General features: G+C 67.6%; 40 protein-coding genes and 1 riboswitch. Of the genes, 22 read left to right on the top strand and 18 right to left on the bottom strand.

Features of this window, described 5'->3' with window-relative positions; genetic code table 11:
• Positions 1-319 precede the first annotated feature (319 nt).
• A riboswitch (yybP-ykoY riboswitch) is annotated at positions 320-440 on the top strand.
• Between the two features lie 93 nt (positions 441-533).
• Entirely contained in the window at positions 534-1538 is a 1005-nt protein-coding gene (locus B0E52_RS01410) for a sodium:calcium antiporter (RefSeq protein ID WP_077481017.1), read from the top strand.
• A gap of 1 nt (position 1539) precedes the next feature.
• Here B0E52_RS01410 and B0E52_RS01405 read toward each other — a convergent pair whose 3' ends face one another.
• Positions 1540-2235 carry a 2OG-Fe(II) oxygenase gene (locus B0E52_RS01405; protein WP_077481015.1) on the bottom strand — a complete coding sequence of 232 codons (696 nt, stop codon included), beginning with the start codon at positions 2233-2235 and terminating at the stop codon, positions 1540-1542.
• A gap of 211 nt (positions 2236-2446) precedes the next feature.
• On the opposite strand from B0E52_RS01405, the gene carA reads away from it, so the two are divergent.
• The 3 genes from carA to greA are packed head-to-tail and all read left to right on the top strand — an operon-like array spanning position 2447 to position 7279.
• On the top strand, positions 2447-3574 hold the full coding sequence (gene carA / locus B0E52_RS01400) for a glutamine-hydrolyzing carbamoyl-phosphate synthase small subunit (RefSeq protein WP_077481013.1): 1128 nt from the start codon (positions 2447-2449) through the stop codon (positions 3572-3574).
• A 1-nt stretch (position 3575) separates the two neighbouring features.
• A complete protein-coding gene (carB, locus tag B0E52_RS01395; RefSeq protein WP_077481011.1) occupies positions 3576-6803 on the top strand; it encodes a carbamoyl-phosphate synthase large subunit in 3228 nt (1075 codons plus the stop codon).
• Entirely contained in the window at positions 6800-7279 is a 480-nt protein-coding gene (greA, locus tag B0E52_RS01390; protein WP_077481009.1) for a transcription elongation factor GreA, read from the top strand. Before carB ends, greA begins: the two co-directional genes overlap by 4 nt.
• 135 nt (positions 7280-7414) lie before the next feature.
• On the opposite strand, the gene ykgO is transcribed toward greA, so the two are convergent.
• The 4 genes from ykgO to B0E52_RS01370 all read right to left on the bottom strand — a co-directional run bounded on the left by ykgO (position 7415) and on the right by B0E52_RS01370 (position 11099).
• On the bottom strand, positions 7415-7540 hold the full coding sequence (ykgO, locus tag B0E52_RS01385) for a type B 50S ribosomal protein L36 (RefSeq protein WP_007080705.1): 126 nt from the start codon (positions 7538-7540) through the stop codon (positions 7415-7417).
• A 77-nt stretch (positions 7541-7617) separates the two neighbouring features.
• Positions 7618-8529, bottom strand: coding sequence for a LysR substrate-binding domain-containing protein (locus tag B0E52_RS01380; RefSeq protein WP_077481007.1), 912 nt, complete (start codon positions 8527-8529; stop codon positions 7618-7620).
• A 222-nt stretch (positions 8530-8751) separates the two neighbouring features.
• Positions 8752-10770 carry an NADPH-dependent 2,4-dienoyl-CoA reductase gene (locus B0E52_RS01375; RefSeq protein ID WP_077481005.1) on the bottom strand — a complete coding sequence of 673 codons (2019 nt, stop codon included), beginning with the start codon at positions 10768-10770 and terminating at the stop codon, positions 8752-8754.
• A gap of 71 nt (positions 10771-10841) precedes the next feature.
• Positions 10842-11099, bottom strand: coding sequence for an acyl-CoA-binding protein (locus tag B0E52_RS01370; RefSeq protein ID WP_077481023.1), 258 nt, complete (start codon positions 11097-11099; stop codon positions 10842-10844).
• Between the two features lie 102 nt (positions 11100-11201).
• Between B0E52_RS01370 and cmk the strand changes: the two genes are divergently transcribed.
• From cmk to B0E52_RS01300, 14 genes are all read left to right on the top strand, one after another.
• Positions 11202-11882 carry a (d)CMP kinase gene (gene cmk / locus B0E52_RS01365; RefSeq protein WP_077481003.1) on the top strand — a complete coding sequence of 227 codons (681 nt, stop codon included), beginning with the start codon at positions 11202-11204 and terminating at the stop codon, positions 11880-11882.
• A gap of 169 nt (positions 11883-12051) precedes the next feature.
• Positions 12052-13725 carry a 30S ribosomal protein S1 gene (gene rpsA, locus B0E52_RS01360; protein ID WP_077481001.1) on the top strand — a complete coding sequence of 558 codons (1674 nt, stop codon included), beginning with the start codon at positions 12052-12054 and terminating at the stop codon, positions 13723-13725.
• A gap of 3 nt (positions 13726-13728) precedes the next feature.
• Positions 13729-14109, top strand: a complete 381-nt coding sequence (locus B0E52_RS01355) for an integration host factor subunit beta (RefSeq protein ID WP_256363967.1) — start codon at positions 13729-13731, stop codon at positions 14107-14109.
• 286 nt (positions 14110-14395) lie between these two features.
• Complete coding sequence (locus B0E52_RS01350; protein WP_077480997.1) at positions 14396-14653, top strand: DUF1049 domain-containing protein; 258 nt, start codon at positions 14396-14398, stop codon at positions 14651-14653.
• Positions 14653-15822 carry a lipopolysaccharide assembly protein LapB gene (gene lapB, locus B0E52_RS01345; RefSeq protein ID WP_174575526.1) on the top strand — a complete coding sequence of 390 codons (1170 nt, stop codon included), beginning with the start codon at positions 14653-14655 and terminating at the stop codon, positions 15820-15822. Before B0E52_RS01350 ends, lapB begins: the two co-directional genes overlap by 1 nt.
• Positions 15823-15833: 11 nt before the next feature.
• The gene (locus B0E52_RS01340; protein WP_077480993.1) at positions 15834-16850 is read left to right on the top strand and encodes a glycosyltransferase family 4 protein; all 1017 of its coding nucleotides are present in this window, start codon (positions 15834-15836) and stop codon (positions 16848-16850) included.
• Positions 16837-18732, top strand: a complete 1896-nt coding sequence (locus B0E52_RS01335) for a nucleoside-diphosphate sugar epimerase/dehydratase (protein ID WP_077480991.1) — start codon at positions 16837-16839, stop codon at positions 18730-18732. The genes B0E52_RS01340 and B0E52_RS01335 overlap by 14 nt, the downstream gene beginning before the upstream one ends.
• A complete protein-coding gene (gene galU, locus B0E52_RS01330; RefSeq protein WP_077480989.1) occupies positions 18733-19608 on the top strand; it encodes a UTP--glucose-1-phosphate uridylyltransferase GalU in 876 nt (291 codons plus the stop codon).
• A gap of 195 nt (positions 19609-19803) precedes the next feature.
• On the top strand, positions 19804-25857 hold the full coding sequence (locus B0E52_RS01325; protein WP_077480987.1) for an alpha-2-macroglobulin: 6054 nt from the start codon (positions 19804-19806) through the stop codon (positions 25855-25857).
• Between the two features lie 130 nt (positions 25858-25987).
• A complete protein-coding gene (gene pbpC, locus B0E52_RS01320) occupies positions 25988-28354 on the top strand; it encodes a penicillin-binding protein 1C (RefSeq protein WP_254426665.1) in 2367 nt (788 codons plus the stop codon).
• A gap of 42 nt (positions 28355-28396) precedes the next feature.
• Entirely contained in the window at positions 28397-29695 is a 1299-nt protein-coding gene (locus B0E52_RS01315; RefSeq protein ID WP_077480983.1) for an FAD-binding oxidoreductase, read from the top strand.
• Complete coding sequence (locus tag B0E52_RS01310) at positions 29692-30051, top strand: tRNA-binding protein (protein ID WP_077480981.1); 360 nt, start codon at positions 29692-29694, stop codon at positions 30049-30051. The genes B0E52_RS01315 and B0E52_RS01310 overlap by 4 nt, the downstream gene beginning before the upstream one ends.
• A 1-nt stretch (position 30052) precedes the next feature.
• The gene (locus B0E52_RS01305; protein ID WP_077480979.1) at positions 30053-30496 is read left to right on the top strand and encodes a GNAT family N-acetyltransferase; all 444 of its coding nucleotides are present in this window, start codon (positions 30053-30055) and stop codon (positions 30494-30496) included.
• Between the two features lie 31 nt (positions 30497-30527).
• The gene (locus B0E52_RS01300; protein ID WP_077480977.1) at positions 30528-30857 is read left to right on the top strand and encodes a DHCW motif cupin fold protein; all 330 of its coding nucleotides are present in this window, start codon (positions 30528-30530) and stop codon (positions 30855-30857) included.
• Positions 30858-30902: 45 nt separating this feature from the next.
• On the opposite strand, the gene B0E52_RS01295 is transcribed toward B0E52_RS01300, so the two are convergent.
• Complete coding sequence (locus B0E52_RS01295) at positions 30903-31823, bottom strand: MBL fold metallo-hydrolase (protein WP_077480975.1); 921 nt, start codon at positions 31821-31823, stop codon at positions 30903-30905.
• 182 nt (positions 31824-32005) lie between these two features.
• Between B0E52_RS01295 and B0E52_RS01290 the strand changes: the two genes are divergently transcribed.
• Positions 32006-32908 carry a sulfotransferase gene (locus B0E52_RS01290; protein WP_077480973.1) on the top strand — a complete coding sequence of 301 codons (903 nt, stop codon included), beginning with the start codon at positions 32006-32008 and terminating at the stop codon, positions 32906-32908.
• Between the two features lie 63 nt (positions 32909-32971).
• Here B0E52_RS01290 and B0E52_RS01285 read toward each other — a convergent pair whose 3' ends face one another.
• The 8 genes from B0E52_RS01285 to B0E52_RS01250 all read right to left on the bottom strand — a co-directional run bounded on the left by B0E52_RS01285 (position 32972) and on the right by B0E52_RS01250 (position 38714).
• Positions 32972-33646, bottom strand: coding sequence for a thiopurine S-methyltransferase (locus B0E52_RS01285; protein ID WP_077480971.1), 675 nt, complete (start codon positions 33644-33646; stop codon positions 32972-32974).
• A gap of 13 nt (positions 33647-33659) precedes the next feature.
• On the bottom strand, positions 33660-34676 hold the full coding sequence (locus B0E52_RS01280) for an NAD(P)H-quinone oxidoreductase (RefSeq protein WP_343124489.1): 1017 nt from the start codon (positions 34674-34676) through the stop codon (positions 33660-33662).
• Positions 34677-34739: 63 nt separating this feature from the next.
• Positions 34740-35474: a 2OG-Fe(II) oxygenase gene (locus tag B0E52_RS01275; RefSeq protein WP_077480969.1), complete on the bottom strand. Its 735-nt coding sequence runs from the start codon at positions 35472-35474 to the stop codon at positions 34740-34742.
• A 76-nt stretch (positions 35475-35550) separates the two neighbouring features.
• Positions 35551-35907 carry a DUF1428 domain-containing protein gene (locus tag B0E52_RS01270; protein WP_077480967.1) on the bottom strand — a complete coding sequence of 119 codons (357 nt, stop codon included), beginning with the start codon at positions 35905-35907 and terminating at the stop codon, positions 35551-35553.
• 58 nt (positions 35908-35965) lie between these two features.
• Positions 35966-36754: a DUF899 domain-containing protein gene (locus B0E52_RS01265; RefSeq protein ID WP_077480965.1), complete on the bottom strand. Its 789-nt coding sequence runs from the start codon at positions 36752-36754 to the stop codon at positions 35966-35968.
• Positions 36755-36860: 106 nt separating this feature from the next.
• Complete coding sequence (locus B0E52_RS01260; protein ID WP_077481019.1) at positions 36861-37562, bottom strand: pirin family protein; 702 nt, start codon at positions 37560-37562, stop codon at positions 36861-36863.
• Positions 37563-37656: 94 nt separating this feature from the next.
• Positions 37657-38139, bottom strand: a complete 483-nt coding sequence (locus B0E52_RS01255) for a hypothetical protein (RefSeq protein ID WP_077480963.1) — start codon at positions 38137-38139, stop codon at positions 37657-37659.
• Positions 38136-38714, bottom strand: coding sequence for a flavodoxin domain-containing protein (locus B0E52_RS01250; RefSeq protein ID WP_168174108.1), 579 nt, complete (start codon positions 38712-38714; stop codon positions 38136-38138). Before B0E52_RS01250 ends, B0E52_RS01255 begins: the two co-directional genes overlap by 4 nt.
• A 152-nt stretch (positions 38715-38866) precedes the next feature.
• On the opposite strand from B0E52_RS01250, the gene B0E52_RS01245 reads away from it, so the two are divergent.
• Together B0E52_RS01245 and B0E52_RS01240 are read left to right on the top strand one after the other, a co-directional pair.
• Entirely contained in the window at positions 38867-39130 is a 264-nt protein-coding gene (locus B0E52_RS01245) for a DksA/TraR family C4-type zinc finger protein (protein WP_077480959.1), read from the top strand.
• 231 nt (positions 39131-39361) lie between these two features.
• Positions 39362-40540, top strand: coding sequence for a hypothetical protein (locus tag B0E52_RS01240; protein WP_139351542.1), 1179 nt, complete (start codon positions 39362-39364; stop codon positions 40538-40540).
• A gap of 51 nt (positions 40541-40591) precedes the next feature.
• Here the strand turns inward: B0E52_RS01240 and B0E52_RS01235 are convergent, their stop codons facing one another.
• On the bottom strand, positions 40592-42031 hold the full coding sequence (locus B0E52_RS01235; RefSeq protein WP_168174109.1) for a DHA2 family efflux MFS transporter permease subunit: 1440 nt from the start codon (positions 42029-42031) through the stop codon (positions 40592-40594).
• 311 nt (positions 42032-42342) lie between these two features.
• Here B0E52_RS01235 and B0E52_RS01230 point away from each other — a divergent pair, with 311 nt between their 5' ends.
• A complete protein-coding gene (locus B0E52_RS01230; RefSeq protein WP_254426664.1) occupies positions 42343-42951 on the top strand; it encodes a hypothetical protein in 609 nt (202 codons plus the stop codon).
• A gap of 76 nt (positions 42952-43027) precedes the next feature.
• On the opposite strand, the gene B0E52_RS01225 is transcribed toward B0E52_RS01230, so the two are convergent.
• The 3 genes from B0E52_RS01225 to B0E52_RS01215 form a co-directional block, all read right to left on the bottom strand.
• The gene (locus tag B0E52_RS01225; RefSeq protein WP_139351541.1) at positions 43028-43330 is read right to left on the bottom strand and encodes a DUF1905 domain-containing protein; all 303 of its coding nucleotides are present in this window, start codon (positions 43328-43330) and stop codon (positions 43028-43030) included.
• Between the two features lie 99 nt (positions 43331-43429).
• Entirely contained in the window at positions 43430-43813 is a 384-nt protein-coding gene (locus tag B0E52_RS18240) for a hypothetical protein (RefSeq protein WP_139351540.1), read from the bottom strand.
• A gap of 92 nt (positions 43814-43905) precedes the next feature.
• Positions 43906-44205 (bottom strand): hypothetical protein, encoded by a 300-nt coding sequence (locus B0E52_RS01215; RefSeq protein ID WP_077480949.1) that lies wholly within the window; start codon positions 44203-44205, stop codon positions 43906-43908.
• Positions 44206-44505 lie beyond the last annotated feature (300 nt).

The raw sequence follows: 44505 nt of genomic DNA, 5'->3' as shown, positions 1-44505 counted from the left end.
CTTCGACCGATACATACGAGAACATGCCAAGCTGCTGGACGTCGGGGCTGCGCATCGGATCGGGCGGTCAGTGATTGAGAACGTCTATGACCGCGGCGGCGCGCGGAGGTTTCTCAACAGCCTGCTAATGCGGGGTAACGCCACGGGGCAGGCCGTTCAGGCGGCTAGGTGGGGCGGATTCGATGCCCCGCGGCCTGTCGTGCTGGCATGGTTGCTGCTCGGGCGCCTCAGACTTCGCGCCGTCGGGGAAGGGTGCGGCACACGGCCACTGCCATCCCAGCCCCGGCTTGCCCGCGTTGTGGCCGGCCGCTACCATCGCCAGCCTGTCATTGGGGAGTAGCCAGCCTCGTCCCCCGAGGCGTTCGCATCAACAGACTTGGTCGCCGTTTCCCGGCGCCATGGTGCGGACAGCAGACATCGCCACCCGGTGGTGTCTTGCCCGGCGAGACCTTTGGCCAGCGACGTGTTCACCCGGCCGGGCGAACGGTGTCGCTGTGCCATCGGTCCATCCGTTCGCCCGGCCCCGTGCCCCCATGCTGCTCACCCTCTGCCTGTTCCTCGTCTCGGCCGGCGCGATCTATCTCGCCTGCGAATACTTCGTCAACGGCATCGAATGGCTGGGCCGCAAGCTCAGCCTGGGTGCCACCGCCACCGGCACCGTGCTCGCTGCATTCGGTACGGCGCTGCCGGAAAGCGCGGTGACCTTCGTGGCGGTGATCTTCGGCAAGACGCCCGAGGCGCGCGACATCGGCGTGGGCGCGGCGATGGGTGGCCCGCTGGTGCTGGCCACGATCGCCTATGCGGTGGTGGGCATCGCGCTGTGGCGCAACCGCGCCCGCTTGCGGCGCGCAGACATGCAGGTGCGGGTCGACCATCAACGGCTGGCCCGCGACCAGGCGTGGTTTCTGGCGATCTTCGCGGTGAAGGTGGGCCTGGGGCTGGTGGCGTTCGCGCTCAAGCCGTGGCTGGGTGTGCTGTTCCTGCTGGCCTACGCGCTGTATGTGTGGCGCGAGATGCGCAGCGTCGACACTGCACCCGCGGAGGAGTCGCTGGAGCCGCTGAAGCTGCGCCCGCACCAAGCCGAGCCGGCGATGCGCTGGGTGGCGGCGCAGACTGTGGCAGCACTGGTGGTGATCGCCGTGGCCTCGCGGGTGTTCGTGGGGCAACTGGAGGCAATCGGCTTGGCGCTTGCCCTGCCGCCGCACCTGGTGGCGCTGGTGCTGAGTCCGGTGGCGACCGAACTGCCGGAGACGCTGAATGCGCTGATCTGGGTGCGTCAGGGCAAGGAGCGGCTGGCGCTGGCCAACATCTCCGGCGCGATGATGATCCAGGCGACGATTCCCAGCGCACTGGCGATCTTCGCCACGCCGTGGTTGTTCGACACGCCGCTGATCGTGTCCGGCGCGCTCACAGCGGCCGCCATCGTCTACCTGTGGTGGCTGTTCCGCCGCGGCCGGGTGGATGCGCGCTGGCTGTTGCCGGTGGGTCTGCTGTACGGCGTGTTTGCCGCCTACGTCGGCTGGCACTTCATCCGCTAGTTCAGTCCGGATGTGCGGCGTTGCGATCGCGATCGGCGCCGTAGCGCGTGTCCAGCTTGCCGAACAGCTTCTTGAACAGGCGGGAGAACTTGCCGCGTTTGGTCTTGCGCAGCTTCTCCTCCTCGCTGGTGAGCCAAGCCACCTGGATCACCCGGCGCTCACCTTCGTAGGGCAGGTGGCCGTGGAAGGAGTTGTCGCAGCGCTTGAACACCGCGAACTCGCCGTACAGCGGCGGCAGCTCCGGCGTCACGGTGGCGTCGATGTCGTCGATCTTGTCGAGGAAACGCAGGCAGCCGTCGCTGGTGTCGGGCCATTGCGGGTTGAGGTAGAGCAGGGCGGTGGCCACCTTGGACTTGCTGTCGGTGTGGATGGTGCCGTGGCGCTTGTTCAGCAGGCGGCACAGCGTCACCAGGGTGGGGTACTGGCCGAGGTCGGCGATGCCCAGCCGCTGGCCGATCAGCCCGGCGAAGGCCGGCGCGGTGAGTTGTTCCACCAGTGCATTCACCGAGGGGCCGCAATCGGCCGGGTCCCAGGGGAAGAAGCCGGCGCTGGGGTAACGCGGGAAGTCGCGGTCCAGGTCGCCGCGCGCCTCGTCCGGCAACTGGCCGTGGGCGACCATGAACGGGAACGGTGCCTGCCGCACCAAGGTGTCCGGGCGTTCGAGACGGGCAGGATCGAGCAGGGCGTCCGGACTCATGAACCGACTTCACTCCGTTGGAAACGATGCGCAGTGTAGCGCCGCGCGGCGATACGCTGGCTGACGGAAGCAACGTCTTTGCCTCGATCGAAGTGGACAGCCAGCGTCGTCGCGCCTATCATTGTGACCCGCCCGAATGCCCTCCCTTCCAAGGTTCTCAAGCCTGCCTCGTGCGGCTTGCGGACTTTGCTGCACCCGAAAGGCGGTTCCCATGTCTCTCCCTGCTCTGCTTGCCCTCGAAGACGGCAGCGTGTTCCACGGCCACGCCGTCGGCGCGACTGGCGAAACCGTCGGCGAGGTGGTCTTCAACACCGCCATGACCGGCTACCAGGAGATCCTCACCGATCCCTCGTACAGCCGGCAGATCGTCACCCTGACCTATCCCCACATCGGCAACACCGGCTGCAACGCCGAGGATGCCGAGTCCGACCGGGTGCATGCCGCCGGCCTGATCGTGCGCGACGTGCCACGCCGGGCGAGCAACTGGCGCAGCACCGAAAGCCTGCCCGATTACCTGAAGCGCCACGGCGTGGTGGCGATCGCCGGCATCGATACCCGCCGCCTCACCCGCATCCTGCGCGACAAGGGCGCGCTGGCCGGCTGCATCGTGGCCGGCGAAACCGTGGACGAGGCCGCCGCGCTGGCCAAGGCACGCGCCTTCCCGGGCTTGAACGGCATGGACCTGGCCAAGGTGGTGTGCACCGGCAAGGCTTATGCGTGGAACGCGGGCGTCTACGACCTCGACGCCCAGGCCTTCAACCAGCCGGCAAAGCGCTTCAAGGTCGTCGCCTACGACTTCGGCGTGAAGCACAACATCCTGCGCCTGCTCGCCGAGCAGGGCTGCGACATCACCGTGGTGCCGGCGCAGACCCCGGCTGCCGAAGTGCTGGCGATGCAGCCGGACGGCGTGTTCCTGTCCAACGGCCCCGGTGATCCGGCGGCCTGCGACTACGCGATCACCGCCACCAAGGCCTTCCTCGACGCGAAGATCCCGCTGTTCGGCATCTGCCTTGGCCACCAGATCATGGGGCTCGCGCTGGGCGCGAAGACGCTGAAGATGAAGTTCGGCCACCACGGTGCGAATCACCCGGTGAAGGACCGCGACGACGGCCGCGTGCTGATCACCAGCCAGAACCACGGCTTCGCGGTGGACCCGGCCACGCTGCCGGCGAACGTGCGCATCACCCACAGCTCGCTGTTCGACGGCACGTTGCAGGGCTTCGCGCTCACCGACCGCCCCGCGTTCTGCTTCCAGGGCCACCCGGAAGCCTCGCCCGGCCCCCACGACATCGGTTACTTGTTCGACCGGTTTGCCAAGCTGATGCAGGAGGCCCGCTGAGATGGCCAAGCGTAGAGACATCAAGAGCGTCCTGATCATCGGCGCCGGCCCGATCGTGATCGGCCAGGCCTGCGAGTTCGACTACTCCGGCGCGCAGGCGTGCAAGGCGCTGAAGGAAGAGGGCTACCGGGTGATCCTGGTGAACTCCAATCCCGCCACCATCATGACCGACCCGGAGATGGCCGACGCCGTCTACATCGAGCCGATCAACTGGCAGACGGTGGAACGCATCATCGCCAAGGAAAAGCCCGACGCGGTGCTGCCCACCATGGGCGGCCAGACCGCGCTGAACTGCGCGCTCGACCTCGCCGACCACGGCGTGCTGGACAAGTACAAGGTCGAATTGATCGGCGCGAAGCGCGACGCGATCCGCATGGCCGAGGACCGCGAGCTGTTCAAGCAGGCGATGACCGAGATCGGGCTGGAGAGCCCCAAGTCCGGCGTGGCCAAGAGCTACGAGCACGCGGTGGAGATCCAGGCCGAGCTGGGTTTCCCCATCATCATCCGCCCCAGCTTCACGCTGGGCGGTTCCGGCGGCGGCATCGCCTACAACAAGGAAGAGTTCGAGGCCATCGTGAAACGGGGCCTGGAGCTTTCGCCCACGCACGAGGTGCTGATCGACGAATCGGTGCTGGGCTGGAAGGAGTTCGAGATGGAAGTGGTCCGCGACACCGCGGACAACTGCATCATCATCTGCGCGATCGAGAACCTCGACCCGATGGGCGTGCATACCGGTGATTCGATCACCGTGGCGCCGGCGCAGACGCTCACCGACAAGGAATACCAGCGCCTGCGCGATGCCAGCATCGCGGTGCTGCGCAAGATCGGCGTGGACACCGGCGGCTCCAACGTGCAGTTCGGCATCAATCCCGCGGATGGCCGCGTGGTGGTGATCGAGATGAACCCGCGCGTGTCGCGCTCCTCGGCGCTGGCCTCCAAGGCCACCGGCTTCCCGATCGCCAAGATCGCCGCGAAGCTCGCCGTGGGCTACACGCTGGACGAACTGAAGAACGACATCACCGGCGGCAAGACGCCGGCCTCGTTCGAGCCGACCATCGACTACGTGGTCACCAAGATTCCCCGATTCGCGTTCGAGAAGTTCCCGCGCGCCGACGCCCGCCTCACCACCCAGATGAAGTCGGTGGGCGAGGTGATGGCGATCGGCCGCAGCTTTACCGAATCGCTGCAGAAAGCGCTGCGCGGACTGGAGATCGGCAAGACCGGACTCAACCCCACCGGGCTGGACATCGCCACGGAAGACGGCCTGGTTACGCTGAAGCGCGAGCTGCGCGAGCCGCGACCCGATCGCGTGTTCCATCTCGCCGACGCGTTCCGCGCCGGCCTCACGCTGGACGAAGTGCACGAACTCAGTCGCGTCGATCCGTGGTTCCTCGCCGCGTTCGAGGACATCGTGCTGGCTGAAAACACGGTCAAGGCGCAAGGCATCGCCGCGCTGGACGCACCGCGCATGCGCGAACTGAAGCGCATGGGCTTCTCCGACGCGCGCCTGGCCGAGCTGACCGGCAGCGACGAGGCGGCCATGCGCCACCTGCGCCGCACCCTGGGCGTGCGGCCGGTGTACAAGCGGGTGGACTCCTGCGCCGCCGAGTTCGCCACCACCACCGCCTACATGTACTCGACCTACGAGGAAGAGTGCGAGGCGAACCCGACGAACCGCGAGAAGATCATCGTGCTGGGCGGTGGCCCGAACCGCATCGGCCAGGGCATCGAGTTCGACTATTGCTGCGTGCATGCCGCGCTGGCGCTGCGCGAGGACGGGTTCGAGACCATCATGGTCAACTGCAACCCGGAAACCGTCTCCACCGACTACGACACCTCCGATCGCCTGTACTTCGAGCCGTTGACGCTGGAAGACGTGCTCGAGATCGTCGATCTCGAGAAGCCCAAAGGCGTGATCGTGCAGTATGGCGGCCAGACCCCGCTGAAGCTGGCGCGCGCGCTGGAAGCCGCGGGCACGCCGATCATCGGCACCTCGCCCGACTCGATCGACCTCGCCGAGGACCGCGAACGCTTCCAGCAGATGATCGTGAAGCTCGGCCTGCGCCAGCCGCCGAACCGCACTGCGCGCAACGCCGACGAGGCGCTCGCGCTGGCGCGCGAGATCGGCTACCCGCTGGTGGTGCGCCCCAGCTACGTGCTGGGCGGCCGCGCGATGGAAGTGGTGTACGACGACGCCGACCTTGCGCGCTACATCCGCGAGGCGGTGCAGGTCTCCAACGATTCGCCGGTGCTGCTGGACCGCTTCCTCGACCACGCGGTCGAGGTGGACGTGGACATCATCGCCGACGCCCAGGGCAACGTGCTGATCGGCGGCATCATGGAGCACATCGAGGAGGCCGGCGTGCATTCCGGCGACTCCTCCTGCTCGCTGCCGCCGTACTCGCTCTCGCAGGAAGTGCAGGACGAGATGCGCCGACAGGTCGCTGCGATGGCGAAGGAGCTGAAGGTCATCGGCCTGATGAACACGCAGTTCGCGATCCAGGGCGATACCGTGTTCATCCTCGAAGTGAATCCGCGCGCGTCGCGCACGGTGCCGTTCGTGTCCAAGGCCACCGGCGTGCCGCTGGCGAAGATCGCCGCGCGCGCGATGGCCGGCAAGTCGCTGCCGGAGCAGGGCGCCACGAAGGAAGTGATTCCCGCGTATTACTCGGTGAAGGAAGCGATCTTCCCGTTCCTGAAGTTCCAGAACGTCGATCCCATCCTCGGCCCCGAGATGCGCTCCACCGGCGAGGTGATGGGCGTGGGCCGCAGCTTCGGGGCCGCGTTCGCGCGCGGTCACGACGCCGCCGGCATCAAGACGCCGCCGAAGGGCAAGGTGTTCGTGTCGGTGCGCGATGCAGATAAGGACCGCCTGCTGCCGGTGGCGCAGGAGGTGCTGCGCCGCGGCTTCAGCCTGGTCGCCACCGCCGGCACGGCGGCCTATCTCAATGGCCACGGCGTGGTCTGCGAGCGCGTCAACAAGGTGCTCGAGGGCAGGCCGCACATCGTCGACCTGATCAAGAACGGCGAGATCGTCTATATCGTCAACACCACCGAGGGCAAGCAGGCGATCGCCGACTCGTTCTCGATCCGGCGCGAGGCGCTGCAGCAGCGCGTCACCTATTCCACCACCGTCGCGGGCGCGCGTGCGCTGGTTCATTCGCTGGATTTCCACGGCAGCGAGGACGTGCACAGCCTGCAGGAACTGCACAAGGAGCTGAACGCATGAGCGCGCGTGCCCCCATCACCAAGTCCGGTTCGGAACGGCTGCGCGCGGAGCTGGAGCGGCTGAAGTCGACGGAGCGTCCGCGCATCATCGCGGCGATCGCCGAGGCCCGCGCTCACGGCGACCTCAAGGAGAACGCCGAGTACCACGCCGCGCGCGAGCTGCAGAGCTTCATCGAGGGCCGCATCGCCCAGTTGGAGGCGCTGCTCTCCACCGCCCAGGTGATCGACGTTTCGCGACTCAACCCCGGCAGCAAGGTGGTGTTCGGCGCGATCGTGGACCTGGCGGACGAGGACAGCGGCACCGAGGTGACCTACCAGATCGTGGGCGACCTCGAGGCCGACATCAAGCAGGGCCTGATCGCGGTCTCCTCGCCGATCGCGCGCGCGCTGATCGGCAAGCTCGAGGGCGACAGCTTCGAGTTCAACGCGCCAAACGGCGTGAAGCGCTACGAGATCACCGGCGTGCGCTACGCGTGAGCTGGCGGTCAGGTTGCATGCAAAGGCCCCGCTCGTGCGGGGCCTTTGTTTTTCCTGCTTGCGTGCAGCCTGCGCGACGGGCAACAAAAAAGCCGCGCATGGCGCGGCCTTTCGTCGGCACAAGCCGCGCCGGAATCAGCGCTGGCGGGCCTTGAAACGCGGGTTGCTCTTGCAGATCACGAACACCTTGCCGCGACGACGCACGATCTTGCAGTCGCGGTGCCGCGCCTTGGCGGACTTCAACGAGTTAAGCACCTTCACGGCGAGCTCCTGATACCAAACGAAAAAATCTAGCGCGCAAGTATAACTTGCTGAATCGCCAGCCACAAGTCGCCCCGTCAGTCGTCGGCGCCGCCGGCGGACTCCGTCACGGTGGCGAGGAATTGTGCCAACACCGGCGACGGGTCGCCGACCCGGCTGGCCACGGCCAGCAGCAGGTGGGCCTCGTGGTCGGCCAATGGCACATAACTGACGCCGTCGAGGCGCACCGCGCGCATCGTCGCCGGCACCAGTGCCATGCCGAGGCCGGCGGCCACCAGCGCCAGCAGGCCGTTGATCTGCTGGGCCTGCTGCACGATGCGGGGCTGGAAGCCGGCCTCGGCCGCCAGCGTCCGCAGGCGGTCGTGCAAGGTGGCGGCCAATTCGCGCGGCTGGGTGACGAAGGCTTCGTCGGCCACCTCGCCCATGCGCAGTTCCTCGCGTGCGGCCAGCGGGTGGCTGGAGGGCAGGGCGAGCAGCAGGGGCTCGCGGTCGAGCACGCGCAATTGCAACTGGCGCGCAGCCTGGATGTGGCTGGGCCGGTCGCGCACGAAGCCCACGTCGATCTCGTTGGCCAGCAAGGCCGCGAATTGCGGCTCGGTGTACATCTCGCACAACTGGACGTTCACCTCGGGCGCCACCTGCCGGTGACGCAGCAGGGCGTGCGGCAGGGCGGGGTGGAACGATACCGACAGCGTGTAGGCCAGCCGCAATTGGCCGCTGTGGCCGGCCGCAGCCGCCGTGGCGCGACTGCGTGCCAGTTCGGCCTGTGCCAGGACCTGCCGTGCCTGTTCCAGGAAGACCCGTCCAGGCTCGGTCAGGGCGACCCGGCGCTTGCTGCGTTCAAGCAGCAATACGCCGAGGTCCCGTTCCAGCGCCTGGATCTGCTGGGAAAGCGGTGGCTGGGAGATGTGCAGGCGGATCGCGGCGCGAGTGAAGCTCAACTCCTCGGCGACCGCGATGAAGTAGCGCAATTGGCGGAAGTCAAACATAGTCGAAATACATATAAGGAACGATCTAAATATATATTAGATACTTGAACGCGTCGCTCATAAAATGCCTCCCGTCCCACCATCTACCCCCCTCCCCCGATGGTGGTGACCCTCGCCTCGCAGCGACGCTAGACACGATACTGGCCACTCCCCCCCCGGGCCCTATCGATGCGTCGCTTCGCGAGGCGTTTTCTTTTGCGGTTTTCTTGCCTTTGTCTACGCTCAGAGCTGGCAAGCCAGCCGCGTTCCCTGATCGATGGCACGTTTCGCGTCGAGCTCGGCCGCCACGTCGGCGCCGCCGATCAGATGTGCCGTGATGCCCGCGGCCGCCAGTTCCCCGGCCAAGCGGCGATCCGGCTCCTGGCCGGCGCAGACCACCACGGTGTCGACCGGCAGAATCTGTGACTTTCCGTCAACCGTGAGGTGCAAGCCGCGATCGTCGAAGCGTTCGTAGGTGACCTTGCCCAGCATGGTCACGCGCTTGGCCTTGAGCGTGGCGCGGTGCACCCAGCCGGTGGTCTTGTTGAGCCGGGCGCCGGGGCGGCCCTCGCTGCGCTGGAGCAGCCAGACCTGGCGCAACGGCACCTCGGGTTGCGGCGACTGGAGGCCGCTGCGCTGCACGAGCTGTGTATCCACGCCCCATTCGCTGGCCCAGCGCGCCACGTCGGTGGTGGGCGAGGGCTGGTGTTCGACCAGGAATTCGGCCACGTCGAAACCGATGCCGCCGGCGCCGATGACCGCCACCCGTCCACCTACCGGCCGGTCGCGGGCGAGCACGTCGAGGTAGCCCAGCACGCGCGGGTCGTCGCTGCCAGGAAAACTCACGCGACGTGGCAGCACGCCGGTGGCGACCACGACCTCGTCATAACCGGCGGCCTTGAGCGAGGCGGCCTCGGCCTCGACGCCCAGCTTCACTTCGACCCCGGCGTTGGCGAGGCGATGGCGGTAATAGCGCAAGGTTTCGTGGAACTCCTCCTTGCCCGGAATCCGCTTCGCGTAGTTGAACTGGCCGCCGATCCCGCTGGCGCGGTCGATCAGGGTCACCGTGTGGCCGCGCTCGCCCAGCGTGGCGGCGCAGGCCATGCCAGCCGGTCCCGCGCCCACCACGGCGATGCGCTTGCGGTGCGGCGCCGGCTCGATTTTCAGCTCGGTCTCGTGGCAGGCACGCGGGTTGACCAGGCAGCTCGCGCGCTTGTTGACGAAGACATGGTCGAGGCAGGCCTGGTTGCAGGCGATGCAAGTGTTGATGTGTTCGCTGCAGCCGGCCTTCGCCTTGTTCGCCCACGCGGGATCGGCCAGCAGCGGGCGCGCCATCGAGACCATGTCGGCATCGCCTTCGGCCAGCACGCGCTCGGCTACTTCGGGCATGTTGATGCGGTTGGTGGCGACCAGCGGGATGGAAACCTCGCCCTTGAGCTTCCGCGTCACCCAGGCGAAACCGGCGCGCGGCACGCTGGTGACGATGGTGGGCACGCGCGCCTCGTGCCAGCCGATACCGGTGTTGATGATGCTGGCGCCGGCGGCTTCGATGGCCTTGGCCAGCGTGACGATCTCGTCCCAGTCCTGGCCGCCTTCGACCAGGTCCAGCATCGACAACCGGTAGATGATGATGAAGTCGCGGCCCACCGCCGCGCGCGTACGGCGCACGATTTCCACCGGAAAACGCATGCGCCGCGCCGCGTCACCGCCCCAGGCATCGTCGCGGTGGTTGGTGCGCGCGGCGATGAACTGGTTGATGAGGTAGCCCTCCGAGCCCATCACTTCGACGCCGTCGTAGCCCGCTTCCCGGGCCAGCTGCGCGCAGTGCACGAAGTCGCGGATGGTGCGCTCCACGCCGCCTGCGGAAAGCGCCCGTGGCGTGAACGGGCTGATCGGCGACTTGATTCGCGACGGCGCCACCGACAGCGGTTGGTAGCCGTAGCGTCCGGCGTGCAGGATCTGCATGCAGATGCGCCCGCCTTCGGCATGCACCGCGCCGGTGAGCTTGCGGTGGCGCGGCTTGTGCCAGGGCAGGGTGAGGCGCCCGCTGAACGGCTTCAGCCAGCCCTCGATGCTGGGCGCGATGCCGCCGGTCACCATCAGCCCCACGCCGCCGCGGGCGCGCTCGGCGAAATAGGCGGCCAGCTTGTCGTAGTCGGCAGCCCTGTCCTCCAGCCCGGTATGCATGGAGCCCATCAGGATGCGGTTGGACAGGGTGACGTGGCCCAGGTCCAGCGGGGCGAACAGGTGGGGGAAGTCCATGGCGCGACCGTGTTCAAACGATCGTATGAATGTGCCTGTTGCGAAGCGCGGACGCAAGCGCCGTCCGCGGCTCAGGCCCGCAACTGCTCCACGAGAGCAATGTAGCGGCGCATCGCCTCGCCCTGCGGCAGGCCGCGCAACTGCAACCAGGCCGCGTGCTTGGCCGTGCCCACGAAATCGAAAAAGCCGGGCTGCTCGCCTTGCGCGTCGCCCTCCGAACCCTGCTTGTAGAGCGCGTAAAGCTTGAGCAAGGTGTCGTTGTCGGGACGATAGTCCAGCCGTTTCACGTCCTCGGCGGCCTGATCGAATGCATGGCGGAGATCGTTCATGGCGTGGCAATGGAGCATGTGGCGCGGAATTTCGGCATGGTACGCGATGCCGCGGAGGTCGGCGCGATACCATGCGGGCCCCACGCCTGACCAGGATCCGTCATGAGCCGAACCGCCGTCGTCCCCGTGCTGACCATCGACGGCCCCTCGGGCTCCGGCAAGGGCACGATCAGCCGGCGGGTGGCCGAGCACCTGGGCTGGCGGCTGCTGGACTCGGGCGCCCTGTACCGGGCGGTGGGCTACGCCGCCGGGGCAGCGGGGCTGGATCTTTCCGACGCCGAAGCGGTGACCCGCTGCGCGCAGGCCACGAAGATCCGCTTCCAAGCCAGCACCGACGGCAGCGACACCCGCATCCTGGTCAACGGCCACGACGCCACCGACGAACTGCGCACCGAGACCGCCGGTGCGGCGGCCTCGGCGATCGCCTCGATCGCTCCGGTACGGCAGGCGTTGGTGGAGCTGCAGCTGGGTTTCCGCAAGGCGCCCGGCCTGGTGGCCGACGGGCGCGACATGGGCACGGTGATCTTCCCGGATGCGCCGTTCAAGGTGTTCCTCACCGCCAGCGCTGCCGAACGGGCGAAAAGGCGCTATAAGCAGTTGAAGGAAAAGGGACTCAACGTTACACTATCGAGTCTGCAGCGCGAGATCGAGGCGCGTGACCACCGCGATGCGTCGCGGACGGTCGCGCCACTGAAGCCCGCGCCGGAGGCCGTGCTGGTGGATACCACCGGCATGGACATTGACCAGGTAGTCACAAAGGTTCTCGCCGTCGTGCAGCCCTGACCGGGCGGCGCGGCGGTTTCCGTTCCCCGGCCATGGTGGCCGTGGATTCAACCATGGTGGCGACGGGCGTGCCGCAAGGCCGTTCCGAAGACACCCCGACCGGTGGATCGCTGCCGGTGCAAGTCCCGCACGGGGCATCGCAGCCGTCCTTTCCCATTCTGGAATCAACATGACCGAAAGTTTTGCCGAACTGTTTGAACAGAGCCAGCAGGCCATCGCCAAGCTGAAGCCCGGTGCCATCGTCACCGGCATCGTGGTGGAGATCCGCAACGACGTCGTCGTGATCAACGCGGGCCTGAAGAGCGAAGGCATCGTCCCGATCGAGCAGTTCAAGGGCGAGGACGGCACCCTCGAGGTGAGCGTCGGCGATCCCGTGAAGGTGGCTCTCGAAGCCCTGGAAGACGGTTTCGGCGAAACCAAGCTGTCGCGCGAGAAGGCCAAGCGCTCGATGGTGTGGGACGACCTCGAAGAGGCGTTCGACAAGGAGGAGACCATCAAGGGCATGATCTCCGGCAAGGTCAAGGGCGGCTTCACCGTCGACATCAAGGACGTCCGCGCGTTCCTGCCGGGCTCGCTGGTCGACGTGCGCCCGGTGCGCGAGCCGACCTACCTCGAGGGCAAGGAACTCGAGTTCAAGATCATCAAGCTCGACCGCAAGCGCAACAACGTGGTGGTCAGCCGCCGCGCCGTCGTCGAGACCGAGTTCTCCGCCGAGCGCGAGCAGCTGCTGGAGCGCCTGGTCGAGGGCGCCGTGATCAAGGGCGTGGTGAAGAACCTCACCGACTACGGCGCGTTCGTGGACCTGGGCGGCATCGACGGCCTGCTGCACATCACCGACATGGCGTGGAAGCGCGTGCGTCATCCGAGCGAAGTCGTCAACGTCGGCGACGAGCTGGAAGTGCGTGTGCTGAAGTTCGACAAGGAGCGCAACCGCGTCTCGCTGGGCCTGAAGCAACTGGGCGACGATCCGTGGGTGAACATCTCGCGTCGCTACCCGGTCGGCTCGCGCCTGTTCGGCAAGGTCTCCAACGTCACCGATTACGGCTGCTTCGTCGAGATCGAGCCGGGCGTCGAGGGTCTGGTCCACGTGTCCGAGATGGACTGGACCAACAAGAACGTCAATCCGGCCAAGGTGGTGCAGGTCGGCGACGAGACCGAGGTGATGGTGCTGGACGTGGATGAAGAGCGTCGCCGCATCTCGCTCGGCATCAAGCAGACCCGCTCGAACCCGTGGGAAGCCTTCGCCGCCATGCACAAGAAGGGCGACAAGGTCTCCGGCCAGATCAAGTCGATCACTGACTTCGGCGTGTTCATCGGCCTGGACGGCGGCATCGACGGCTTGGTGCACCTGTCCGACATCTCCTGGCAGATGTCCGGCGAAGACCTCGTGCGCAACTTCAAGAAGGGCGACGAGATCGAGGCCGTGGTGCTGGCGGTGGATCCGGAGCGCGAGCGCATCTCGCTCGGCATCAAGCAGATGGAGCAGGATCCGTTCGGCCAGTTCATGGCCAACCACACGCGCGGCAGCATCGTCACCGGCACGGTGAAGGAAGTGGACGCCAAGGGTGCGGTGATCGACCTGGGCGAGGGCGTGGAGGGTTACCTGCGCGCCAACGACATCGCCAAGGAGCGCATCGACGACGCCACCCAGCACCTCAAGGTGGGCGACAAGGTCGAGGCCAAGTTCACCGGCATGGACCGCAAGGGCCGTCAGCTGTCGCTGTCGATCCGCGCCAAGGACGAGGAAGACGTGCAGGAGGCGATGGCCGAGTACTCCTCGGCTGCCGGCGGCACCACCAAGCTCGGCGCGCTGCTCAAGGAGCAGTTGAACAAGGCCGAGTAAGCGTTGCGACACCGGTGCGGGGCGGCCAGAAGCCGCCCCGCACCACGCAGCGCGGAGTCACACGTCGCGGACACGGGGACCATGACCAAATCCGAATTGATCGAGGCGCTGGCCAGGCGTCAGACCCATCTTGCGTTTGCCGATGTCGAGCTCGCGGTCAAGAGCGTGGTCGAGCAGATGAGCCAGGCGCTGTCCCAGGGCGAGCGCATCGAGGTGCGCGGCTTCGGCAGCTTCGCCTTGCATTACCGGCCGCCGCGCATGGGGCGCAATCCCAAGACCGGCGACTCGGTGGCGCTGCCCGGCAAGCACGTGCCGCACTTCAAGCCCGGCAAGGAACTGCGCGAACGCGTCAACCAGCGGCTGGAAGAGGCCGTGGCCGGCTGAGGCCGCACGCGCAAGGAATGTACCGAGGCAGGCGGCGCGAGCCGGTCCTGCCTTTGTTTTTTGGAATCTCGAAAATCGCCGTCCTGGCGGTCTTCGAGTCGGCGGCTCCGGCTCGCACCCCTCGGCTGTCCCCATCCATTCGCGATGAATGGGTCCGGCGCCGATGAGGCACCGGCGTCCTTGTCGTGACAAGCCGTCCTCGGCCCGCACGGGCACCGCTGAATCGCGCCCGCATGGCCAGGTCCGCCTGCTGCGCCATGCGCGGACGATCGGGTAAAGTCGCCGGATGCGCTTGATCGTGATCCTCATCCTCGTGTTCTTCGTCGCCGCCGGCGTGGTGGTGGGCGCGCTCAATGCCGACCTGGTCGGCTACGACTTCGCGTTTGCTCGCGTGCGGCTGCCCAAGGGGGCGGCCCTGCTGGCCGCGCTGGTGCTGGGCTGGCTGCTGGGCGGGCTCACTGCCTGGCTGGGCGTGAGCCTGCGGCAACAGCGACTGCAGCGGCAGCGCCGCAAGGAAGCCGGCAAGAAGACGGCCGACGCATGATGTCCTGGTACGCCTTGCTGCCGCTGGCGGCCGTCGCCTTCGTGCTGGGTTGGTGGGCGTCCCGTCGTGCCAGCGCGCGGCGTTCCGGCGCGGCAGTCAATGAGCTGTCCTCGGACTATTTCCGCGGCCTGAACTACCTGCTCAACGAGGAGCAGGACAAGGCGATCGAGGTCTTCCTCAAGCTGGCCGAATACAACCGCGACACGGTCGAGACGCATCTGGCGCTGGGCAATCTGTTCCGCCGCCGTGGCGAGGTGGACCGGGCGATCCGCCTGCACCAGCATCTGGTCTCGCGGCCGAATCTGTCCGAGCCGATGAAGACGGTGGCCCTGCTGGAACTGGGCGAGGACTACATGCGCGCGGGCCTGCTCGATCGCGCCGAGGCGCTCTTCGCCGACCTGGTGGCGATGAACGCCCATGCACCTTCGGCGCTGCGCCACCTGATCGCGATCTACCAGCACGAGCGCGACTGGAACAAGGCGATCGAACACGCACGCCGTCTGGAAGTGATGACCGGCGAGGACGAGGCACCGATGATCGCGCAGTTCTACTGCGAGCTGGCCGAGCGTTCGCGCCAGCACGGCGCGCGGGTCGAGGCGCGCGACTATCTGGAACAGGCCTTCCGCTGCCAGCCCGATTGCGTGCGCGCCTGGATGCTGACCGGGCGGTTGCATGCCGAGGAAGGGCAGCATGCCGAGGCCGTGCAGGCCTACGAGGCGGCGATCGGCGCGGACATCGCCTTCGTGCCCGAGATCCTGCCGCCGCTGCTGAACAGCTATGCCTGCTCGCAGCAGATGGATCGCGCCGAGCATTTCCTGCGCGACATGCTGGGGCGTTACCACGGCATCTCGCCGGTGCTGGCGTTGACCCGCCTGTATCAGCAGCGCGACGGCCAGCGGGCGGGCGTGGATTTCCTTACCGCCCAACTGCGCCAGCGCCCTTCGGTGCGCGGCCTGATGGCGCTGATCGACGCCACCATGGACCGGGTCGAGGGCGAGGCACGCGAGAACTTCCTGATCCTGCGCGACCTCACCCGGAAGCTGCTGGAGGGGCAGGCGATGTACCGCTGCAGCCGCTGCGGCTTCGGCGCCAAGGCGCACCACTGGCAGTGCCCCAGCTGCAAGAGCTGGAGCACGATCCGGCCCATCCACGGCGTCGCCAACGAGTGATACGTTCTGCCATGACCATCGGATGGTTGCTGCTGTCCTTCCTGATCGCGTGGCTGTCGGCGCGCGCGGCGATCGCCTATGCGCACCGTCGCGGCATGCTCGACCGTCCCGGCCAGCGGCGTTCGCACAGCAACCCCACGCCGCGTGGTGGCGGCATCGGCATCGTCATCGCGGCACTCGCCTGCTTGCCCGGGGTCCTGCTCGGCACTGTGGCATCGTGGTCGCCGCTGCTGGTGGCCGGCCTGCTGGCAGCGCTGCTGCTGGTGGCGTTGGCCGGCTGGTGGGACGACCACCGCTCGCTGCCGATCCTGCCGCGCTTCGGGGCGCAGCTGCTGGCGGTGCTGCTGTTCGCTGCTGCCCTGGCGGTGGACGGGCTGTCGTGGTGGTGGTTGCCCGTGCTGCTGCTGGCCGGCGCCTGGAGCGTCAACCTGCACAATTTCATGGACGGCATCGACGGCCTGCTGGCTCAGCAGGCGATGTTCGTGGGGGCCGGACTGGCGCTATTGGCTTGGGTCGCCGGACAGCAGGCGCTGGCGCTGGCCGCAGGCTGCCTGGCCACGGCCAGCCTCGGCTTCTGGTGCCTGAACCGCTCGCCGGCGCGCATCTTCATGGGCGACGTGGGCAGCGGCAGCGTGGGGCTGCTGATCTTCGCGTTTACGGCGATGCTGTGGCGGGTCGAGACACGACTGCTGTGGCCGGCGCTGATCCTGTCCTCGGCCTTCGTCGCCGATGCCAGCCTGACCTTGCTGTCACGGTTCTGTCGCGGGCGGCGCTGGTACACTGCGCACCGCGAGCATCTGTACCAGTGGCTGGTCCGGTGCGGTTTCACGCATGCCGGGGGAGGCGTGATCTACATGACATGGAACGTGCTGCTTGCCGCGCCGCTGGCCTGGTTGGCCTTCAGTCATCCACGATGGGCCTTGCCGACTACCATGGGCACTTATCTGGCCGCGGCGGTGCTGTGGCTGCTGCTCAAGCGGCGTTGTCTGCGTCGCCATTCGCCCAAGGACCGCCATGTCGCTGCGTAGGCTAGTCGGCATCATCCATCCCCGCGTGGCGGTCATGCTGCATGACTTGGCCATGGCCGCGCTGGCTTGGTGGGTCGCCAAGCTGCTGCGCTATGCGGTACGGCCGGAAGATGTCGTGCACTTCCGCTGGTTCGAGTTCCCGGTGGTGCTGCTGGCGCAGGGGCTGATCTTCCGCTGGACCGGCCTGTACAAGGGCGTCTGGCGTTTCGCCAGCCTGCCGGACCTGTGGAACATACTGCGTGCCGCCGTGCTCGGGTCGACGGCGGTCTGGTTGCTGCTGTCGATGTTCAACCGGCTGCAGGGCGTGCCGCGTTCGATGCTGCTGCTGTACCCGGTGGTGCTGGCGGTGGTGCTGGGCGTGCCGCGGCTGGCCTACCGCTACTGGAAGGACAGTCGCCTTGGCGTGACCGGGGAACGCTCGATGCGGCGGGTGCTCATCCTGGGCGCGGATCGTGCCGGCGAGGTGCTGTCGCGCGATCTCCATCGCGATGGCGGCTACGCCGTGGTGGGTTTCCTCGACGATCGCCCCGCGTTGCGCGGGGCGAGCATCAACGGGCATCCGGTACTGGGCCAGTTCGAGCAATTGCCGGAGATCGCCCGCGAAGCGGCGGTGGAGATGCTGCTGATCGCCTTGCCGAACGCTTCGGTCAGCGAGATGCGCCGGGTGGTGGCACTGTGCGACGCCAGCGACCTGCCGTACCGCACGATCCCGCGGCTGGACGACGTGGTCGCCGGCCGCGCCCAGTTCAACGAGATCAAGGAAGTGGCGATCGAGGACCTGCTCGGCCGCGATGCGGTGGAGCTGGACTGGACGGCGATCCGCGAGACGATCGGCGGCCGCCGGGTGCTGGTCACCGGCGGCGGCGGCTCGATCGGTTCGGAGCTGTGCCGCCAGGTGGCGCGGCTGGGCGCGCAATCGCTGGTGGTGGTCGACCACAGCGAATACAACCTCTACCTGATCACCCGCGAACTGCGGGCGAACTATCCGGAATTGCTGCTCGAAGGCGTGCTGGCCAGCTGCGGCGACAGCGTACTGATGCGCAAGGTGTTGGCCGAATCGCAGCCGCAGGTGGTGTTCCATGCCGCGGCCTACAAGCACGTGCCGATGCTGCAAGGCCAGCTGCGCGCGGCCTTTCTCAACAACGTGCTGGGCACCCGCACCATGGCCGACCTCGCGCGCGACGCAGGGGTCGAGTGCTTCGTGCTGATCTCCACCGACAAGGCGGTCAATCCCACCAGCGTGATGGGCGCCTGCAAGCGCATCGCCGAGATCTGGTGCCAGAACCTCGACGCACACGCCGACACCCGCTACATGACGGTGCGGTTCGGCAACGTGCTCGATTCGGCCGGTTCGGTGGTGCCGCTGTTCCGCCAGCAGATCCGCGCAGGCGGGCCGGTCACCGTGACCCACCCGGAGATCTCGCGCTACTTCATGACCATCCCCGAGGCCTGCCAGCTGATCCTGCAGGCGGCCAGCCTGGGCAAGGGCGGCGAGATCTTCGCGCTGGACATGGGCGAGCCGATGAAGATCCGCGACCTCGCCGAGCAGATGATCCGGCTGGCCGGCAAGAAGCCCGGCAGCGAGATCGCTATCGTCTACACCGGCCTGCGCGCCGGCGAGAAACTGTTCGAGGAACTGTTCCATCCGCTGGAGCAGTACAGCGCCACCACTCACGCGAAGATCTTCCTGGCCCAGCATCGCCAGGTGTCGTGGGAGCTGTTGCAAGCCATGATGCACAAGGCGGGCGAGATGGTCGCCGTGGACAACGACGAGGAGCTGCGGCGCTGCGTGTCCAGCCTGTTGCCCTCCTTCCGCTGGAGCGAAACGGCGCAGCCGGACAACGTGGTCTCGATCCGTCGCCAGGAAACAGGAGAGAAGTGAGTGAGCAAGCCGTTGCGCAAGGTGGTGTTCCCCGTGGCCGGGCTGGGCACGCGTTTCCTGCCCGCCACCAAGGTGGTGGCCAAGGAAATGCTGCCGGTGCTGGACAAGCCGCTGATCCAGTACGCGGTGGATGAAGCCGTCGACGCCGGCGCCGACACGCTGATCTTCGTCACCAACCGCTACAAGCACGCCATCGCCGACTACTTCGACAAGGCCTACGAGCTGGAAGCCAAGCTGCACGAGAAGGGCAAGGGCGCGCTGCTCGCGCTGGTGCAGGGCACGCTGCCGAAGCACGTGCGCGCGATCTTCGTCACCCAGCCCGAGGCGCTGGGCCTGGGCCACGCAGTGCTGTGCGCGAAGCCCGTGGTGGGCGACGAGCCGTTCGGCGTGATGCTGCCCGACGACTTGATCTGGAATGGCGCCGGCAAAGGCGCGTTGCGGCAGATGGCCGAGGTGGGCGACAAGGAAGGCGCCGGCGTGATCGCGGTGGAGGAAGTGCCGCACGAACAGACCGACAAGTACGGCATCGTCGACGCCGTGCCGGTGGACGGACGCAGCGCGCGCATCCGCCACATGGTGGAAAAGCCCAAGCCCGCCGACGCGCCGTCCAACCTCGCGGTGGTGGGTCGCTACGTGCTGCCCGGCCGCATCTTCGAGTTGCTGGAGCGCACCACGCCGGGCGCCGGCGGCGAGATCCAGCTCACCGACGCGATCGAGGCGTTGCTGAAAGAGCAGGGCAAGGTGCTGGCGTACCGCTTCGAAGGCACCCGCTTCGACTGCGGCAACAAGGCCGGCCTGGTACGCGCCACCATGCACATGGCGCTGCAGGACCCGGCGCTGGCGCCGGTGGTGCGCGAGATCGCCGCCACATTGTGATGTCGCGCCGCTGACTGACACGGCATCGCCGTGCCAGAATCGCGACCGTATCCCGCCATGTTCGCGGCGCAGGATACGCAAGGGGAAACTCGAAGAATCAGGCCTCGCATGTCGTGCGGGGCCTTGTTGCACCTGCATGCTCCCGGTTTCGGCATGGCGCCGAAGCCGTGCAATGGATGAAGCGAGGGAAGCACCATGGATTTGCTGCGGTTCCTGTTCCTGCTGCCGGTGCGTCTGCTGCGCGCCATTGGACTCGTGCTTGGCCTGCTGTTGCGGCCGCTGCTTGGCGACGTGAGCTGGTCGGCTCCCGGCTGGATGCACGCGGTGCAACGACGCCCGCTGCGTTCGGCCGGTATCCTGTTCGCCGCCTTGCTGCTGGTGGCTGGGGGCTGGTTCGGCTGGCAGTGGTACAAGAACCGCCCGCGCCCGCCCGAACCGCAGCGCATCAGCTGGAAGGTGGTGGCGCCCGCCGTCACCGACTACAGCAAGCCGCCCATCGTGGTGCACCCGCTGGAGCTGCAGTTCTCCGGCTCGGCCGCGCCTATCGAGTTGGTGGGCAAGCCGGTAACAACCGGCATCGACATGCGCCCGGCTACCAAGGGTCAGTGGATCTGGGTGGATGACCACACCCTGCGCTTCACGCCCGCCGCAGACTGGCCGGTGGGCCAGCACTACAAGGTGCGCTTCGACGTGCGCAAGGCTTTCGCACCGCAGGTACTGATGGCCGACGACGCATTCGAGTTCGATACTGCGCCGTTCACCGCCGCGCTGGGCAAGGGCGAGTTCTACCAGGACCCGCAGGACGCCACCGCCAAGCAGGTGATCGTGCCGGTGGATTTCGACTACCCAATCGATGCCGCGCAGTTCGAGCGGCGCATCGCGCTGGCATTGGTCGACAAGGACGGCAAGCGTGGCCCGGTGCTGAAGTACACGGTGACCTACGACGCGACCCGCCTGCATGCGTGGATCCACTCGCAGCCATTGGCGCTGCCGCACGACGACGGCGCAGTGGCGGTGGACGTCGACAGCGGTGTGCGCAGTTCGCGCGGCGGCGAGGGCAGCAAGGATGCGCTGAAGGCCAGCGTGCGCATCCCCGGCCTGTACAGCCTCACCGTGGATGATCTTTCGCCCACCCTGGTCGACAACGACAAGTACGAACCCGAGCAGGTGCTGGTGGCGAACTTCGGCGGCGCGGTGCGCGGCAGCGACGTGGCCGATGCGATCCGCGCCTGGGTGCTGCCTGCGCAGAAGCCGGGGGAGCAGCCAGCCGACGATGGCACGCCCTACGACTGGGGCGTGTCCGAGGTGGGCGAAAATGTGCTGCGCAAGGCGCAGCCGCTCCAGCTCGTCCTGGTGCCTACCGAGAACGACTACCAGGCGCTGCAGAGCTTCAAGTACCACGCCGTGCCGGGGCATCGCGTCTACGTGCGTATCGGCAAGGGCATCAAATCCTTCGGCGGCTACGTGCTGGGCAAACCGGTGGCGCAAGTGTTCACCGTGCCCGACTACCCGAAGCTGCTGCGCTTCGTGGGTAGCGGTTCGCTGCTGTCGCTGGGTGGCAGCAAGCGCGTCTCGGTGGTGTCGCGTAACCTGCCGGGCATGCAGGTGGAAATCGGCCGCGTGCTGCCGGACCAGTTGCAGCACCTGGTGAGCCTCAACCAGGGCGACTACAGCCACCCGCAATTGCCGTACGACTTCGACGAGAGCCATATCGTCGAGCGCTACGAGATCAAGCGTGGCTTTCCAAAGGGTGCGCCGGGCCAGGCGCATTACGAGGGCGTGGATCTCGGCCAGTACCTGAAACCCGGCAAGCGTGGTGTGTTCTGGTTGCACCTGTCGGGCTACGACCCGGCAGCAGCAGCGCGGAAGGCCGCCGCCGCCGCGAAGGCTCGCGCACTGGCGCGGCAGGGGCTGGCTCCCGCGCCGGGGCAGTCGGCAGGCATGCCAGCCGCGGCGAGTTCGGCGACGCTGGCCAGCGGCGACGCTGCCGACGGCAGCAACGACAGTGGCGACGACAACAGCGGCAACGGTGAGGGCGACGGCAGCGACGCCCCTGGCGACAACCGCCTGATCGTGGTCACCGACCTGGGCATGCTGGTGAAACGCGCGTTGGACGGCAGCCAGGACGTGTTCGTGCAATCCATTGCCAGCGGCCAGCCGGTGGCGGGCGCCAGTGTCTCCGTGCTCGCGGTGAACGGCCAGACGCTGTACACGCAAGCTACCGGCGCCGATGGCGTGGTGCATTTTCCCAGCCTCAAGGGACTGGAGCGCGAGAAGAAGCCCGCGATGTACGTGGTCTCCAAGGGCGAGGATCTCTCCTTCCTGCCCATCGGCAGCTACGACCGCCAGCTCGATTTCTCGCGCTTCGACATCGGCGGCGAGGCGAACGCGGCGAACGCGGGCCAGCTCAGCGGCTACCTGTTCTCCGACCGCGGCATCTACCGCCCCGGCGACACCTTTCACATCGGTCTGATCGTGCGCGCCGCCGACTGGGCGCGCAACGTGGCCGGCATTCCGCTGGAGGCCGACATCGTCGACCCGCGCGGCACCACGGTGAAGCAGGTGCCGCTGGCGATGGACGCCACCGGCTTCGGCGAGCTTTCCTACACGCCCGCCGAAACCGCGCCCACCGGCACCTGGGCGGTGAATCTCTACATCATGCGCGGCGGCAAGGCCGACACCCAGATCGGCAGCACCACGGTGCAGGTAAAGGAGTTCCTGCCCGACCGCCTGAAGGTGGCCGCCAAGTTCTCGCAGGCCGTCGCCGAGGGTTGGGTGAAGCCCGACCAACTCAAGGGCCTGGTCGACGCGCAGAACCTGTTCGGCACGCCGGCAGCCAATCGCGTTGTCGAAGCCTCGCTCACCCTGCGCCCGGCGTGGCCGGCCTTCCACAGCTGGCCCGATTACCACTTCTACGACATCCGCCGCGCGAAGGAGGGCTACGAGGAGAACCTTGCCGACGGCAGGACCGACGACCAGGGCCACGCCGAGTTCGACCTCGACCTCAAGAAGTACGCCGACGCCACCTACCAGCTCTATTTCCTCGCCAAGGTGCATGAGGCCGACGGCGGCCGCAGCGTGGCCGCCGCCACGCAGACCCTCGTTTCCGCCAACGACTGGCTGGTGGGCTACAAGAGCGAGGATGACCTCGGCTACGTGAGCCGCAACGCGGTGCGCAAGGTGCATCTGGTGGCGATAGCCCCGGATGCGAAATCCATCGCGCTGGATGGCCTCAAGGCGCAGTTGGTCGAGCGCCGCTACGTCTCGGTGCTCACCAAACAAGGCTCGGGTGTCTACAAGTACGAGTCCAAGCTCAAGGAGATCCCGGTCGACGAGAAGGCGCTGGCGATCCCCGCCGGCGGCCAGGATTACACGCTCGCCACCGACAAACCCGGTGATTACGCGCTGGTGATCCTGCGCGGCAGTGACCGCAAGGAGGTCAACCGGGTGACCTACTCGGTGGCCGGCAACGCGAACCTGTCGCGCTCGCTGGAGCGCAACGCCGAGCTGCAGCTGAGCCTTGACAAGAGCGACTACCAGCCCGGGGACACCATCCACGTGGCGATTCGTGCGCCCTACACCGGCAGCGGCCTCATCACCATCGAGCGCGACAAGGTCTACGCGCACGCCTGGTTCCACGCCGACACCACCAGTTCGGTGCAGAGCATCACCGTGCCCAAGGGCTTCGAGGGCAACGGCTACGTCAACGTGCAGTTCGTGCGCGATCCGTCTTCGGACGAGATCTTCATGAGCCCGCTCAGCTACGGCGTGGTGCCGTTCTCGGTGAACCTCGACGTGCGGCGCAACGCGCTCACGGTGGATACGCCCGCGCTGGTGAAGCCCGGAGACACGGTGACCTTCAAGCTGCACGCCGCGCAACCGACCAAGGCCGTGGTGTTCGCGGTGGACGAAGGCATCCTGCAGGTGGCGCGCTACAAGCTGGGCGATCCGCTGCAGTTCTTCTTCCGGAAGAAGATGCTGGAAGTGCGCACCGCGCAGATCCTCGACCTGATCCTGCCCGACTTCGAGAAGCTGATGTCGCTGGCGGCCGCGCCAGGTGGCGACGCCGATGCCGCGATCGGCCGGCAGCTGAACCCGTTCAAGCGCAAGCGCGACAAGCCGGTGGCGTACTGGTCGGGCATCGTCGACGTCGATGGCGAGAAGGATCTGAGCTACACCGTGCCGGACTATTTCAACGGCCGGCTGCGCGTGATGGCGGTGGCGGTATCACCACAGCGCATCGGCACGTTCGAGGGCGCCACCACGGTGCGCGGCGACTTTGTGCTTTCGCCGAACGTGCCCACCACGCTGGCGCCCGGCGACGAGGCCGAGGTCAGCGTGGGCGTGGCGAACAACCTCACCGACATCGGCAGCAAGGCCGTGCCGGTGGCGGTGACGCTGCAGACCGGGCCGCAGTTGCAAGTGCTGGGCCCGGCCACGCAGGACGTCAGCCTGGCCTCGATGCGCGAGGGCGTCGTGCGCTTCCGCGTCAAGGCGACGGACCAACTGGGCTCCGGTCATCTGGCTTTTGCCGCCGGCTACGGTGGCAAGTCGGCGAAGCAGGGCATCGACGTGTCGGTGCGCCCAGCTGCGGCTTATCGCACCCAGGTCGACGTGGGCCGGGTGGAATCGAACAGCCAGGCCGAGCTGAAACCGCTGCGCCCGCTGTACGACGCCTATGCCTCTCGCGATGCGGCGATCTCCTCGCTGCCGGTGGTGCTGGCGCAAGGCATCACCAGCTATCTGGTGAACTACCAGCACTACTGCAGCGAGCAGATCATCAGCTCGGCGATGCCACGGCTGGTGGTGTCGAAGTGGCCGGTGGTGTCGGTGTTCGCGCACGCGCTGCAGCCCGCCTTGGGCGACAAGACGATAAGCAACGATGCGGCGCTGGCGAAGTTCCTCGACGTGCTGCACGCGCGGCAGAACGGCGCGGGCGGCTTCGGCCTGTGGTCGGCCACGCCCGATGCGGAACCTTTCGTCTCCGACTATGCGATGAACTTCCTGATCGAGGCGCGCGAACGCGGCGTGGCCGTGCCGCGGGACATGCTCGATGCCGGCAACCAGTACTTGAAGCAGTTGGCGGCGAACGACGGCATGGACACGCTGGACGAACTGCGCCAGCGCGCCTACGCGGTGTACCTGCTGACCCGGCAGGGCAACGTCACCACCAACGATCTTGCCGCGGTGCAGAAGCGCCTCGACGAGCTGTATCCGAAGGAATGGAAGAACGATCTTGCCGCCGCCTGGCTGGGCGCTTCGTACAAGCTGCTGAAGCAGGATGCCGAGGCGAACCGGCTGATGGCCGGTCCGTTGAAGGCGTTGACGCGCGCCAAGGCCGCCGAGGACTTCAGCTACGGCTACTACTACGACCCGCTGACCCGCGACGCCAGCGTGCTGTACCTCGTCGCCGAACACTTCCCGCTGGAAGCGAAGGCGCTGCCGCCGCGCGTGTTCGAGAACCTCGCGTGGCCCCTGGCGCACGGCGACTACAACACCTTGTCCTCGGCGATGACGGTACTGGCGCTGGACAGTTATGCGAAGCAGACCGCCGCCAACCTCGACAAGCTCGGCATCGACGAGGTGCTCGCCAGCGGCAGCGTGAAGTCCATCGCCCAGCCCCAGGGCGGCATGCTGCAGGGCGGCACGTGGAGCAGTGCGGCGCAGGCCCTGCGCTTCACCAATCACGGCGACTTGCCGGCCTGGCGCATCGCCACCCAGGGCGGCTACGACCGCGGCACGTCGAAGGAGGCGATCAGGCACGGCATCGAGATCGTGCGCGATTACACCGACACCAAGGGCAAGCCGCTGGACCAGGTCACGGTGGGCGAGGAGATCGACGTGCACCTGAAGATCCGCGCCACCGGTGATGCGGGCGTGGGCAATGTGGCGATCGTGGATCTGCTGCCGGGCGGTTTCGATCCGGTGCTGCAGACGCCGCCGGCCGCCGCGCCGGCGGGCGAGGACAGCGGCGCGTCCGATGGCAGCCAAGCGGCAGCCTCCTCGTGGCGCTCGCCGATTGGCCTGGCCAGTTCCACCTGGACGCCCGACTACGCGGACATCCGCGAGGATCGCGTGGTGATCTACGGCACCGCCACGCCGGACGTGCGCGAGTTCGTCTACCGCATCAAGGCCACCAACGCCGGCAAGTTCCAGGTGCCCCCGGCCTATGCGGAGTCCATGTACGACCGCGCGATCCAGGCGCAGGCCCCCGGCGGCGCGGTGCTCACCGTGGTGCAGAAGCCATGACCAGAGCCGCATCGCCCAGCTGCCGAGAACGGCAAGCGACGACGTGGGTCGGGATTCATCCCGACAAGTGTCCCCTGCATGTCGGGCTGAAGCCCGACCTACGGGTTGTGCGTGCCGGGGTGAGGGGCGTGTGTCCGTCGCGAGCTTTCTGAAGGAGCACCTCGTCCGCTGGCAAAACTGGCTGGCCGCCCTCGCGCTGCTCGCCGCCTTGCTGGTGGGCTGCCGCCTGTGGCCGCACGAACCCCTGCGCGAACGCCTGCCCAGCTCCACCGCGTTCTACGACGACAGCGGCCATCTGCTGCGGCTGACCCTGGCCAGCGACCAGCAATACCGCCTGTGGGTGCCGCTGAGTGCCATCTCGCCCCAGCTCGTCGAGGGCGTGCTGCTGCACGAGGATCGCTGGTTCCGCTGGCACCCCGGCTTCAACCCCTGGGGCCTCGCGCGCGGCGCCTGGGTTACCTATGTGCGGCATCGCCATCCGCAGGGCGGTTCCACCATCACCATGCAGCTGGCGCGCCTGCTGTGGCAGCTGGATACGCGCACGCCGCTGGGCAAGCTGCGCCAGGTCGCGCGCGCGTTGCAGCTGGAGTTGTTCTACTCGAAGCACGACATCCTGGAGACCTATCTCAACGACGCGCCCTACGGCGGCAACGTGCAGGGCGTGGGCGCGGCCAGCCTCGCGTATTTCGGCAAGCCGTCCGGCGCACTCACCTTGCCGGAGGCGCTCACGCTGGCGGTGATTCCGCAGGAGCCTTCGCGGCCGTTGCAATCGAACGGCGTGCTCATCAATCCCGCCCTGGCGCAGGCGCGCAATCGCCTGTATTCGCAGTGGCTGCGCAAGCATCCACGCGATGCCTCACTGAAGCCGCTGTTCGCGCTGCCATTGATGCTGCGCCCGCTGGCCACGCTGCCGTTCGAGGCGCCGCATGCGGTCGATCAGCTGCTGGCCGCGCAGCGCACGAGCGGCGATGTGCTGTCGCCCATCGTAACCACCACGATCGACCTCGGCCTGCAGCACGCGCTGGAACGGCAGGTGGCGAACTACGTGCGGCGCAACGCGCCGCGCGGTATCAAGAACGCAGCGGCGTTGCTCATCGACACCCGCGACATGGGCATCAAGGCGATGGTGGGTTCGGCCAATTACTTCGATGCCGGCATCGAGGGCCAAGTCAATGGCACCGACGCGAAACGCTCGCCCGGCTCCACGCTCAAACCCTTCATCTACGCGTTGGGTTTCGACCAGGGCGTGCTGCATCCGCAGACCGTGCTGCGCGACGTGCCCAGCTCGTTCGGCCCATACACGCCGGAGAATTTCGACGGACATTTCCTCGGGCCGATCACCGCCACCCAGGCCTTGATCCGCAGCCGCAACATCCCCGCCGTGTGGGTGGCTTCGCAACTGCACCAGCCCAGCCTGTATGACTTCCTGCGCGAGGCGGGCGTGGGCCGCATGGCCAGCGAGCAGCATTACGGCCTGGCCCTGGTGCTGGGCGGCGGCGAAGTCACCATGCAGGAGTTGGGCGACCTCTACGCCATGCTGGCGAACCGCGGCATGCTGCAGCCCTTGCGCCTGCGCGCGGACGATCCGCAAGTCGCCGGTACGCGTCTGCTCAGCGACGCGGCCAGCTTCATGGTGATGGACATGCTGCGGCAAAACCCGCGCCCCGATGCCGCCTTCGGCAGCGAGCGCACGCAGCTGCCGGTGGCGTGGAAGACCGGAACCTCGTGGGCGTTCCACGATGCCTGGACCGCCGGCAGTTTCGGTCCCTACGTGCTGGTGGTGTGGGTGGGCAATTTCGACGGCACGGCGAATCCCGCCTTCGTGGGCGTGGAGGCGGCCGCGCCCTTGTTCTTCCAGATCGTCGATGCGCTGCGCGCCGAACGCCCGCGCATGCACGAGCCGATCCGCCACATGCCGGCGAACCTGAAGCGCGTCGAGATCTGCCTCGCCAGCGGCGATCTGCCCAGCCAATGGTGCCCGCAGCGTGGCTGGACCTGGTTCATCCCCGGCAAGTCGCCGATCCGCGTGGGCAACATCTATCGCCCGCTGGTGATGGACGACGCCAGCGGCTTGCCGGCTTGTCCGCCGTATGCGGACAAGCGCACGCACGTGGAGGTATTCGAGTTCTGGCCCTCCGACCTCGCCCATGTGTTCGCGCAGGCCGGCATCCCGCGCCGCAAGCCGCCGCAGAATCCGGCTTGCCGCGACGCCGGTCGACCCGATGGCGATTCGCCGCAGATCACTTCGCCGCTGCGCGCCAGCACCTATGCGATGCGCTTGCATCAGGATCAGCCCACGCCGATCGCCTTCAGTGCCACCGCCGATGCCGACGCGCATGCGCTGTACTGGTTCGTCGACGACGCCTACGTGGGGCAGGGCACGCCCGGCAACAGCCTGTTCTGGCAGCCGCGCAACGCCGGCAGCTATCGTGTGCGCGTAGTGGACGACCACGGCCGCAGCGACGAACGCACACTTGCGGTGACACTGGTGCAGTGATGTACGCTCGGACGCTTCGCAGTCGCACAGGGGCGTCCGCGCATGAAGCAAGCACCGGTTCCGTCGTACTACCGCGCCACCGCCACGCCGTACGAGGCGCATGCGCCGCTGCAAGGACGACAGGAAACGCGCATCGCCATCGTCGGTGGCGGTTACGCGGGATTGAACACTGCGCTGGGTCTCGCCGAACGCGGCGTGCGCGACGTGGTGCTGCTGGAGCGCGAGCAGATCGGCTTCGGTGCCTCGGGCCGCAACGGCGGCTTCGTGTTCGCCGGCTATTCGCTGGGCGAACAGGCCCTGCTGGCTCAGCTCGGCGAGGCGCGCGCCCGTGCGCTGTTCGGGCTCACCACGGCGGCGGTGCAGCGCATCCGCGAACGCGTGGCGAACTACGCCATCGCCTGCGATGCGGTGGACGAGGGCGTGATCTGGGCGAACTGGTTCCGCGACCCCGAGGTGCTGCGCCGGCGCCAGGCCTTGCTGGCCGAACATTACGACGCGCACTGGGACTGGCTGCCGTGGGAGGAAATGCGCGAGCGCGTGCGCAGCGACCGCTATTACGACGGCTTGTACGAGCGCAATGCGCTGCACCTGCATCCGTTGAACTACGCGATCGGCCTAGCGACCGCGGTCAGCGGGCAGGGCGTGCGCATCCACGAGGAGAGCGAGGTGTGGCGCCTGCAGCGCGAAGGCTCGTGCTGGCTGCTGAGCACGCCGCACGGCGAACTGGTGGCCGAGCAGGTGGTGCTGGCCTGCGGCGGCTACCTCGCCGGGCTGCGCAAACCCATCGATCGCGCGGTGCTGCCGATCGCCACCTACGTGATGGCCACCGAGCCGCTGGGCGATCGTCTCGCCGAGTGCCTGCAGACCCGCGCCGCGGTCTACGACACGCGCTTTGCCTTCGACTACTACCGCCCGCTGCCGGACACGCGCCTGCTCTGGGGCGGCCGCATCTCGATCCGGAATCGCCAGCCGCAAGCGGTACAACGCCTGCTCAGGCATGACTTGTTGCGGGTGTTCCCGCAGCTCAAGGATGCGAAGATCGACTACGCCTGGTCGGGCCTGATGAGCTATGCGCGCCACCAGATGCCGCAACTCGGCCGCGGCGAAGGCGAGGACGCCGGCCTGTGGTGGGCGCAGGCTTTCGGCGGCCATGGACTCGCGCCCACCTGCGCCGCGGGCGAGCTGCTCGCCGCGGCGATCGCCGATGGCGACGAGGGCTGGAAACAATTCGACGACTATGGTTTGGCAAGCGTGCACAAGCCGTTCGGTCTACTCGCCGCCCAGCTCAACTACTGGTGGCAACAGGCACGCGACGGTTTCAAGACGAGGCTGGAAGGATGAGCGAGACGACGGAAACAACCCAGGCGAGCGAGATCGGCTGGGCCGACTTCGAGAAGGTGCTGGTCGTGGCCGGTACGGTCACCCGGGTGGAGGCCTTCCCCGAGGCGCGCAAGCCCGCGTGGAAGGTATGGGTGGATTTCGGTCCGTATGGCGAGAAGAAGACCAGCGCGCAGATCGCCGCGCTGTATTCGGCCGAGGAGCTGCTCGGCCGGCAGATCGTGGGCGTGATCAACTTCCCCGAGAAGCAGATCGGCCCGTTCCGCTCGCAGTTCCTGCTCACGGGCTTCCCCACGCCGGAAGGCGTGGTGCTCACCGCCATCGAACGCCCGGTGCCCAACGGCACGCGGCTGGCCTGAGATGATCACGTTGCGCACGGCACGCGTCGAGGACGCCGCCGAGGTCGCGCGACTGGCCGGTGAGCTGGGCTATCCGGTGGACGTCGACACGATGCAGGCGCGGTTGCGCATACTGCTGCCCTTGACGCAGCATCGCATCGTGGTGGCACCGGGCGAACGCGACGGCCTGCTCGGCTGGATCGCGGTCGAGCGCCGGCCCACGCTGGAGTCGGGCGAACGCATCGAGATCGTGGGACTGGTGGTGGATGCCGCGGCACGCGGCAGCGGCGTCGGCCGCGCACTGGTGGCGGATGCGGAGCGCTGGGCGCGTGAGCAAGGCTTCGACGCCATTGCGGTGCGTTCCAACGTGACGCGTGCCGAATCGCACCCGTTCTATGAGCGACTGGACTACGTGCGCGTCAAGACCCAGCACGCTTATCGCAAGCCGCTCGTCGCGGACCACTGAGATACACGCGAAATACACCAGGGGCCTAGCCATGCAAATGACCGGCATTCCATTCGGCACTACCGACTGGTCGCAGATCGAATCCGTCGAGCACAAGGGTGAGACTGGTGCGGCCTATTGGCGCACGCAGGAGTTCAATGGCCTGCGCGTGCGCATGATCGAGTACACGCCGGGTTATCTCGCCGACCACTGGTGCGTGAAGGGGCACATCCTGTTCTGCCTCGAAGGCGAGTTGCACACTGAACTCGAGGACGGGCGCACGTTCACGCTCACGCCCGGCATGAGCTACCAAGTGGCCGATCATGCGGAACCGCATCGTTCCAGCACCACGATGGGTGCGCGCCTGTTCGTGGTCGACTAGCCCGCGCCCGGGAATCACGGCTGTCGGCGGGAAATCAGGCGGCTTTCAACGATCCAGCCACACCGCCAACCCCTGCGCATTCAACTCGATATCCATCCCCAGCAAGGCGACCAGCGCCGCGCGCCCCTGCATCCAGCCATGCGCAACGGCGCGTTTCGCGTACAGGTCGGTCAACGCCTCGATCAGCACGGCGTGGCGGTCGGGCTTGCCGTGCGCGGCGTGCGCGATCGCCACCATCGCGTCGATCTGCGCATGCAAATCATCGGCGAGCCGGGTCACGTCCTCGACGCGGCCGTAGTGGGTGAGATGCATCGCCGCGGGCTGCAGCGCGACGAGGCGGTGGATCGAGGCGTGCAGCGCCGCGGGATCGAACTGCACCGGCGAGGTGGTGGGCAGGATGAACGGGCCGTTCGCGGTGTCGAAGTCGCGGTAGGACAGGCCGAACACGTCGCCGGTGAAGCAGGTGTTGCTGCGCACGTCGTGCACCGCGAGGTGGTGCCTCGCGTGGCCGGGCGTGTCCAGGCAGTGCAGGGCACGCCCGGCAAGGTCGACAATGTGGCCGTCCGGCGCCTCGACCACGCGCTCGGCGGGCACCGGGCGCAGGCGGCCATAGGTCGATTCCATCACGCTCTCGCCGTAGACCGCGCTGGCGCCGGCCCACAGTTTCGCGGGATCGATCATGTGCCGCGCGCCATGCGGATGCACCACCAGTTTCGCGTTCGGCAGGCGCGCGATCAGCTCGCCTGCGCCGCCGGCATGGTCCAGGTGCACGTGGGTGAGGATCAGCCAGTCCACGTCCGCGGGCGCGAGGCCGGCATCGCCCAGCGCGGCGAGCATGCGCGGCACCGCGTGGTTGGTGCCGCAGTCGACGAAGGCGCCGCGGCCGTTCTCCACGACGAGGTAGGCCGCGTCGAAACGCGGCCGCACGAAGCCGGTGTCGATGGTGTGGATGCCATGTGTCGTCATAGCCGGTTCCGCCTTCGGGGGATTCCCAGCGTAGCAAATGCGCATTCCGCGTCGTGCCGGGCCGTGGCCGGCATCCGGCCGACGGGTTTGTAAAGTTATGTAATGCCGCGCGGTCGGCCGTCGATGATCTGGTACGTTCCCGGCGGTCGCAAGTTTGTGTAGTCGAGTGCAGCGAGGCCAGCATGCAGCGCATCTTCATCGTCGGTTGTCCGCGTTCCGGGACCACACTGGTACAGGCGATGCTCGCGCGCCATCCCGCCGTGCTGACGTTGCCGGAAACGGCGTTCTTCGAGCATCTGTGCGGCGACCTGAAGTGGCGCTGGGGCGATCGCGATGTCCGGCCACAGCGGCGGCGCCTGCGGCAGCGGCTGGGGTTCGCGCGCAAGCGGGCGCACGCGGCCCTGGGAATGCTGCAGCGCCGCCTGTCGAACGAGGCCGCGCGGCTGCCTTGGCCGCTGCGCACCGAAAGTTGCGCGCGCCGTTTCGTCGACCTGCTCGACGCCCGTGCGCACGCCGAAGGGCGCACGGCCTGGATCGAGAAGACGCCGTATCACCTGCTCTACATCCCCGAAATCGAGTACCACGTGCCGAACGCGCGCTTCGTGCACGTGATCCGTCCCGGCGAGGACGTGTTGGCCTCGATCGCGGACGCGAACCTGCGCTACGAGAACAACAACGCCTTCGGCGGAGGCACCGTGCACTGGTCGAGGCGCTGGAACCGCGCCGCGCAGATCCACCGCGAGCACGCACGGCAGCCCCATCACCATTTCGTCTTTCTCGACGACCTGACCCGCGACAAGCATCGCGAATGGCTTCGCCTCTGCGCCTTCCTGCAGATCGACGCCGCGGCCGAGCTCGATGCCAGCTGCGACCAGCCGATCGCCGACCTGCAGAGCGAGCCGTGGAAACGCGACGCGCTCAGTGGCCAGCCAGGCCAGACGCGGCGCAAGGCCGAAAGCATGTTCGGGCCGCAGGTGCGGGAGTGGCTGCGCCGACAGCTGACGCCTTACGAGGAGCTGCGTTGCAGCTGCAAGGGCGCCGAGCGGCACGTCGAGCGCGACAAGGTCCGCTACCTGTCGCGCTGAGGTGCATGCGCCGGCCACGGCAGGTGGCCCGGCGAGTTCGCGTCGTCTTCCACAGCGGCGCCGTCAGCGCCGCGCCGCTGCGGGCTTGCGCTGCAGGCGATGGACGCCGGTGTGCAGCGCCGTCACGCCGTTCTCCCGGAACGTGGGCTGGGCGGCGAGGATGTCGCTGTGCTCCAGCAGATCCACGTCCCAGCGCTCGCCGAACAGCGCGGCGACCTCGTCGGCGTCGACGGAGAAGGGCGGTCCGTCCATCTCGTGCGGCGGGTATTCCAGCGTGATCATCAGGCCGCGACTACCGGCAGGCAGGCGGCCGTAGACCTCGCGCGCATAGCGCGCACGCAGCGGCGGGGGCAGCGCGATCACCGCGGCGCGATCGTAGACCGCGGCGCAGCCGGCCAAGGTGGCGTCGTCCAGCGCGAACACGTCGCCCTCGATGATCTCGATATTGCCGGCCACGTGGTGCACGCCAAGCGGCGACTCGTGCCGCTCGGGCGTCAGGCCCTGCTCGGCGAAGAACTGCGCCACCGCCAGCGGCGACAGCTCCACGCCCAGCACGCGATGGCCTTGTTCGGCGAGCCAGCGCATGTCCAGCGTCTTGCCGCACAGGGGCACCAGCACGCGGCTGCCTGGTGGCAGCGCCAGCGCGGGCCAGTGCTGCAGCAGCAGCGGCATCGGCGCGTCGCGATGGAAACCGGTACGGCCTTCGCGCCAGCGTTCCAGCCAGAATTCCGCCTGCATCGGTCGCGCCCCTTCAGTTGTCCCAAGCCAGCATGATCTTGCCGATGTGCGCGCTGCTTTCCATCAGCGCGTGCGCACGGGCGGCCTCGCGTGCAGGCAGCACCGTGTGGATCACCGGCCGTACCTGGCCGGATTCCAGCAGCGGCCACACTTCGCGGTGCAGCTGGCGGGCCAGCTCGGCCTTGAACGCGACCGGCCGGTTGCGCAAGGTGGAGCCGGTGAGGGTGAGCCGGCACCGCATCAGCTGGCCGGCACCGATGGTGGCCCGACTGCCGCCCATGGTGGCGATCAGCACCAGCCGGCCGCCTTCGGCCAGCGCGTCCAGTTCGCGTGGCACGTAGTCGCCGGCCACGTTGTCGAGGATCACGTCCACGCCGCGGTCGCCGGCGGCCTGCTTCACGACGGCCACGAAGTCCTCCGTGCGGTAGTTGATCGCCCGCTCCGCGCCCAGCCGCTCGCAAGCGGCGCATTTCTCCGCGTTGCCGGCGGTGGCAAACACGCGGTGGCCGAGCGCGTGCGCCAGCTGGATCGCGGTGACGCCGATGCCGTCGGAACCGCCTTGCACCAGCAGGCTCTCCTGCGCGCCGCCCTCGCCTTGGCCGAGCCGGCCACGCACGAACACGTTGCTCCACACGGTGAAGAAATTCTCGGGCAGCGCCGCCGCCTCGACCGGCGAGAGGCCCGCGGGCACAGGCAGGCATTGCGCCAACGGCGCCACCGCGTACTCCGCGTAGCCACCGCCCGCGAGCAAGGCGCACACCGCGTCGCCTAGCTGCAGGCCGAACGGGTTGTCGCCGCCGAAATCGCCCTCGACCAGGGTGCCGGCCACTTCCAGCCCGGGCAGGTCGGAGGCACCGGGCGGCGGCGCGTACTTGCCTTGCCGCTGCAGCACGTCCGGCCGGTTCACGCCGGAGGCCGCCACCTTGATCAGCACCTCGCGGGGACCGGGCTTGGGCGCCGGCCGCTGGGCGAGCTGCAACACCTCGGGCGCGCCGTGGCGGATGATCTCGACGGCATGCATGCTGGACATGGCGATTCCTGCGGCGACGAGGTGCTTCAGTGTAGGCGATGACCTACCGGTGCAAGGGTTGCCTCATTCGGCATCGTGGAAGATCACGCCCAGCACGTGACGTCGCCCCGTACGCACCGTACTGACGCCGTGGCGCATGCGCACCCCGTGGTTTCCGCGCTGGCCGCGTACCGGGCGCTGGTTCACCGCGAAGACCACCGCATCACCCTGTTGCAGCGGCACCACCAGCACTCGCGACTGCATGCGCGGGCGCTGCTCGGTCAGCACGAACTCGCCGCCCTCGAAATCCACGCCCGGCACGGACAACAGCACCGCCAGTTGGAGCGGAAACACATGCTCGCCGTAGACATCCTGATGCAGGCAGTTGTAGTCGTCGGCGCCATACTGCAGCAGCAAGGGCGTGGATCGCCACTGGCCGGCGGCGTGGCATTGCGCGAGATAGTCCGTGTGGGTGGCGGGATAGCGTGTGGCCAGACTCAGCGCCTCGTTCCAGCGATTGGCCAGCGGTGCAAGATAGGGCCATGCCGCGCGACGCAGGGTTTCCACCAGCATCGGGAGGGGGTAGGCGAAGTAGCGGTATTCGCCGCGCCCGAAACCGTGGCGCTCCATCGTCACGCGGCTGCGGAACACGGCGTCGTCCACATACAGCGCGGCCAGTTCGCGGCAGGCGGCAGGTGGCAGCAGCGACGGCAGCCGTGCATGGCCCTGTGTGTCGAGCTCGCCCAACGCGGCGGTCCAGTCGCAGGCGTGCAGGCGCTGCTCCAGGGCAGTCGTGTCGAACGCAGGGGTGCGATTCACTCGGTGTTCTTCGTCCGTGGCGGTTCGTGCAGCGTGCCCCGCGGCTGCGCCGGGCACACTCCGGATCTTGCGATGCTCAGAGTTTCAGCATCGGCTTGAAGCCGCCGAAGAACATCCGCCTGCCGTCGAACGGCATCGACGCCGGCGACATGCCGGACAGGCGCGGGTCGGCCAGCACCTTGGCCATCACGCGGTCGCGGTGGGCGCGCGAGCGGTAGCTGATCCACGAGAACACCACCACCTCGTCCGGTTTCAGTTTCACGCTCTGCGGGAACGAGGTGAGCTTGCCGGGCCTCACGTCGTCGGCGACGCACTCGACGTATTCGAGTGCGCCGTATTCCTTCCAGATGTTGCCCATCTTGCGCGCGAGGCGTCGGTAAGTGGCGAGGTTCGCTTTCGGCACGGGCAACACGAAACCATCGACGTAGTTCATGACTCCTCCGCGGGTTGGAGTGGGGGCGATTCGTGCGATGCGGCCGAAGCGGGAGCGTTCAAGGCGTGTCCCCGCAGCAGGCAGTGGCCAGCGGCGTGGGCGCTTCGGCGTCGTCGTAGCGGTCGTGCAGGCGTTGCCAGTGCATGCCCTTGCCGTCGAGATCGGGCATGCCGCCCCAGCCCTCGCCGCGGCCGAACGGGGTGAGATCCAGGTAGTGGTGGGTGGTCAGCAGCATGTCCAGCCCGCGGGCGTAACTGGAATAGCTGTGGAACACGCGTTCGCCATCGCGCAGGAACACGCTGACGCCGGGCAGTTCGCCCGTGAGGTTGCCGTGCTCGCCGCGCGCGCGCATCTCGCCCTCGTCGCGGTAGTTGTATTCCAGCGGTGCCACCGCCGCGTCCTGGGTGACGTGGAAGTCGTGGTTGAAGTCGCTGCCCCAGGACGAATACCACGGCAGCGTCCAGCCCATGCGCGCCTGGAAGCGTTGCAGCTCCGCCAGCGGTGCGCGCGAGACCAGCGCCAGCGTGGTGTCGCGCGCGTGCAGGTGGGCGAGGTGGCCGAGGTTGTCCACCAGGAAGGAGCAGCCCGGGCAACCTTCGCCGCGATCGCGATGGAACATGAAGTGGTACACGATCAGCTGGCGCCGGCCCTCGAACAGGCCGAGCAGGCTGGCTTCGCCTTCCGGCGTGTCGAAGCGGTAGGGCTTGTCCACCGGCACCATCGGCAAGGCGCGGCGTTGCGCGTTCAGCCGGTCCAGCATGCGGGTGGCGTCCTTCTCGGCGGCCAGCAGTTCCTTGCGGGCGGCCAGCCACGTTTCGCGGCTGGCAATGGCGGGCAGGTGCGACATCGTTCCTCTCCAGGCGGGTGGGTTCCTGGAGACGACGAACGGGGGCGGCCGGAATCGACACGCCCGGTGTCCGGCCCGGTCGCCGTCGCGGCAACCGGGCGCGGTTTCAGGCGGCCACGTCCACCAGCACCAGCTCGGCATCCTCCAGCGCGGTGACGCGCAGCGTACGCTCGTCGCGGATCGCTGCGCCATCGCGTGCGTCCAGCGGCACGCCATTCAATTCCACCGTGCCGCGCGCCGGCACCAGGTAGCCGTAACGTCCCGGCGCCATCGCGTATTCCGCCGTCTCGCCGGCCTGCAACGTGGCGCCCAGCACGCGGGCGTCGGTGCGCAGGGGCAGGGCGTCGGCGTCGCCCGGGATGCCGCTGGCCAGCGCCACGAAACGTCCGCTGCGTTCGCCCTTGGGGAACGGCCGGGTGCCCCAGGTCGGCGGTTGGCCGTGCGTGTCCGGGATGATCCAGATCTGGAAGATGCGCGTGGCCGCGTCTTCCTTGTTGTATTCGGCATGCGTGATGCCGCTGCCCGCGCTCATCACCTGCACGTCGCCGGCCACCGTGCGGCCCTGGTTGCCGAGGCTGTCCTGGTGGCTGATCGCCCCCTCGCGCACGTAGGTGATGATCTCCATGTCCGCATGCGGGTGCGGCGGGAAGCCGGTGTGTGGCGCGATGGTGTCGTCGTTCCACACGCGCAGTGCGCCCCAGCCCATGCGCGCGGGGTCGTGGTAGCCGGCGAACGAGAAGTGGTGCTTCGCATCCAGCCAGCCGTGGTCGGCGCCGCCGAGGCGGTCGAAAGGCCTGCGTTCGATCATGGGAATGTCCTCATCGGTGTATGCGCACAGCATGAGGGCGAACGCGCCGCGGGAGAACCGGCGCACCGCGAACGGATTGTTTCCGCCGTGGATCTCAGCGCGTGATCCCGCTAAGCGTCAGCACCAGCCCCACGCAGGCGCCGAGGCCGGTGATCGCCAGCACGGCGCGGAACAGCTGCAGCAGCCAGCCGCCGCCGGCACCGCGCACGCCGAGCAGGAAGGCCGCCAGCGCGGCCACGAACAGAGCCGTGCCGGCGGCGACCAGGGCCGGCGCGACCAGCAAGGTGCCGGCGATCACGCCCACGTTGCCGCCGTTGAACAGCAGCCATTCGCCGGCCCGCCAACGCGACGCGGGCGGCTGCCCCGGCAGCAGCGCCTGGCCCAGCCCCAGCACGCCTTGCGCCACGCCGGCCACCAACACCAGGTAGGCCACCATCCATACCAGCGGCCGGGTCGGCGCGTGCGCGATCACAGCCGCCACGAAGCCGGCGAACAGCAACGCGAGCAGGGCCGTGAGCAGGAACGGCCGCGCCGCGCGCAGGCGTTCGCGCAGTTCGTAAGGCAGCGAGGTGTTCATGCGGGTCTTTCCGTGGGGAAACTGTTGTCACCTTGCATCGCGACGGTAGCGGCCAGCGCCGCGACCTGCGCATGCCAGCGTTCCAGCGCGGCGGCGTCTTCGTCGTCCACTTCGATGCGCGGAAACCAGGCTTGCGCACCACTGGCGGCCAGCCACGCATCAAGCGCGCGGCCGAAGGCGCGGAAGTCCGCGTAGCCGTGGTCGCCCAGCGCCAGCAGGCCGTAGCGCAAGTGCGCGAGCGACGCGGGTTGCGCCATCGTCATGCGACTGAAGGTGTTCGCCATCTCCGGCGGATCGCCGTCGTACGTGGTGCTGGCGAGGAACAGTGCCTGGCTGGCGGTTTCCAGCATGGCCCGGTCCAGTGCCTCGAAATCCGCCACCCGCGACGTGACGCCCGCGCCGCGCAACTGTTCACGGGCGGCCGCGGCCAGATCCTCGGCCACGCCGGTCTGCGAGGCGTAGGCGATCAACACCGGGCCCGGCGCGAAACGCATGCCGGCGAGTTCGGGTGGCTGCATCGTGCGGCCGTTGGCCGGTTCGCCGATCAGTTCCCGCAGCCACGCGAGTCGAAACATGCCCATGAAGCCTGCGCTACTCCTGCTGCCTGCGATGCATCCTAGCCATTGGCGTCCGGAGTGCGCTGATGTGGATCAAGCGCCGCCCGCGCTGGAAATCCCGGCCATGCGGCCGCATATTCGGACCTCAGCCATAGCGCGTGGAGGTTCCCATGGCTACCGGATGGGCCGGCGACGGCGCCGTGCAGGACCAGATCGACGCCACCGTCGCCGATGCGGTGCAGCGTGCACGCAAGCAATTGAAGCACGGCCCGGGCCTGGCCCGCTGCGAGGAATGCGACGCGCCGATTCCCGAGGCGCGGCGCAAGGCCGTGCCCGGCGTGCGCCTGTGCGTGGCGTGCCAGGAAGCGCAAGACGCCGAACGCGCCGCCGGCCTCTACAACCGCCGCGGCAGCAAGGACAGCCAGCTGCGCTAGGGAATGTCCGATCAATCGGCTTCTTGCTCGTGATTCCTGCGAAGGCAGGAATCCAGTGTCTTTTGTGTTCAGTGATTTGAAGGCGCCAGATCCCGGGTTGATCCGCCGTCGGCTGTTGAAAAGCGCCTCGCCGGGATGACGAGCAAAACCGGGTTTCCCGGGGGCATTCATGCAAGGCCCAGCGCGAGTGCGCGACACTTCGCGGCTTGGCTCCCCACGAGGCGCGTGATCTTGCCCGATTCCCTTCTTTCCCGCGGCGCGATGTTGCTGGCCGCGGCAGGCTGTGTGCTGGCGATGCCGGCGATGGCGAAATCGCCCCCCGGTTTCGACGGCCCGCTCACCGTGCACCTGCGCAGCGACAGCATCACGCTGCGCATGGCCAAGGCGCCGCAGCTTTACCTGGCCGGCACCATCGACGCCGCCGCGGTGGAGCAGGTGCGGCAGCTGCTGCAGTCGGGCAAGGTGCCCCCGGGCACGGACATCTACCTCGACTCCTCCGCCGGCGATGCCGCCGCGGGCATGGCGCTAGGCAAGCTGTTCCGCGCCGCGCGCTTCAGCACGCATCTGGGCACCTGGCGCACCGGAAGCTGGCGCACGGCGGGGCCGCCGGCGCGCCCGGCCACCTGCCTGGATGCCTGCGCCTACGCCTGGCTGGGCGGCCTGTACCGCTGGTCGCCCAGCGGCGCCGACCGCATCGGCCTGCACGAAAACCTGCTGCCGAACCGCGCCACCGCTGCGCCCGGCACACCCTCGCCGGCGGAGCTGCGCGACTACATCACCGCGATGGACGTGCGCCCCGAGCAGGTCGTGAAGGTCGGCAGCCTGGTCGTGAACGGCGTCGCCTGGTGGAAGACGGAACAACTGCTTCCCGCCGAGGTCGCCAACAACGGGCGGCTGCCGATCACGGCCTCCTATCAGAAGACCCCCGGCGATGCTCCCAGCCTGGTGCTCTCGCAGACCGTGCGCGGCCAGCAGAATCAGGTCACCCTGCAATGCGCGCCCGGCGAGGTCTCCCTGATCGCCCATTACACCGTGGGCAGCGAACGCGCCCCGAACCTGGCTGCACGCGCGATGTACGCCTACTTCGAGATCGGCGGGCAGGCCTGGCAACCGCGGCTGGGCAAGCGCCCGCAGGCCGATGGCGACGCGCTGGTGTTCGAGCGCCGGATGCCGTTCGCGCAACTCGAGAACATCCTGCGCGCCGGCTCGCTGGCCGCCTGGATCGAGATCACCGGCAGCCCCGTGCGGCTGGGCTTCTGGCTCGCGCCGTCAGCGGCAGAAAAACTCACGCAACCCTTCCTGACGGATTGCCAAGCGCTGCAGCCTGGCTACGTGCCGCCGAAGGCACCAGCGGAGCAGGCCAAGCCGTCGCTGTGGAAGCGCCTCGTGGGCAAGCTGCGGCGCGACTGAGGCACTCGGCAAAATCATGCAAGGAGCGGGCGCGAGCCACCACGCACCCGCTCAGGCCGCTTCCTGCGCCGTGCCACGTCCGCGATGCCCGCTCATCTCGCTGCCGGCATCGTGGGCGAACTTGAGGTGCCAGCGCGTGGCGCACAGCGAGATCAGGGTGACGACCAGGAAGGCGATGGCAAAGTCGCGCTGGCCGAGCTGGCTGTGGTGTTCGGTCGCCATGCTCAGCTTGAGGATCATCGCGCCGCTGCACACGCCGACCGACAGCATCAGCTGCTGCAACGTGGTGTAGAAGCTGTTGGCCGCGCTCATGCGCTCGGCCGGCACCGCCTCGTAGGCCACCGTGTTGTAGGCGCCGAACTGGAACGACATCGACGCACCACACACCATCAGCAGCACGAACATCAGCGCGAACGGCCAGTCCGGCTGGAAGAACGCGCACACGGCATAACTCATGCTGGACAGCACGCCGTTGATCACCATGCCGCGCCGGAAGCCGGTGCGCTTGAGCAAGGCGGGCGTGGCGCTGCGGATCAGCAAGGCACCCAGCGACGTCGCCAGGATCAGCTGGCCGCTGCGCACGGCCGACATGCCGAAACCAATCTGGAACATCAGCGGCAACAGGAACGGCTGCGCGCCCTGGGTGATGCGCATCAGTGCGCCGGAAATCACCGACAGCCGGAACGAATCGACGCGCAGCAGTGAAAGATCGATCAACGGATCGCTGCGGTGCCGGGCATGCCACAGGTAACCCATGCAGGCCAGCGCCCCGACCGCCATCAGGCTCAGCGCATGCGGCAGGTTGGCGCTCTGGCCCACTTCCTCGAAACCGAACAGCAGGCAGCCCAGGCCCACGCTGCACAGCGCGAACCCGCCCAGGTCGAAGCGCGATGGTTGCGCGGCGCTGGGGATGTACGGAATGAAGCGGCGCACCAGCCAGAATCCGAGCAGGCCGATCGGCACGTTGATGTAGAAGATCCAGCGCCAGTCGAGGTACTGCACGATGAAGCCGCCCAGTGGCGGACCGATCAGCGGCCCCAGGAAGGCGGGCACCAGGGTCCACGACATGGCCGACACGAAATGCCTGCGTTCCACCGCGCTGAGCAGCACCAGTCGCCCGATCGGCGCCATCATCGCGCCGCCCGCGCCTTGCAACAGGCGCGCCGCCACCATCATCGGCAGGCTGTGGGTCAGCGAACACAGGATCGAGCCCAGCACGAACACGATGATCGACCCGCTGAACACGCGCTTGGTGCCGAAGCGGTCGGCCACCTTGCCGCTGATCGGGATGAGCACGGCCAGCGCCAGCAGGTAGCTGGTCATGGCGATACTCATGGCCGGGGCGCGCACCTGGAAATCGCGGGCCATCGTGGGCAGCGCCGTGGCGAGCACGGTCGCGTCCATCTGCTCCATGAAGATGGCGCAGGCCACGATCAGGGAGATCACGCGGTAATCGGGAAACGCCGGCCGGGGGAGGGCCGTGGCGTCCACCTTTTCCTCGGCAAGCAGACTCACGGAAGGTTCCTGGAAACAGGCGCAGACAGCCCTCACCGGCTGGGGTGGCCGGCATGCGGGAACATGCGAATGCCGCAGCGCATGGGGTGGTGCGCTGCAGCAATGCGAATTGTCCACCGTTGTCATGGCCGCGACAAGTGCGACCAAGGGCGAACAGGGCCGGCTTCGGCAGGGGCGTCCGGTTGCCGTTCAGATGGATGATGCGGAGCGCGGGCGCGTTCCCGCCGTGCATCGCCCAGGCATGACTGCGTTATGCTCGCAGGGACTTTCGGGGGAAAGGGATGACCATGCAGCGCTGGCTGATTGCCGCCGCCGTGAGCTGTGTAGCCGCTGCAGGCTGCAGCGAAGCGCCAGGCGGGAATACCGCACCCACCGCACGCCGGCCGCAGCAGGCCGGTCAGGGCACGAATCCGCTGGTGACCGCCGGCCATCTCGCTGGTGCGGAGGCTGCTGCCCTGACCGGTGACCAGCGCGCCGTGCAGGCGCATGTCGAAGCGATGCACCACGACATGATGCGCTCCATGCGCTTGGCCGACCCCTCGCGCACCATCGACCACGAAGCCGCCCGCGCCGCCCTGCGTCCGCTGCCAGGCGTGCGCTCCAGCGTGTGGATCGACCGCGGCAATCTCATGGTGCTGGTGGGCGGTGCCCAGTACCGCAGCATGGCGATGATCGACCGCATCTGTCTCGCGTTGGAACCGCTGGGCGACACGCTGGCCGTGGTGGTCAACATGCAGGACATGACGGCGACCACGTCGGAAGGGGCGGATACGTTGTCGCGGAATTGCCAGCTGGGGGCAGGGGAGCGGGCGATGTTGCAGCCGAAGCGGCAGGTGGATGCGCTGGATCCAGAGGTGAGGCGGGTGTTTCGGGAGCAGCAGGGAGCACATAAGTGAACCTGACCCCGTTTTTGGGGAGCACGTAAGTGAACCTGACCCCGTTTTTGACCCCGTTCTTGGTCAGGCGGCAGCGCTAGTTCCGGCTCTTGGGCGACAGACGCGATGTCCAGTGTGACGGTGCACCGACCACGGCGCCGGATGCCTCACGCAGCTCGTTGCTCACCTTCAGCCAGTGACTCAACTGGCCATCCGGCTCCAGCGTGGCCCTGAATTCATGGCCATTCATGCTGCCCTCTACGCTCGTTCTGCCGCGCCTTGGGAGCTTTTCACTGCTCGATTTTGGCAACACTAGAAACGTCCACGAGTCATCCCCGGCCGACGCGGCGGGGCGCAGCAGCCTTGCGCTGAAGCGTAACCGCGTGGCGTCTTCGCTCATCGATGCCTGGCTCCGGACTTGACGTGGGAAATCAGCGGCGCGGGTGGGCCAGCCACCTGCGGCCTTTGGCGCCCGCCTCGAACCACTGGCAGGTGGCTTTTACTGGTAGTTCCACAAGGGGACAAATGCACGGCGGTACGCCCACGCAAGTCCGAGCAAGGACGCAAGTTCGACGGTACCGACCAACCACGTGCCGTTGAGAAAGACGTGAAAGCCGAAAAAAACCAGGAACATGGGAGCAAAGACAATGATGCCAAGCGGTGCTGTCCGGTGAAATACAAGCAGGAGGCTGCCAACGAGCAACGCAACGTCAAGAAGCGGATTCAAAAAGTGCGTGTCGCGCAAGGCAGAATAAAAAGCATCCGCCGTCGGGTTGGCCCAATGTGCTGTTTCGGTAAACGTCAGTCGCAATGCGGCAACAACGGCAAAACATGCGGCGAAAATCCAACGTGCGACGGCAAGTCCCCAACCAGGCTTTTTCATGATTCCTCCGTTTCGGTGATGCTTCCCTTCACCTGACGCGGAGGTCAAGCGCTGGCGAAGCGGTCCGCGTTGAACGAGATATCAGTCCTGCGCTACAGCTTGAAGAAGTACACCGGCGCCAGTGCCGCGATGACCGCCATGGCTTGGAGCGCCAGGACTGGCAGTGAAAAACGCGGAGCGCGCGGCAGCCACTTGATGGCAAAGAACGCCACGACCGGCACCTGCCCGGCGATGAGAAGCTGAAAGACGTGCGCGGCAGTCCCCTCGTCGGCTTGATGAGCCGCACCTGCACCCACGATCGCGACATGAGCAAGCACCACGACCAGCGCGGCGACGGACATGGCCAGTGGCATGAACGCACTCGGGCGTTTGAATACCGGTGGAAGAGTCATCTCACGCCTCCCTGAAAAGGCTGAAAGCCTGACGCTTGAGTTGAACTTTGGCGAAACCACCATCCCTTGCGAAAGCTGGGTCTAGCAGGCTGTTGAGAAGCACCGTCTCGCGCCACTCTCGATAGCCGCGATCTATGCATGACGGTCGTGATGGTGGGCGCATGGCGCGTTTCCCCGCCCTGCGGACGCACGTCTCCCACCGTTGCTCATGTCGGCGACGGTTCCCACCACTCGCCGATGCCACCGAGGCGGATCAGGTTGTAGGCGGCAAACGTCCAGGTCACCCAACCGCGCACTGCG

The organism is Rhodanobacter sp. C06 (assembly GCF_002001105.1).
Lineage (GTDB): Bacteria > Pseudomonadota > Gammaproteobacteria > Xanthomonadales > Rhodanobacteraceae > Rhodanobacter_A.
This window is presented reverse-complemented; position numbering and strand designations above follow the sequence as displayed.

Coding starts and splice junctions, on each gene's coding strand:
- B0E52_RS01410 (WP_077481017.1), top strand. CDS start 534: ATGCTGCTCACCCTCTGCCTGTTCCTCGTCTCGGCCGGCGCGATCTAT.
- B0E52_RS01405 (WP_077481015.1), bottom strand. CDS start 2,235: ATGAGTCCGGACGCCCTGCTCGATCCTGCCCGTCTCGAACGCCCGGAC.
- carA (WP_077481013.1), top strand. CDS start 2,447: ATGTCTCTCCCTGCTCTGCTTGCCCTCGAAGACGGCAGCGTGTTCCAC.
- carB (WP_077481011.1), top strand. CDS start 3,576: ATGGCCAAGCGTAGAGACATCAAGAGCGTCCTGATCATCGGCGCCGGC.
- greA (WP_077481009.1), top strand. CDS start 6,800: ATGAGCGCGCGTGCCCCCATCACCAAGTCCGGTTCGGAACGGCTGCGC.
- B0E52_RS01380 (WP_077481007.1), bottom strand. CDS start 8,529: ATGTTTGACTTCCGCCAATTGCGCTACTTCATCGCGGTCGCCGAGGAG.
- B0E52_RS01375 (WP_077481005.1), bottom strand. CDS start 10,770: ATGGACTTCCCCCACCTGTTCGCCCCGCTGGACCTGGGCCACGTCACC.
- B0E52_RS01370 (WP_077481023.1), bottom strand. CDS start 11,099: ATGAACGATCTCCGCCATGCATTCGATCAGGCCGCCGAGGACGTGAAA.
- cmk (WP_077481003.1), top strand. CDS start 11,202: ATGAGCCGAACCGCCGTCGTCCCCGTGCTGACCATCGACGGCCCCTCG.
- rpsA (WP_077481001.1), top strand. CDS start 12,052: ATGACCGAAAGTTTTGCCGAACTGTTTGAACAGAGCCAGCAGGCCATC.
- B0E52_RS01350 (WP_077480997.1), top strand. CDS start 14,396: ATGCGCTTGATCGTGATCCTCATCCTCGTGTTCTTCGTCGCCGCCGGC.
- lapB (WP_174575526.1), top strand. CDS start 14,653: ATGTCCTGGTACGCCTTGCTGCCGCTGGCGGCCGTCGCCTTCGTGCTG.
- B0E52_RS01340 (WP_077480993.1), top strand. CDS start 15,834: ATGACCATCGGATGGTTGCTGCTGTCCTTCCTGATCGCGTGGCTGTCG.
- B0E52_RS01335 (WP_077480991.1), top strand. CDS start 16,837: ATGTCGCTGCGTAGGCTAGTCGGCATCATCCATCCCCGCGTGGCGGTC.
- B0E52_RS01325 (WP_077480987.1), top strand. CDS start 19,804: ATGGATTTGCTGCGGTTCCTGTTCCTGCTGCCGGTGCGTCTGCTGCGC.
- B0E52_RS01315 (WP_077480983.1), top strand. CDS start 28,397: ATGAAGCAAGCACCGGTTCCGTCGTACTACCGCGCCACCGCCACGCCG.
- B0E52_RS01310 (WP_077480981.1), top strand. CDS start 29,692: ATGAGCGAGACGACGGAAACAACCCAGGCGAGCGAGATCGGCTGGGCC.
- B0E52_RS01305 (WP_077480979.1), top strand. CDS start 30,053: ATGATCACGTTGCGCACGGCACGCGTCGAGGACGCCGCCGAGGTCGCG.
- B0E52_RS01300 (WP_077480977.1), top strand. CDS start 30,528: ATGCAAATGACCGGCATTCCATTCGGCACTACCGACTGGTCGCAGATC.
- B0E52_RS01295 (WP_077480975.1), bottom strand. CDS start 31,823: ATGACGACACATGGCATCCACACCATCGACACCGGCTTCGTGCGGCCG.
- B0E52_RS01290 (WP_077480973.1), top strand. CDS start 32,006: ATGCAGCGCATCTTCATCGTCGGTTGTCCGCGTTCCGGGACCACACTG.
- B0E52_RS01285 (WP_077480971.1), bottom strand. CDS start 33,646: ATGCAGGCGGAATTCTGGCTGGAACGCTGGCGCGAAGGCCGTACCGGT.
- B0E52_RS01280 (WP_343124489.1), bottom strand. CDS start 34,676: ATGTCCAGCATGCATGCCGTCGAGATCATCCGCCACGGCGCGCCCGAG.
- B0E52_RS01270 (WP_077480967.1), bottom strand. CDS start 35,907: ATGAACTACGTCGATGGTTTCGTGTTGCCCGTGCCGAAAGCGAACCTC.
- B0E52_RS01265 (WP_077480965.1), bottom strand. CDS start 36,754: ATGTCGCACCTGCCCGCCATTGCCAGCCGCGAAACGTGGCTGGCCGCC.
- B0E52_RS01260 (WP_077481019.1), bottom strand. CDS start 37,562: ATGATCGAACGCAGGCCTTTCGACCGCCTCGGCGGCGCCGACCACGGC.
- B0E52_RS01255 (WP_077480963.1), bottom strand. CDS start 38,139: ATGAACACCTCGCTGCCTTACGAACTGCGCGAACGCCTGCGCGCGGCG.
- B0E52_RS01250 (WP_168174108.1), bottom strand. CDS start 38,714: ATGTTTCGACTCGCGTGGCTGCGGGAACTGATCGGCGAACCGGCCAAC.
- B0E52_RS01245 (WP_077480959.1), top strand. CDS start 38,867: ATGGCTACCGGATGGGCCGGCGACGGCGCCGTGCAGGACCAGATCGAC.
- B0E52_RS01230 (WP_254426664.1), top strand. CDS start 42,343: ATGCAGCGCTGGCTGATTGCCGCCGCCGTGAGCTGTGTAGCCGCTGCA.
- B0E52_RS01225 (WP_139351541.1), bottom strand. CDS start 43,330: ATGAGCGAAGACGCCACGCGGTTACGCTTCAGCGCAAGGCTGCTGCGC.
- B0E52_RS18240 (WP_139351540.1), bottom strand. CDS start 43,813: ATGAAAAAGCCTGGTTGGGGACTTGCCGTCGCACGTTGGATTTTCGCC.
- B0E52_RS01215 (WP_077480949.1), bottom strand. CDS start 44,205: ATGACTCTTCCACCGGTATTCAAACGCCCGAGTGCGTTCATGCCACTG.